A 57,671-nucleotide genomic window follows, 5' to 3' on the forward strand; every position below is an offset into this window, starting at 1 on the left:
CCCGGTTCAGCGCGACCAGGTCAAGAGCCCGGCCGACGCCGTCGCCTTCCTGATGGCGCGCATGGGCCTGCTCGACCAGGAGGAGCTCTGGACGATGTGCCTCAGCACCAAGAACCACGTCCTGAAGGTCCACCGGGTCTACCAGGGCAGCCTGAACTCATCGATGGTGCGCATCGGCGAGGTCTTCCGCGAGGCGATCAAGCTCAACGCGGCGGCCATCATCGTCTGCCACAACCACCCCAGCGGCGCGGTCGACGCATCCCCGGAGGATGTCCTTGTGACACGCCAGATCGTGGAGGCAGGCAAGCTCCTTGACACGGACGTGCTTGACCATATCATCCTGGGGAAGGGCAAATGGCTTTCGATGCGAGAAAGGGGATTAGTTGCGACGTGGTAAGTGGCTTGGACGATTGCTCCACACAAGGAGGTGGACGGAGCCTGGTGTTCCATCACCAGTACCCTACGCGGTAGTGCGGAAGCATGAGCAACCGTGCGAAGCCCGCGAACAACGTATCCCGCGGTCATTCGACCGGCATCAAAACCGTGAGGAGATGATGCTTCTGCCAGCGTCAGGCGGATAGGGGCTAGGGTCGGATGGTACGGTCAGCAGATGCGAACGCTCGATAAACGTCGTGACTCTCGACAAGCCAAAGACGCTGACTGGCTTGGGCCAAAATGGCACCGTGGTGCGGTACAGGGGTATCTAAGTCTCCCCTGTCATGGACAATAGCCACCACCGGCGAACAGAGCGGACCTAACCCATCCACGTTGTCCAAGATCAAACACGGTAAGCCCGTAGTCCTCCCCTCGGGGTAGGCCGCCGTAAGGCGAACCGATGGGGCTGCGGGTAAAGGAGTGCGGAGCAAGCGAACGCCGGGCTGTAATCGCTCGGATAGGGGTTGCGCCAGCAGGCAACATCACCCCACGCGAAAGCGGGCAGACTTCCGCATGGTCTCTCATCACGAGAAAGCTTGACTAACCGACCAAGGAGGCAAAGCAGATGACAGCAGCTTCCCCTGCTGGTGCAGCTTCCCACCGCGACGTGAACTGGCACCAGATCAACTGGGAGCACGTTCACGCCAATGTGCGTCGGCTCCAGGCGCGTATCGTGAAGGCTACTCAGGAGGGGCGGTGGGGCAAGGTCAAAGCTTTGCAACGCCTCCTCACCCGCTCGTTTAGCGGCAAAGCCCTTGCCGTGCGACGAGTGACCGAAAACCGGGGCAAATGCACCGCCGGGGTGGATGGGGAGACCTGGTCTACCCCGGAGCAGAAGGCAACGGCCATCGGTGCGCTGCGGCAGCACGGGTACCGCCCGCGGCCGCTCAGGCGCATCTACATCCCGAAAAGTAACGGCAAGAAACGACCCCTCGGCATCCCGACGATGCGGGACCGGGCGATGCAGGCCCTCTACCTGCTCGCCCTCGACCCCATCGCCGAGACCACGGCGGACCCAAATTCCTACGGGTTTCGCACGAGTCGCTCGACTGCGGACGCCATCGAGCAGTGCTTCACCGCACTTGCGCGAAAGGACCGCGCGCAGTGGGTGCTGGAAGGGGACATCAAGTCGTGCTTTGACCGGATCAGTCACGACTGGCTGCTAGCGCATATCCCCACGGAGCGCGCCATGCTTCAGAAATGGCTGAAGGCCGGGTTCATGGAGCGCCGCGCGTTCTACCCGACCGAGGAGGGCACACCGCAAGGCGGGATCATCTCGCCCGTGCTCGCTAACCTGACCCTGGACGGCCTAGAGCGTCTGCTCCTGGCGAACTACCCGCGCAAGAACGCGCGGAGTGGACAGGCAAAGGTCAATCTCGTGCGGTACGCAGACGACTTCATCGTAACTGGACGCTCGCGAGAGCTTCTGGAAACCGAGGTCAAGCCGCTCATTGAGCGGTTTCTGCGGGAGCGGGGGCTGGAACTCTCGCCAGAGAAGACCAGCATCACGCATATCGAACGCGGGTTCGACTTTCTGGGCCAGACGGTACGCAAGTATCAGGGCAAGCTCTTTATCTCGCCCTCCAAGAAGAATATCAAGAGCTTCTTGGCGAAGGTCCGAAAGCTGGTGAAGACCCACCCGCAACTGCCGGCCGGAAATCTGGTGTTGCTACTCAACCCGCTGCTGCGAGGGTGGGCGAACTACCACCGGCATGTAGTGAGCAAGAAAGTCTTCAGCTACGTGGACAGTGCCCTGTTCTACACGCTCTGGCGTTGGGCGAAACGGAGACATCCCAATCGAAGTCGCTGGTGGATCGCGGACAAGTACTTCCGCACTGTCGGCAACTACCGCTGGGTCTTTCACGGCGAGGTCAACGGCAAGGACTACACGCTCCGGAAAATCGGGCGTATACCAATCCAGCGACACACCAAGGTGAAAGCGGAGGCGAACCCCTATGACCCGAAGTGGGAACCCTACTTCGAGCGGCGTCTGGCGGTCAAAGTCGAGGCCACGCTGCGCGGTCGGCGGCAGATCCTCCGGCTCTGGAAGGAGCAAGACGGGCTCTGCCCGGTGTGTAAGCAACTCATCACCGAACTCACGGGGTGGCACAACCACCACATCGTGTGGAAGGTGAAGGGCGGCTTAGACCGGGACGAGAACCGCGTGCTGCTGCATCCCAACTGCCATCATCAGGTGCATAGCCAGGGGTTGTACGTTGAGAAGTCGCGTCCCACACGGGGCGAGCGAGAGGCTTGAGCCGTGTGAGGGGAAACTCTCACGCACGGTTCTGAGGGGGCGGGGTGGCGGTAACGCCACCCTGCTACCCGGCGCTTCTAAACGCCGAATCTCCACATTCGCAAGTTACGTGAGACGAACGTCACCACCTGATCAACATAAAAACGCCGCGGCAGCTCTCAGGCTGCCGCGGCGTTTTTATGTTGATCGGGGAAAACTATACCACCAGAGAGCCCGATGTTACAATGGCGTGAGTTTGAGGCAAGTCGGCTACCTGAGAACGATAATGAATGCACAGCTTTCCTTCGATGACTCGCTGGCTGATCTGCGTAGAAGAGTCCAGGAGCGTAGTATCCTGCCGCTGGACCTTAGTCGGGAACTACAGCAGGTTGCCGATCGGCACATGCCGATAACTTGCTTTAGTGACTACCATAGTGGCGGATCAGAGTGGAAGATTGCGCATGACCGTTACAATCAAGTCGCTCATCTGCTCTTTCAGGCTCGCGAACCACATCTTGCCCACCTCATACTACAGAACTGGTGGATGGCACTCGGCATAGAACAGCAGCGAACAAAGCACCGCTACCCTCTCGCAGCCCCCACGTTCTGGCTTGCACAGATATTTGCCTGGGTAGGCGACCCGGGGCTTGCATTTCGCTGGGCACTCCTCACAGCAATTCATGATATCCAAAGTGGGATGAGCGACTCGCCTGCGCTACAGATGGCGCAAGCAACATTTGGCTTTGGCGCACCGGCTGCTCGCAAGCTAGGATTCTTGGCTCATGAGTGCGCACAATCGATCGGCGAGGACTGGTCACAACCATGTGGGTTTCCCGAAGAGGTCGTGCAACGGCTGATGCGAGCGTCTGAAGGACGCGACGCATATACCGAGCAAGTTGCGCTCCATGCGACCCGACACGAATTCCCCATATCACCGGGTTATCTACGTGCCTTGATGGCACGTCTGTCCGAGGCTCAAGCCCAAGGTGCACAGATTACTCCAAAGGAAAAGGGCGATCGGTTGGAAGCCATCGCTCAACACCTCACTTCGTTGCTGCCTGGCTGTGTACCTCGGGCGAATCTTCTTAGCGCTGACAAGGCATTCGAGAGCGATATTGTTGTTGCGAACGTCTACACGCAACCGACGATCATCTCCGACCTTTTCGGCCGCTATATTCTCGTCGAGTGCAAGAATTACGCTCAACCTGTTGACGTGGCGCGCGTTGGCTACTTCTTGCACCGAATGCGAATGGTCCATGCCCCGTTCGGGATCATCTTTGCTTCCCGCAGTGTAACCGGAAGTAAGCTGACGGAGGATGAACAGGCAGCGCGATCACTCATTCGCCGTGCCTTTCACGAGGATGGTAGTATCTGTGTGGTCATTGACCAAGATGACCTGGAGCACCTTGCAGAAGGGCAGATCTCCTTCTACTGGCTACTACATAGCCGGTATGAGGAATTTCGATTTGGAACCGCGCGCGATACTTTGCCTTGAGACTGAAGCTTTTCTTTCTGAACGTCACTCCCGCCCCGGCAACAGCCGTTGGTCGCCTGACCACGCCGGTCGCTCAGGCGCGAGAATATGCTCGCCTCGGCGCCAAGTCTATCGGCCAGGAACTCCGCGGCACGCCGCATATGCTGCCGGGCAGGTGGAGAAAGGTCGCGCATGACCACCAGGCTGGATCTCACCCGTTCGCAGATCCTCGCATTCCGATGCCGTGTTGCGGCCCTCGATGAGCGGCTGCCACGCGGCCAGGACGCGTTGCGGCGTGCCGCATGGGCGGGCTTACAGGACAGCATGCCACGCGCCGCGCTGCTCTCGATCCATGCACGCATGGCCGGTGCCGAGCCCGCCAGTTGGGAGGATCCGTCGCTGGTCCAGGTCTGGGGACCCCGCTTCAGCGCCTATGTCGCCGCCCAACGCGACCTTGCGGTCTTTACGCTCGGCAGGTTGCCGGATGAAGCCGGGCCGCTCAAGCGTGCGCAGGACATCGCCGCCCGATTGGGTGCGGTGCTGGCCGGCGCACGGATGCCATTCAGTGAGGCGGCGCGCGCCATGGGTGAGAAGGACGCGAACCGGCTGCGGTACGCCGCGCCGACGGGCACGGTCGTGATGCGCTGGGATGGCGCACGCCAGCCCGAGATCTGGAATGTGCCGGCGCCGGACATGGAACCACACGAGGCGCGCCTCGAGTTAGCCCGGCGGTATCTGCACGTGTTCGGCCCCGCCACGCCTGAAGCGTTCGCGACCTGGGCTGGCATAAGGCCGGTGGGCGGCATTGCGGCCTTTGCGGCGCTCGATAGGTCGTTGACGCCCGTGCGCACGCCGCTCGGCGAGGCGTGGATCCTGAGCGAGGATGAGCCGCTGTTCAGCGCGGCGGCCCGCCCACCTGCCCCGGCCCGGCTCCTGCCGAGCGGCGATACCTGGTTCTTACTGCAAGGCGCTGACCGCGAACTCCTGGTTCCCGAGGAGCGCCAACGCCGGGCGCTGTGGACGTCGCGGGTCTGGCCTGGCGCCCTGCTCGTCGACGGTGCGATCGTTGGCACCTGGCGGCGCGCCGAGCATGTGCTCACCATCCAACTCTGGCGGCGCCTTTCAAACCCACAGCGCACTGCGGTCGAGGCGGAGGCGGGTGTATTACCGCTCCCAGGAATCAACCGACCCATGGAGATTCGCTGGGATGATGGCTATCTTGAGGGGAAGCATGATGGGCAGTGAGGCCAGATACTTCACGTTAAGCCTGAGGCATCCAGAGCGATATTGCGCACAATGTAAAGGCTCGGCGCTGGTCGTCGCCATACCTTGATTTGATTGGCGGAGGAGATTTCTATGGCTGCACGGAGCAACGCCCTTGGCGAACTCACCCGCTTCTGGCTCCAGGCGCGCCACGGCTGCCTGATCGACGAGTCCGTCGCTGTGCGGGTACCTTACGGCAACTCCGATATTGACCTTGTTGCGATGCGGCCTGATGGAATGCCCTGGCAGCTTCCTGACGGCACCCCAATCACACGGGCGATCATCGAGACGAAGGACGAACACGACTTTGACTCTGGCGGCAGGGATTTCGCGAAGCGCCTACGCGCCGATGTGGCCGCCCTCGGCGATGGGAGCTGGATCCCGAAAGCGCAAAAAGCCCACTTCTCGATGCTCCGCCAGGAGCATTTCGACAAGGCCGTGCAGATCTTCGGAAGCGACGATTTCGATCGGCTGTTCGTCGTTCACGCGCTTGAGCAAACCACCCGGAGCGAGCTTGGCCCACTCCTCGCGACGCGGCGGATCCAATGGCTCACCGTCCACGAGCTGGTCGATGATCTGCTCTCCTGGTACGGCCCCGGCAAGGGCCAGGCCGCCTTGCGGCACACCCTGGTTGGTGACCTGTGGCATCTGCTGGTCGGCTACTGCGGGATGCGACGATCTGGGGGCGCTGGCTGAGCGACACAGGCTGCCGAGGGCACGCCTGGTCCACAGAGCAGGGTGGTCAGCAGAACGCTGGATCGCCGCGTGATCGCTGGCCTACACCCCAAACGGGTCATCTCCCGCCTCAGCGTCGCCATACCAGCTGTACGCCAGCCGCCGAGCTGGGTCGCTGAAGCGCACGGCGGCCGGGTCGAAGCGGGCCGGGTTATAGCCTTTGGGCAGCCACGCGCGGAGATCCTTATCAAGGGTTTTGGTCGCCAGGCCGGCAACAATCTCGCCAAAGCTGTGGATCCCGCCGCAGTCCTCTGGTGGGCAGGCCCGTTCCCCGCCAACGCAGCGTGGGTAGGTGAGCTTGAAGTCGCGGCGCACGGCATCAACCAGCCGCACGGTATGGCGCCAGTCGTCGCCGAAATCATACTCGTAGAGCGCCGTGTCGTTGCGGAAGGTAAACATCGAAGCGACCTGGTGCGCCCAGCCCGGCGGGTCGTCACAATCCTGGCTCAGATTGTGAATACCGAAGACCCGCTCCTGCTTCGTGCGCGGGTGGGGCATCGTGAAGCGATGCAGGTGGTAGTCGAGCCAGCCCATCGCATCCTGGATGGCGACGTGGAGATCCCAGAAGGTGTAGTCGCCGGGCACCTCAATCTCGCGCCAGATCAGCGGGTCGCTCTCCTGGAGCTCGATCCGGAAGCGCAGCATGAGCGCCTGGGTCGGCATCACCATCTCGCGCCCGCTTCGGCGCAGCTGCGAGCGGCCATCGGTGGTTGTCATCGGTCTCCCATCTCTCTCTTGGTTGAGCAGCGTATTCCAGCAGGCGTTCTGTTACGTCACGTGTGCTTCTACGCCTCTGCGGGAACGCGTCACGCGAGCTGTTCGGCGAGCCCGATGAGCAGCCCTTCAGGCCCGCGGATGTAGCAGAGCCGGTACGAGTCCTCATACTGCACCACGTCGCCAACGAGCTGCGCGCCCCGCGTGCGGAGCCTGGCGAGCACCTCGTCGAGGTTGTCCACGGCGAACATGACTCGGAGGTAGCCGAGCGCGTTCACCGGGGCGTTCCGGTGATCAGCGACGACCGGTGGGGTGAGAAAGCGCGAGAGCTCGAGCCGGCTGTGGCCATCGGGCGTGACCATCATCGCGATCTCAACCTGCTGGTGGCCCAGCCCGGTGACGCGCCCGGCCCATTCACCTTCGATCGTGGCGCGCCCTTCGAGCGTCATGCCAAGCTCGGTGAAAAAAGCGATGGCGGTATCAAGGGATTCGACCACTATGCCGACGTTGTCCATGCGCCGAAGCGCCATAGCATTTCCTCCCGTTGAACGACACGTGGCTGTACTCTCAGCCAACGTGGTACATTACTCCCACCCTGGCAGTCGCAGCTGGTCGTCTGGCCGCGCCGGTCGCTCAGGCGCGAGGATATGCTCGACCTCAGCGCCAAAGCGCTCGGCCAGGAACGCCGCGGCGACGCTGCGGTGACAACGCTGCGGGTCGGCGCAGCCGCAGAGCAGCGCGATCGGGCCGCGCTCCAGTAGCGTAGCGATCGGCTGGAGCGCACGCTCCGGGTCGTTCAGCGCGACCGGGCCGCCCGTGAAAGCGTTGCGGTTGCCCAGGGCCGGCAGGTGGCGGTACGCCGCGCCTATCAGCACGGCCAGCGCATCCTTGCGCCACTGCGGCGACTTCGAGGTCGGCGCGATGCGCACATCGACCAGGGTGGCGCCCAGCGCCAGCACATGATCGCGCAGCGCGGCCGGCGCCCAGCCGGCGTAGCCAATGGTGTAGATGCGCGGCGTCATCCCAGCCCATCCTCCTCGGACGGTTCCGTCGCAGCGCGCCGTTTGCTCGGGGGCGTCAGCTCCTTGATCGTCCGCCCGGCAGCTGAGTCCGCGATCAAAGCCAACAGGCGCCGCTGGCGTGTCTCCACCTGCTTGGCGCTCATCACCCAGCGGATCGCCGCTTGGCGATACGAGGGCGGACGGGCGCTGAAAAAGGCCCAGGCTTCCTCGTTGGCCCGGACTTGTGCTTCAGACGCCGCATCAAACGTCGCTTCGTGGCGCTGCTCATAGGAGTAGACGGCCGTGCGCTCATCGCGCCGGCGCTCAAACGCCGCCAGCCCAGCGGGGCGCATCCGGCCCTCGGCTGTGAGCACCGCGACCCGCGCGACGTTGACCGCGCTCCAGTTACTGCCAGGCTTGCGCGGCGTGAAGCGGATGCGGTAGCGGTGCGCGTCGATCGTCTTCCGCAGCCCATCAATCCAGCCAAAGCAGAGCGCTTCATCGACTGACTCGGGCCAGGTGATGCTGGGCTGGCCAGAATCCTTCTTATAGTAGCCGACCCACAGCTCCCTGTCCGAGGCGTGGTGTTCCTCCAGCCAGGCCTCGAATGCTGCCGGCGTTGCGAAAAAGATCACCGCTTCGGCCTGATCATGATCTCGCATAACGTACCTGTCTACATCTGCAGCTTCACCCGCTCGTTCGCGATCTTCGCCCGCTCGACGTAGCGGCGCGGCATGGCCAGCGAGGCCCAGCCGCCGGCCTCCTGAAGCGCGAGCAGGTCGGTGCCGCCGGCGATCGCCGCCGAGGCCCACCAGTGGCGCAGGTCGTGTGGGGAGAGCTGCTTGAGCCCGATGCTCACGCCGAGCAGCTGCACGCGGGCCTGGATGGAGCGGACGCCAAGCGTGCCGTGCAGCTCCCCACCCCTGCGGCTACCGAGCAGGAGCGCCTCTTCTGCAGCAGCGCCTGCGCGGTCATGCTGGAGGTAGGCCAGGGCGGCGCGCAGCGTGGCGGCCGAGAGCAGGTGGGTCTGGGTCAGGTCAACCTTCTCGCGGTAGAAGGTCAGCGTGCCAGCGGCGAGATCCACCGACCCGACGGTGAGTGCGGCTAGCTCGCCGACGCGCAGACCGTGATCGAGGAGCAGGCAGATCAGCAGCGCGTCGCGCCGGCCCTGCGGCGTATCGCCGGGCTGCTCCTTGATCGCGCGCGCGTGGGCGAGCGAGAGCCTGACGGCCTGGGGCTTCTTCGCGCTGCGCCGGGTGGTGGCCCGATCCGCATCGAGGTTGCGTCCCTGCTTGCGCCCGTAGCCCTTCACTGCGGCGATCAGCGCCGCCTGCTCAGCGGAGAGCGCGCCGGCCTGCGCCGCGAGCCGCGTGTAGGACTTGATTGTCGCCAGGGTCCGGTTGAGTGTCGCCAGGGCGTAGCCCTCGCGCAACATCCAACGCTTGAAGCCCTCGACGAGGCCCCAGGTGAACCCGGCCCAGGCCGCCGGCTCGGCCGCCAGTGCGCCGACGGCGACACCCACATCGGCCAGATAGAGCGCGCAGCGGGCGAGGTCCTGGTCGTGCGCGCTGCGCGTGCGGGCGGCAAGCTGCCGGCGGTACTCGGCGAAGAGCGCCGACGACGCGGCGCGGTCGGCCGCTGCGGCGGCCTGGCTGAGCGCAGCCGGCATCCCCTGGCTGGGGACGAGCGCAGTCTGCGCCCCATCATCGGCGGTCGGCAGTCCCCCGAGCGCTGGCAACCCATCCATACCTGCCCTCCACGCCGTCAATACCAGAACATGTGTTGCCAGTATACACGACGGTGGGCGGGTTGAATAGACTCGTATAAGGGAAATTTATATGAGTCTATTACTACAATATCTACTCAGGCTGAGCGCGGACCCAACAGAAAGATCTGGTGCGAGGAGCCATTTCTCGACACGAGTCTCACCAACAGGATGTAAACCGGTTATTGGGTGATCACAACTCAGAAAACCGTGCTGTACTACAGAGCCTCTCGACACCTTCTACCAACCAGGGAGAGTTGTACAAGCACGGCTCTCTACGACCAGTATCCATTTACTTCTCTCCCGATCTGATTTTTCACCTGACAGTCATCTCTTGGTAGTGCTCAAGGTGTATACTTGGTGCAAGTAGCTTCGCACTGACATACGAACGCTTGTTCTCACTAAACTCTGGGTCTAGTAATCTCAAAGCTACAGTCAATCGTAACATCAATGTCACTTGCTCGCTGGATACAACGCATCTGGACTGCACTAGAAATTCGCAGTCTTGACAATCTGCCCTCACCTTGGTTTCTCTTGCCAGGTGAAGGGCAGCAAGAATTAACGGAAGATGAAGCATCCGAACTGCTAGTCGCACTTAGGAGGCGTCTATTTGATCATCCAATGCACCCAACTGTCGTGGGGATCAAGCATAATCTGGACAACTTGTCAGATGAAGAACGAATAGTACTTCTTTATGTAATGCGATATATTGCTTTAAAAGGTGCTGGACAAAATAGATATTGGCCAGTTTTTCACGAGGTGCTTCTCGATAAGAAGGTGCCGTTACAACGTTTGCAGGTTGAACTGGCTCCAATATTGACAGAACAGTGGCTTCGGATTTATGGATGCACCAAAGGTAAACTTTTCCGACCTCGCCAAGGCAAGCGCAACATCAAGTGGCCACTCTCACATGCTGGCCTGTTGATGAATCACAAACATCTTCTGCTGCAATTTCGCAAGGACATGGCAGAAAGATACAACCAGGAAGAGTTTGAATTACTCCTGGACGGCAATTATTTGGACAACTTCCTCTTCGAACTTGAGTCTTGGCTCGACTATTCTGAGCATAAATCCGAAACATTTACAGAAATACTGCTTGATGGGGAACGCGGTGCAATTACAGGAGAGTTAGCACAACAGTTTCTCGCAGGGCAGCCTATTGAGGATTTTCAAGCCATTGCAAGAAGTGACAGGGGCGAGTTTAATCGATTTACCTTGCTCTTCAACGCTTCGGAGAATCAACTAGAATTCCATTTAACTGTTCAATTGGCATTATCTTGTCGCACCCTTATTGTTCGCTGGGATAACAGCGATTTCTTAGGGCAGCCTGATGCTACAGGATCACGTCACACCTTTGTGCTTCCCATTCGAAAAAAACAGATACCCGAAAGTGGACAGCTTATCGGCTTACATGAAGTTCAACTGATAAGAGTTCCTCGCCTGACCAATGAGCCTCTTGTATTTGACGGCAACAATGGACGACGAATTCAACAATGGCAACCGGGAAATAGTTACTATATTATATTCCCACCTAAATATACAACTGAGGCGGCTCGTAAAAAGTGTGACATCTTGTTTGAATACCAGCAGTCTTGCGGCATGCTCAAAGGCGAGTGGACTAGCTACGAAGTAGTGCTAGCTCAAATCGCAAACCTATCGCCTGCACAAGGACGTTCTGTAGAAGCATTAAATAATGCGGCGGAAACACTTGATTTACCGGGCTTTGAGTTGCAATGGCAACCTCAGATATCCCTCGTTGGCGGTTACATATTTCAAATGAGTAACGCGCCGCGATATGACGCGGTTGACCCACCACTAATTCAGGTTCAAGGTGTATGGGATGATTCGCTAACAATAATTTATGAGCGATGGGAAGAGAACAGCAAGAGTTTTCGTGTGCTTGAGACCACAACGCTTCCTAGACAACAAGAGCCAAAACACTACATCTTACACCCACCCTTGCCTTCAGAAGCATTGAGGCAACGTCACCGTGTTCGCGTAGGAGATAACACTCTCGCACAATGGTACACAGAAGTAGGGATGTCAGTTGTCCATCCGCTACGACTTCAAGGTATGCTGAATGTGACTTTTGAAGGCGAGGAAATTAAGGAACCGACGTATCGACACCTCATAGAGGGTAATCTGAATATACAGGCCTGGCCATTCGCCGATTTGACCCTTTTTGGCACAAATGGGAGTCAGCAGAAGCAGCAACTCATTCACTTAGGCGACACAGGAAACGTCTCACTACCTTGGCGCGAAACAGTACTGTCCTCCCTGAGCAGTGGCAATATATCTATTAGCTTGTTATGGAATAATTTGCCCGTGAGTCCTGTGGTTAAGTGTCTTGCAGATGAGCGCATTATTCTGCCAGATGCCATTGAAGCTGCGTTCCGCCCAAACGATCCTGATATTTTGGATGTAATAGTCGAGGTGCGGCGTAAATCCCCAGTTCGACTTTTGGCTCTTGTTCTTGGCCCTCAACCATGGAATCACCAGGTTTGGTCTCAGAACATGGTGATAGGCAATGATGGAATTGCGACTGCCTCCATAACCACCAGGCAGAAGGAAGCTTGTTGGATAATAATTTGTGCTCAACGTAATGGGCAAAAGCCCGAGGCTTTAGTTGCTAAGCGTATCGCTGAGGTCAGCGTTTGCTCGACTCCATTCCTTGCTCGACCAATAGGCCCGTCATTACGACAGTGGCAGGACATTGTCAAATTCATATCGATAATTCCTTTACCGATTGACCTCTATCACCTCGTTCAAAGACAGCAATTGTATCAACTACTTGGGCGTAAGGAGTTTGAACAACTTGCCATTGCCACTTGGGAAGACATTTCAACGACAGCCAAAGTGGAAAGATTACAAAATTGGCAGCAAATGGGAGTTGATGTCCCTTTCGCCCTTTGCGAATGGGTTCCAGCAGATAGTTCACGCAATCCTTATGCAAATGTTCTTATCCCGGACGATCTGTCGTGCTTCAAGCATATGATTAATCATGCTTGTTTAACAACTGACGTTCGCGAGATCAAAGAAGGAGGACGTCATTATGCTTGGCCAGATGGAAAACTCTATATTGTTGATGATGAAGGAGAAGTAATTCTTCGTTTGCGCTCGCGGGATTTTCTGGGCGTATGTATTCAATGCCGTGTTGTGCTCCCGGGACACAGTTTCTCTTCACATCAGCACTTGTGTAAAGTCGGGGTCTTGTGCTTAAATAGCAGGGGAATACCTGACCGACGGGACATGCGAGTCTACCTTGCTGCACGGTTTGATGGTTGCGACCTGCTAGGCGCCGTCGCACGTCACCTCAAAGCGATTGTGGCAGAGAGCGCTGATGATTTACCGGATAAGATTACTTCTCTACTAGAAGACAAACTTTACAATTACTTTGAGCAGTCGGGCTTCGCGGATGAACGCACTTGGCTCTTGGGCTTGTCTCAAGCGATTGATACTCTTACATACTGTCTTTCTTCAGTGCATAACAGTAAATTGACCAATCAAGAGATTAAGAAGGTGATACTTTACCAGGACGCGCTATTATCTATCGTACATTGGATCCAGGAGGCCTAGACAGTGTCAATTGCAAGCCAGAATGAAACGACAGCGATTCAGCACAAAGCTTGGAGACTGTTTCCCAGACAACTTCTGCAAATTATCGCTGCACATCCAGGAAGTCGAGAACATCAACTCCTAACCTGGATGCATAACTGGCTGCCTCTTTCCCCAGATATTGACAAAGTCAGATCATGGGTTAATGTATCACTTGATTGGTTCTTGAGCCAGGGCCACATTCAGCGTGAACCAGGTGGCCGAATTAATTGTGTGCCTGCATACGCTTTTGGTAGTACTGGAAATCAGGAAGTACTTGTGCGTCTCTATGGTCACCCATCCACAGAGTTAGTTTGTCGACAGTATAATATTGATGTTTTGCATACATTAGTGCAACCATCGAAATTCGATCCTGCCTCAGGAGTAGAGCGCACCTTGCGTATAACACTCAGCCAACGTGACTTGCTGAGTAAGGCTGGGTTGCGCTTTATTGGCGCCCAGGAGCTAGAGGAATTACTGCCCCATATCAACACTTTGTACGAACCCGATCTACCGCAAAACCAGCCGACGCTTTCTTATGGAATGTTTCACATATATGACCCTAGTGCCAAAAATGGCAATAACTGGCGACCGTGGAACATTGGAAATGCCACAGCATCGCCGCTGGTCAGATGGACTTCTGATGGTGCCCAACAGCAAAACAGGAATGAGCGATATCTGTATTGCCTCTACAACACGCAGTTCGTACCATTAACCTATCAAGAAGCCTTGCTCTGGCGGTTTAGGCTCGATGCAGACTACCAGTCACGAGTTATATACTGGCAAGCTCAAGAAGGCTATATCTGGCTTCCATTGGGCTTGCCTTCTATATTTTGGCAATGGCTCAAGCTCATTGCACCTACTCCTCCTGAAAAAATCCACAACAGAATGCGACTGCAAGTAGAGCACGCCATGACACCTACAATACGTCGTGTGCTTACAGATCGACTCGGGCTTCAGTGGGCCGAAGGGTTGCCGGTTACCAGCTAAATCACTAGGAGGCGATGATGATACATAGTCCATTCTTCGTGGAGTCCGAGCTCCGTGAAGCACTCTGCAGTTATCTGGAAACTGCCTATCGAATAGCGAACCCAGCGATCATCCAAGAGCGAGCCGCTCTCTTGCGTGCCCCTAGTGTAATAAGCCAACAGCCCTTCATTGAAACCACGCCGCGATTCGTTGAGGGGGTGCTAATAAATGCTCTCCGGCATCCTTCAATACCTTCTGAATTGGCTGAACTTGCCAACCGAGGGTTGTTAAATCCAAAATACCCGCTATATAAGCACCAACAGGATGCTCTTGAGCTAGCCTGGGATGAAAATGGCAATCCTCAACATCTAATTGTTGCCACTGGTACTGGTTCGGGAAAGACTGAAACCTTTTATCTGCCAATTTTCGCTGACATCCTCCGCGAGGCATTGAGAACTCCTTGGCCACATACGCAAGGTAATGCAAAGCGTGGTATATGGGTCAAGAGTGGCAGTTCGGGCGAGTGGCAGCACAGCCGACAACACGAACGCCGGACAGCAGCCATGCGGTCACTGATTCTATATCCTATGAATGCGCTCGTTAATGATCAGCTTAGCCGACTTCGCAAAGCATTAACTGGAGAGGCAGCGCAAGACTGGCAGTTGAAAAACCTGAATGGCAATCTAATCACCTTTGGCCGATACACTAGCCAGACGCCTATTCCAGGTAGCCCAGAGCACGGTAAAAGACGCGCCAATTGGGAAAAAGATTACGACCTTATTGAGCAGAACTGGCAAGCTATTGGTCCTAAGCTCCGACCGACGGGAGGATGGCCACGACCTGACAGCGCGGAAATGCTATGCCGGTGGGATATGCAGCAGGCTCCCCCTGACATTGTTGTTACCAACTATTCGATGCTTGAATACATGCTTGTCCGTCCAATAGAAGCCGAGATATTTTCGCGAACTAGAGATTGGCTTGCAGCTGATCGCACAAATCATCGCTTTACACTTGTGCTAGATGAGGCTCACACATATAGCGGGGCAAGAGGGGCTGAAGTAGCATATCTCATTCGTCGTCTTTTCGAGCGGCTAGAGCTTACACCAGACCAAGTACGTTGCATTGCTACTAGCGCTAGTTTGGGCAACACCCCAGAAGAATTGGCAAAGGTTCGGCAATTCGCCTCTAACCTATTTGGTCAGCCGATGGAGCGCTTTCACGTCGTGACGGCAACGACGGAGCAAGTCTCCACAGATTTGCCTTCGCCAACTAGCAATGAACTAACGTCGTTTATGACCTTTCAATCTTCTATCGAAAAGAACGACATAACGGAAGAGGCGAATCTTGCATCATCTGTCGCATCATTACTCCAGGATTTGCGTATTCCAGTAAAAAAACTCGATCCAACAGAGCAACTTTATCACGCACTGCTAAAGCATCCGAGACTACTAGATGCTCGTCGACTAACTGCTCGAAAAGCCGTTGCCCTTGATATATTGGCGCAACAACTTTGGGGGAATGTCAGTTCTTCTCTAGATGCCGAAGCAGCTACATCTGGGCTACTTGTTGCTGGAGTTCTCGCTAAACCGGATACAACGGATGATGCTCAACCACTCCTTCCGAGTCGTGTTCATTTGATGTACCGTGGATTGCCGGGCATTTGGGCCTGCTTAAACCCAGAATGTGATCAGGTAGATGCACAATTTCGTCACTCAAATAGACCCTGCGGCAAACTATACTCAGAACCTGCAATTTGGTGCAAGTGTGGAGCTCGTGTTCTCGAGCTACTATCCTGCAGAATTTGCGGCTTACTTTTCCTTGGGGGATTACCAGAAGAACAGGCACAGCAGCAACTCTGGCCTTATCCGGGTGATGATCTAGAGTTCCCTTTTCGCAACTATGAAGCATATCAGGTAATCGCACTAGAAAAGCCAAACCCGGATAGTGAAAGCGAGGAAGCTTGGATTGCTGGTCACAGGTCAATCTATACAAGTGGTATCTGTTCTGCGACAGATATCGGTGCACGAGTCGTGTGGGAACAGCCACCACAGCCGCAGCAGTCACAAAAATTACAATCAACTAAGTCTACAGAGATAAAACGAGCTCCCCATAGCTGCCCAAGGTGTAATGCATCTGCTGGCGGGGGGCGTAATCCAGTTGAGCCTTTCCACACAGCAACCCCTCCTTCTTTTGCCGTATTAATGGAGCAAGCATTCCGCACACAACCACCAAGGGAAAAGAAAGCTATATCAGCGATAGCCGTTGAGCAGCCCCAAAAAGAGTCTCGATTTAAGTTACTTGGTGCAAAGAAGACGACCCAGAAAGAGATCGGCAATCCAAGCCGTGGGCGAAAAGCCTTGGCATTTTCTGATGGACGACAAGAAGCGGCACGCCTTGTTGGCCATCTAAATTTCCAGCGCACCCGCGACTTGTTTAGGCAGATACTGATGCTGTTACTTGATGATCAGCAACAGCAAAGCCTAAATGTGCCGTATCCAGCCTCCGATATTATCAACCGGATGATTGACTACTGTGCACAACGCGGCATTGACCCTACCTTAGAAGAAGAAGAAGGTTTCTGGAATAACTACTCCGAGAATAAGCAGGAAGGATATCGGATCGCTCATCCGATTCTACAAGACTACCTTCGGAGGGAAGTAACAGATCGCCGTATTAGTGTCGAGGCACTAGGCTTAGCACGCTGGCTCCCAGTAGACGCTGATGGAAGGAATTTACTTGCTCATTTTGAAGAACATGGAGTTTCACTAACGGGATTCACGATTACAGAAACTATCGCATTAACTGCTTCAGTAATGCGAATTCTGCTTGGGGAAAATATCGTGTTACCCATAGGTGGAGATCCTCGTGACTGGCATCCCGATCTTGTAGAAGATTGGCAAAAACGGACTGTCGTCAATAGCAAGGCATTAAAGAGCGATACGGCACTTTTTTGGAATGCCGATCTAAAAAGAGGTAATCGGCTAACTCGTTATCTTGGAGCAGTTGTCAACCGACCATCACCGCGAGGAACAGTAGTGTTGGCGAGACTCATGGATGAATTATGGGAAGCATTGACGGAGCTTGAAATCCTAGTAACGCCTCAAGGTGTTGCTCAGCCAGGTCGCGCTATATCTCTGGGAAGGTTAGGACTGCTCCCTTTACAGAATGAAGTCGCAGTTTGTCAGTCCTGCGGTTATATTAGTGCCGAAAGCGTACGAGGAGTCTGTCTGCGTTGCCAAAATCAAACAAGGCAACAGAACCTAGACCTACTTTTTGAGCAGCAGAGTAACTACTATCGTAAGCTCGTAAGTTATGCTCGCGATAAAAAGAACGATTTTGGCGACCCATTTCCTCTGCGGGTGCTAGAACACACAGCACAAATTAGCCGCGAGAACGCCGCTACTCGCGAGCGTCACTTTAAGGATCAGTTTATCCCACTTCGCGACGAAAAGGGAAACCTAAACGACAAGGGAGAACGCCCACAGGCTCACCGTGTTGATATGCTCAGTGTTACAACTACAATGGAAATGGGAATAGACATCGGCGACTTAACAGTCGTGGGCTTGCACAATATGCCCCCTACTGTTGCAAATTATCAACAGCGCGCAGGGCGAGCAGGTCGGCGCAGTGATGGTGTCGCACTAGTAATGACCTACGCACAGGAAAGAAGCCATGATCAGTACTATTTTGGGAATGTAGCACAAATTGTCAGTGGACCAGTACGCCTACCTATCATTCCTCTTGACAATAAGGTTATCGCGCGCCGCCACATTCAAGCACTTACACTACAACGATTCTTCCATCAGTTTGGGCAAGATTTACAATCAAACAATCTTCTGGGAGCATTTGGTACAGTCGGAGATGCAAAAGCAGTACCCGATGGAGCCCTTGCTCGTCTCCGTTCTGTGTTGACCGACTCGACTTTCGTTGAGCCAATCATCGAGGTTGCTTACAAGATCCTCGATCATAACGCGTCAACAGAAGAAATTCGTACCTGGCTAGCAGAACTGCCAGACCACATGGAAGAGGACATTTCAGACAAGCGAGACGATGAAGAGTTGCTAGAGATCATGATCAACTCGGGCCTGTTGCCACGCTATGCTTTTCCTGTTGATGTTGTAACACTTCATCGTAGTAAACCAGCGAAGTACCAAATTGAAGATGAGGTAAGCCGGGATCTCCAGATTGCATTGTCAGAATTTGCACCCGGTGCAGAACTTGTAGTGGATGGAAAAGAATATCAAGTCGTTGGGATCTATGATAGGTTTAAGGGTGGACCATATGAACCTACTGGTCAGTTTTATGCCTGTCCAGAATGTCGTGCAGTTGAATATAAGCCGTTAAACTCTCAGGGACAGTCTGCTCAACCTTGGTCTCCGCGATGCTTGTCCTGTGGAGCCCCTCACGACGCCCGACGTGTTGCGTATGCTATACGACCTCCCGGTTTTCGTACCAACTGGCGAGCGCAGGAGAAAAAGTATCGTGGTGGAAAGCAAGAGCGAGCAGGATATGCTTCGATTGCTCAGCTCGAAATCGGGGAAAGCGTCGACACTGGCGATCTTGGATTCCATGATCGCCTATGGGTTGCTGTACATGAGTCCAGCAATCTGTACAGTATTAATCGCGGCCCAGACAAGCAGGAAATAGGTTTTTGGATCTGCCCAACATGTGGTCGAGGGCTCCAAGCACAACGTGAGAGACACAACTCGCCAGAAGGTTCTTTCTGCCGTGGTGAACCTAAGCAGCGAGCTGTACTCCTACACAGTATTCGTACCGATGTTGCCCTGCTCGGTCTAAACTTGCCAACTGGTTACGCAGGCGATCCTCGAACTAGTGCTGGGCGGGCAGTCTGGCTGTCATTGGGTGCAGCTCTGCTGCGTGCGGCCGCAGCAGAGCTGCAAATCGATCCTTCTGAGCTAGCTATGGGTATGCGACCTTGGCAACTATCAACGGGCGCGGGGTTGACCGGAGAAGTCTATCTATATGACACTTTACCTAATGGTGCAGGATACGCACGGGCTATTGCGGATGAGCCAACACTCCGAGCAGTTCTTATTAGAGCACTAGAAATATGCACAAGTTGCACTTGTAGTGGGGCATGTTATAGTTGCCTCCTCGACTACACAAATCAGAGAATTCATCCACTTCTAGATCGTCGTTTGGCTGCCGATGCTCTGCGATTTATTCTAAATGGCGAACTGCCAGCTCTGTCCACGGAGGATATGGAGCAAGCGCTAAAACGGCTGGAGAGTTTCGCTATTCCTGGTTCAAGTTTTCAGCTAGTAGCGCCAGGTAAAGCTCAAGTTGCATTATACGGAAGGAGTATAACTGTCGAGCCACGGCACCCCCTCAGCCAACAAGTAAGTGTGAGTGGAATGGCCTTCCCTTCCATTTTCGATCTAGAGCGCCGCCCATTTTGGGTGTGGACCAAGCTCTTACAAAACAGCCTTGATGAACTATAGCCACTTGCTCGACTAGCCTAGGCTCTGTACGCCAACCTGTTTTTGACAGGTAGTGTCGATATTACAAATAGCATAAACAGGCTAAGTGTTGCCGCTACACCTCGGGCTGTAAGGGGTTGGCGTACAGAGCCTAGCCTTCAAAGGCTTTTCGCACACCGCGGGGCGTGTTCTGAGGCAACAGTATAATTAGGTGGCTAACTGCTCTTGATGTACCAACATAGAGTATTGTCTCCAAATCTTCTGCACCTTCGATCTCGTCATCGATATTCTCTAGCTTGCCGAGGCCTGCAAGGATAACGACCGGGCTCTCCAAACCCTTAAAGCTGTGTATCGTACAGCAAAGTATCTGTTTATTGCCCCGAGGCGTCTCTCTTAAGACAGCCCCACCAATCGTCTTGTTAAGCCAATTTAGACGTTGAGGCTTATACCTTGTCAATACAACAATTTGGCGTGGTTGCACCTTTCCTTCTTGTATCAGTTGCTCAATAGCATTAGATAGCAGTTGTTCCTCCGCCTCCGGCGACTTATAGGTGTAAACTTCAACCTTCTCACCAGCAGGGCCTTGAGCAGAAATGAACCGGGCATCAGGATTTATGTAGAAATTTTTGACGACGTTGTGGATGGTTTGAGTGTTCCGGCAATTTATATCTAGACAATCAGTTTCTACCTGTAGTGGAAGTTTTTCCAGGCTAGTGAAGAGTCGCTGATTGTCATCATAGAAAATATAAAATATGGGATTATCAACAAGAAGCGCCTCTAGTGGAACCCACCAATTCGGCAGAAAGTCCTGGCCTTCATCAACTATCAGGGCATCGTATCGTCTTGTGGGGAGTTTATCAAGTGCGGTGAATAGTTGATCCGGGAGAAAGTCATCAAAATACTCCCCATCTGTCATGCTTTGCGGTCTCTCTGTGGAGATACCAGCCTCTTTAGCAAGCATACTGCAGAGAGTGTGGAAATTTGCCACTGTAACATTAGGCGATTGTGCAAATTCCACACGGAGCGAATCAGCTAAGCGTGAGTTATAGCATGTAAGTAACACTCGCATTCCTTCGCCGTGAGCAAGACGTTTTGCCTTCTCGACAGCAAGTGCAGTCTTACCACTCCCAGCACAACCTGTAATTAGAGCCTTTCGTCTACGACGCAACTGGTTAAGGACATTGTATTGCTGTTTTGTAAGTGTTAGGATTTGCGCTTGGTCATTCCCTATTCTCGAGGCAAGCAACGACTTCATTTCTAAGGAGGGGGCGATTAGAGAAACAAGGAGGGCTACTCCATCATCACCAAGCGGACTTAAAGTGTGATCTCCACGCCAGCTGCGGAATACGCCATTGATACGTTCAGCCAAACCTCCCATATCCCGCCCATCAAGCAACATATCTTTATCTATTTTCGCGGGCAAGGGGGAAATGTCAACCAAGACATCTGGAAATAGAACGGCATGTCCGAAAGCAAATCTCCTGTGCTCCCAACCAGGAATTTCTGCTATCTTTTTTACTAGTGCAAACTTACTGCGCTTTGCTTGCTCAAAAGGATCGCGCTTTAATAAGTGTTCTGAGCCATAGAAATCTTTAGAGAACCAGACCCCTTGCCCAGATCTCCCGATTTGCTTGGAGTCATAACGAATGGTTCCGCCTTTTACTTCTAACACCAGGACGCCTAATTTAGAGTGCGCGATTACAAAATCAGCCTCGCCATCGCTCAACTCATTACGATCCCCCTTGCCAAGCCAAGCAGCACTGTGAAAGACTGAGAAGCTGTCATCTAGCTGATCGCGGAGAGCACCGAATACACGGTGTTCCGACAGTGGAATATCTTTGTTATCTATCTCAAGCCTAGAGGGGTACATTCTTGCCATATATGCTCTCCGCTGTATCTTGAAATGACGGTGCCGAGCAGTGCCGCAGTACTACACTGCTGTCTTCGTCCCTCCGCCATGCTGCGTCACTCGGGGACGGAATCGTATCTTGACCGCTCGGGTGGTATATACCGCATCGGTCGCCTTCGTCGCCCAAATAAAGGCTTCTCCCGGTCGCAACCCGGCAAGCTGGGCTGATGTCAGATCGGCCAATGCCGCGACCGACTGCTGGATATGCTTGAGCCACTTGGGTGAGTTGAAGCGATGCAGGATAACGACCGACGACAGCTCGATGATGGCATTGGCCAGGGACGGCGGGTCCTGCGAGGCAATCAGCACGGACACACCTTGGTGGCGCATCTGGCGGATGACATCGACAATGTGGCTGGTGAGGTCGTCGTTGTTCATGTACTTGTGGGCCTCATCGAAGACCACCAGCTTGTTGAAGCCCTCGTCCCTTCCCGCGTTTGCGAAGATATCGAGGAGAACGACGAACAGGCCCAGAGCCTCGTCCTTGTCGATAAACTCGTCACGCAGGTCTACAATCACGAGCCGGCCGGGCTGCAACACCTGACCTAGAGTCCGGCTATCATCGATAAACTGTGCGGCGAAATTGAGTCGGGTGTTGGCGATGTTCTTCTGGCTGTCGGTTAGGTCTGAGGCGCCAATTTCCTCCCGCAGCGTCTCGAGCGTTATCTGATCGCGCAGTTGGCGCATAATCAGATTCATCTGCTTCATGTACATCTGGTTTCCGACTGCCCCCATCAGGAACCGCCAATCCTTCAGGGATAGCTCGCCGGAACCAAAAAGGATGGGCTCCACCCGCACCGAGGGGAACTCCGTCTGTCGCTTGGCGACCTTATCGGCCGAAGTCAGGATGACCACATCCTCCAGCCGGTCCGGTCGGGCACCATATTCCTGGGCCAGTATCCGTAGTTCGTCTTCTTTGCTGTTGGCCGCAATCATCGAGACGAACTCGGGGGGATAGTCTTGGCTCTCGTGATAGTGAAAAATGACCGAAGCGAGAGCCGAGGGCAACAGGTTGATACCTGGAAACGCCTTCGTCGCCATCTCGACGATGCTTCCGAGCGTATACGACTTCCCACCGCCCTGTACCCCGAAAAGGCTAATCGTGTTCGTGCCATTAAGGTCCAGGGCTACCGTCTTATTGCCGACCCGGCCGAAGAGCCCGTACTGTCGGGACTTTCCCGTGTCGCCAAGAAGTACATCGTAGTGCGGGCCTACCGGTGCGGCAGGAGTGGGTAGCTGCGGTCCAGTCGCCATCGGCTCAGGAACAGGGGGAGCTTCCCCGCGCGGCTCTGCGGGAAGATGAGGTGTCACATTCATCTCGCGGGCCATCGGGCTTTCGTGTACGGGTTCTGATGGCTGCTGAGTTTCCCTGACCGGTTCTGACGTTGAGGTGTCACCAGCAGCACCACCAGTACTCGCTTCTGCCCCACCAGGAGGACTGCACGGAGGTGGTGCCGCTCCTGGCGCCGGCCCCCCGCTGTTTGGCGCCGGAGAGGGTGTAGGCGGCGGCACAGGAGTAGTGCTACCTGGCACTTCCAGGCCCACAAGCCGCTGTATCGCCTCGTCACGCAGCCGCACGAGGGTTACGGGAGCTACGCTATCGGCAACGAGGTCGGTATCTCCGTGGTCCTCGAAGTGCGCATGAATGACGATACCGCGGCAGGACACCTCGACTTGGGTACCTTGCCCCTCAACCCCAAACGCCCGATTCAGGAGCGTATACCAGCGGTACTGGTCAGCGTTGTTGTGCAGCTCCCGGAAGCACTCGCGGTACAGCTGATACTTCAAGGCTTCGCGCCGCGCTTGCGTAAACAACCCATGCTCGTTCTCGCCTAGGGTAAAGATGGGCTCGATCGCGGCAAGCGTAGCGCGGAGTTGGTCAATTGCGGGTCCGCTGAGGATGGTCTGGCGTGTGTGAGGATTGGTCGTAACTTGCACCTCTTTGCTCGCCTGCTCGACCGCTTTTACCTCGATCACATCGATGACGAGGTTCCCTTGCCCATCCTCACGCAACCCGATCAGGTCGGCTCGCTCGCGGGACGGTGCTTGCAGGGATAGCCACTGCCGAGCGAGGCCGCTATCGAGCGAGGCGATAAGGGCACCGGGGTAGCGTTGCGTGTACCAGTGCGCGGCGACGACGGTGCCGATAAGACCTTTGCGCTGCTTACTGCGCTGCGAGGTCGAGAGGTTGTTTGCCCGAACCGCACTAAAGAGTCCGCCGGCTGCAATATGACCGTACTTCTGCATCAGGCGCGCGATGTGGGCTTCGTCGGGTAGCAGGTTGAAGTCGCGTAGGATGTCGATGAACTGCCGCACAGATCGGGAAGTTGCATACGCCCAGACAGCGACTTCCCGACGCCCCTGGAGTTGTTCGACGAGAGGTACCGCGTCTCGGGGAGCATACCCCAGCATCGTCCGGTCGGCCACCGCGAGCCAGCGAGCGCTTTGCGACGACAGCAGTGAGTTGAGGGCATCGACATCGTTCCCGCGGCCGATTTGAACCTGGAACGACTGGTCTTCCCGGAGGTCGATGGCCTGGTTGACCAAGTGGTGATAGTCGGCAAAGATGCCGCTGTCGGCGTCAGACGATGGCGAAATCTCGCCCTTCTTCATTCCTTCGTCGTAGCCGTACTTGTACGTGACTACGAGGGGGCTGACGATATGGTGCCCCGTCCGGGCTGCTTTCGTCAGGTCATACGAGGACTGGTCGAAACTATAGACAATATGAACGGGTCGCTGCTCAAGTGCCTCCACCACTTCCCGGAGCGGTTTGGGGTCGTGGAGATTGAGGCTGAGGGAACCGGCGACGAGGAGGTCGGCGATATCGCTGTCCTGCGCCTCAAACTCCATCTCGGACAAGTGCTCAAGGACGCTTTGGGGCCGCGTTCGATAGACATCGATAACAACTTGCGTATGGTTTCGCCCCCGCATGAAGCGCCATACTTCCCGCAGGGCATCTGGAAGGTAGGGGACATCGATAAACGCAACCCGAATCTGGGGTTGGCTATAGGGCGCGAACGCAAGCCAGCTCTTGAGCAGGTCGCTCAGGAACTCGACGCCATCACTGCCCAGATAACGGTTCGTCCGGTTCTCATAGATAGGCAGTGTCTCAAGGCTTCCCGCCTGGGGGAGTGTGATCTTGTTCCCACGCTCGTCAACGGCGGCTACAAAGTGCAGAAGATGAGGCAACTTCGGCAACGCCTGCATGAGTTGCTCTTGTTCGACCTCGCTCAAAGTCGTCCCAGCGCGCTCCAGGATTGTGCGAAACCGCCACAAATGCAGCGGGTGGAGCGGGGTGAGAGTCGCCTTCCACTGGCGGTAGTCTTCATCCGCAGGCGAGTCGTTCGCTGTGAGTACGAAGATAACGTCAAGCCGAAGCAGGCCCTGAAGAACGTTGCGGTAGGTCTTGGCATAGCGCTGGCTGAGCGTCTGCACCTGGCTATGCAGCTGCCGCAACAGGGCGGCGTACTGGTCAAGGTACCGATCGACGGCAGCACGGACGGGACTGTTGGAGTACAAAAGCGCAATCGGCTCAGCAATCAAGAGATCGAGATGCTCGATAAGCTCGGAGCGGGCCGCCTCCATCTGCTCCCACACGGCGACGAGCGTGGTGGCTCCCCCCATGCCCTGGTCAATAATCGTGAGCAGTTCGACCAAGCTCTGCTCGTCCCGTACCGGCACGCGGGGGTTCACGGGCTCGACGGTCGTTATAGTCGTGAAACGGTGGATAATGTCACGCATATTGTATTGGTCGGCTTGCGTGACACCGCCCCAGTACTCGTCCGTACAGAATGCCTTGATGAAGTCACGGAGCGATACTGTGTACTTGGTAACGTTCGTTTGGATTGACCGACCGCCGCTTATCGGGGTCAGGGCATCATCGTCGATCGGGTCATCTTGTTCGCTCTGCTCGTCCTCCATGCGACGCCTGACGATTTCAAGGTATCCCTCGATAGCCTCCGGACTGCCCCCGCGAACAATCTGACCAGCAACAGCCTGGGTCAACTCCTGACCGCGTAGTACCGTTTCCCGTCGGGTGCGCGGCTCGTGCTCCGGTTGGTCGTCACCGTCGCCGGAGTCTACGGGTGGGGCGGGTGCAGGCTCGATTTTTCCTGCCTGGATAAGCTTCTCGACATCATCGAAGCGCAGTCCGTCGAGCGAGAGGTTGTCGCCTTGCTCGAAGAACTGACGCAACTGCCGAGCAGCCTCCCGCAGTTGCTGCTGTTCCTGTCCCTGCGCCCGCCGGAGCACCTGGTTCATCCGCTTCCGGCTCTTGTCCGAAAGCTGCCCTATAGCCGTAATTAACTCGCGGTTTCGATCGAGACGTTCCTCGACGTTGACCGATATGTTGAGCACCATGCCGTCTTCGAGTAAGCCGAGGCGCCACAATTCTCGGGGGATGGCGCTGATGGCCTGACGGCTCGCTGCGATAGCGGTCGTAAACTCAAGCAGCATCCGGAACGGCAAGGTTGCGGCCTGACTGCGCAGTGCTGCCCAGAACCGCTGCTGCGGCGGCGTGTATCCCAGTGCTTGCTCGGCCCACTGGATAAGGTGAAGAGCGACATCGCGAGTCGTCAACGGGTCAAGACTTGCGAGCGACCCGAGTTTATCCACTTCACCCGGTACGAACACGAGGATTCGGCCCGCGTAGTGGGAAGCCTGGTTGCGCCATCCCACGGCAGCCTCGATGGTGGTGGCAACTTCCAAGTCCGGTGCATCATCAATAGGATAGCCAACAATAGGATAGCCAACCGCTGCAACAGCTAGTGGCACCTGTGTGGCTTCTGCGAGGGCAGCCGCTATCTGGACGGGGGAGATATCCTGAAGTCCGCGCACGACGATACCCAGCTTCGTCGTGGGCAGGCGTGACTTCAGTAAGTCTGTCAGAACGCCGGTGAGGGTCAGTTCCATGCTGTGCCTACCTGTACTTCGAGAACGCCGTCAGCAAGGAGCCGTGCGAAACTCAAATCCCGCAGGTGCCTCACAAACGCTGCCTGGTTCTGTTCGAGAGCTTGGCTATCGGCCTGATAGATGCCTGCATTGATGAGCAGATCCAGGTCATTCGACCGCCCCCCGATAACGATACCGAACGCCTCCCACAGACGGTTCTGAAGGTCATTTAGGGTCAGCATATCACCCTGACCGGCGACGCTACGGATAAGGACTTCCAGCAGATCCTGCCGCACCGCCATTTGCTTGGTCGGTTGCAGATTGTAGGGGGGCCAGAAGAGGCCGCAACGGATGCCAATCCACCGCATATACTGCACTGGCGTCGCTTCGGCAAGAAGTGCCAGGATATCGTACACCGCCTGTCCGTAAACATGGTACGGGTTCGGCGCGTCGCGGTGGTCCTCGATGGCTGCCTGCCAGATGTCCTCGATAACCTGGAGATCTGCCGTCTTTTTCTTACCCGAATAAGAGGGCATCCCAGCAAGAGCGTCTATGGGGAATTCCCGTTCCAGGTACTGGGCAAACATCCAGGTGTAAAATCGGGTAACTGCCTGACAAACGAAAACATACGACCGTTGCGACGCGGCGCGAATGGGGTCATCGTTCCGGGTCGAGAAATCCAGAAGGAAGATAGGGCGCCCGCGGGTTGTCCTCGGCTGGTAGAGGTGCTCCAGGTCGGCGAGGTAGCGAACGAGAAGGAACGAGCCGAGCAGCATTCCCATCCGCAGGCGAGCCAGTTTGTTCGGGTGGGCATTAAGATGGCCCGCCAAGCGTTCAGCAGCGGCTCCAAGACTGGCCATTCCCCGGTGCAGCTCGGGAGGGCAGGTATCGGCAAGCCCGATCGTAGACGAAAAGTCCGGCGTGTGTTGCGTCGTCTTCTCGGCGTCAAGGAGTGGAGCCGCGAGGATTGTTATTGGGTCATCTCCCTGATTGAGTGCATCGCGGAATACTGCGGTAAAATCCGGCGCATCACGCTGAAGCCAGGCGGCGAGAAACTCACCGCCATCCTGTCCGATACGGTCGCTGGACACAAATGGCGCTGTGCCGGCAGAATACGAGTCCATGCGGTCCAGGGCCTGAGTCGCGGTACGCGGGGCTTTGCCCACATACACTGCTTTATCGGCAGAGACGATTTTGCGCAGCGCGGTACGTAGCGCCCCGAGTTGCTGCACAGACACCTCGTTGGCATCGATGTGGTTCGCTGCCACAAGTTGGTCGTAAATCGTTTGAGGCTCACTCCCGAGGAGCGGGCTGCCGTCTTTCAAGGTCATGTAGACAAAGCGGAACAGACGATTGGTGTCGTAGCGCGCTTGCAACAGAACGCGGAACATTCCGTTGGCAAGATGGGCCGGTTTTACGTTGGTCGTATTGGGACTAAACCCGATATATTGTTTCTCAATAGCGTCACGGGTAGTCTTAATATCAAACACGGCGGCCCTCCCTATCCGTAATGGTGATGTAGGTTCTGGTTTGAGGGTCTACCGTCACCTCAAGGTGCTCGCCGGTCATCGGATCGAGAATCTGAGCCGTGACCTCGTCGTCAACCGGCACCGTTCCGTCCGTGAGTTGCTCCAGGAACTGCCAGATGCGCCGGGTCGCCTCGGGCTGAAGGAGAAGCGCCGGCAAACCCCGTTCGGCTTGGTGCAGCAGTCGGAAGAGTCCGTAGTCGATGCGCAGGCTCGCTTGGGCATTGCGGATGAGGCGGAGCACCCGATGATCATCCGCCATTCGGAACGCGTCTGCCATATGCCCGGTCAGGACGGGACTTAGTAACTCGAACTCTCGCCGCTCACGGTGCTGGACGGCGTACAGAATACGCTGGGCACTCTGGTCGTACCGGTGGCTTTGCCAGACCGGGAGCCGCTCACTATCCGTGTGGCGCCCGAAGAATGCGGTGAGTTTTCGGATTACCTCGCGCAGAGCCCTGCGTGATTCGGTCTGGGTTAAAAAGGCGTTGAACGCCTGCTCGTCGTCGCCGACCAGCGAAAGCAGCGTATCGCCGCTCTCGTGGAAGAAGTAGAACGCACGCTTGCGCCGCTCAAAACGCTTGATGGCAATCGAATCGAGCGACCCAGCATTCGCATTGTCGGTAGTCAGCCACCCGTCGGCTCGCACCGTATTGTTGATGAGCTGGTCGTCGTAGACAGGATGGCAGACCTTTGCCGGGTCAAATGCCTCGCGTACCGCATCAAAAAGCGGCCCTTGCCCCTTATAGGGAAGCTGCGGTAGTGCGTACTCTTCCTCATCGCTCCCTTGCAGCAGCTGCGTGCAATCGCGGTCCCCAAACACTAGATATGCGATGAACGCCTGAAGATCACGCATCGTGACGTGAACACCGCGCCGGGTGATGCTCTCGAAGATTGCCTGGAGGCGTCCCCGCACGCGAAGCTCCCGGAGCAGGGCCTGGTTTCGTACCATGTCGCAGCCTGCAACCGGGCACTGCGCGCACCGCGGGAGCATAGTGGCATCGGTAAGCTTGTCGATAACCGCGTGGACAAGCTTTTCGTCGAGCGTGTTCCGGTGGCTCAAATCGAGAACCACGACATCGCCGAGAGGAAGCGTTGGCGTCGATCCATAGGAAATGGCACCGGTGACTTGGCGGCGTGCCTCCTGAAGCAACTCGAACTCCGGGTACGACGCAGCGAGCTTGAATAATACAGATTCGTTAATCGCAATGAAATAGGGCTTGCCGGCGGCGAGGGCAGCACGCCAGTTTGCAACGATTTCCTCGTTCAGCACGGCGCTCGCGTCGCTCTCGACCACTGCCCCGAGCCCGGCAATATCCTCTTCCAGAATTCGCAGCAGATGAGTTTTCCCATCGCCCGGGTTCCCCGTGAGGACAACGCTACGCTTCGCGGCGATATGCTGACGAATAGCCTTGTCAAGGCCGGTCGCGGCGTGGAGGCGCCGGAGGTCCTCGATCGGAACATCATCAGCAAAGCCGGTGGCACCGCGATAGAGGTCGCGTACCAGCTGCCGCTGCTGCTCGTCAGGAGAGAGGTGGCGGGTATCCATGAGAGGCGATACGACTTCCATCGTAGCAGTCTCCGGCTTTTGCTTGATTAATGTGTAGGCCCAATCGTGGTCGGCCTTGTCTGCCAGTTCCCGCGATAGGAGCAACTCCTCCGGATGAAATGCTGCAAGGCGCTCCAAAGCCGGTTCGAATTGAAGCCGGGTATCGAGCCAGCGCGCTCGCCAGAACTCGGCAATGCGCTCGGTACCCTCTTTCGGGGGGAGAGCCTCGTCCCATATGTGACGAAGTTGCGTTGCCTTCCCCTGCAAGTACTCTTTCCCGTTCTCGGCAAGTAAGACACCGTAGACTAGTCGGCGCATCTGATGCTGGGCAACCCGGTCGGACAGCGCGCGCTGTCCCTCCCGAAAGATGGCGTCCAGCCCCCAGCGAATGATGCGCATCTTCGGGCTGACGCCTTCTCCCAATACATGGTTTACCTGAAGAAAGTCGTCACTCGCGGCAGCCTCAAGAGCAGCTGTGGTCGCATCACTAATGTGGGACGTTCCGTATCCAAGCGTAACGCCGATGCGCTCGATAGGTGTCTCGGGTGCATCGGCACGAAGAAGACCGGCAGGCAGGCGCAGACGGTTGTACTGACTGGAGCCAGCCGTATAGAGGGCAGTCGTTCCAATGTACACAAGCTCTGCAGGCCTGATGACATCGGCACCTTTCAACTGCGACGCGATTTCGCTACGTGCGGTACCGTAGCGCCGCTTGTAGTCGGTCGCTACCTGGGGAGAGCATATCAAGAGTGCGGTGAGCTTACCGGCTAGTATGTGGTTATAGGGCGGAATTGCACCGCAGATGTTCAGTTCGAGAATACTCGTACCTACATGATGGTTCTTGATGGCGACCAGGCCATTACGAATGGCAGTCTTCCCCCGCTCGCTCGTCGCCCAGGTCTGCCAAACCTGCTCGAAGTCGGCTCGCTCGAGTAGTTGCTGGATGGCAAGCTGCGCCCCAAGAAGACGAGACAGTTCAGCTGCTCGCTTCTTCAGGAACAAGAGGTCGTACGCCTCTTCGCTGACATTCCCGTACTCGCTTCGTTGTAGCTCTGCTTCACCAGTGCGGTCGGTCTGGGCACTGAACTGTTTCCACTGGCGCAGGGCTTCCTGTCGTTCGCGTGCAAATTGCACCGACAGGGCACTCAGCCGCTGCACTTGTTCCGGAGTCGGGTGAGCCAGTTCTTCGGGGGTACAGAGGTCTGTCGCGTTCACATCGCCGATCGCGCGACTGATATTTCTGAGCAGATGGGTGAACGCTTCGCGGACGGCCGTGATGTCGGGCGGCGCAGGCGTCTCGCCAGGTTGCTGGGGCAGCAACGAGCGAATGAACGCGTCGGGCGTCCAGCCGAGAAAGTCGTCGCGGTCGCCGATAAAGATGGGCGCATTCTCCAGGGAGGCAATACCCATCACCGGATGGTTCGGTCGTGCTCCATCGCGGACGAGATAAAACAGGCTGCGGCCAGGTGTGTTATAGACCGGCGAGGCCCAAGTAAGGCGGAAATAGCGCCAGATGTCCCCGAGGAGGAAACCGGTGTGCTGGCAGCGAACACCTTCCTCAACAAGCTGAAGGTAGGGCTGCACGTACTGACGAAGCGCTGCGGCTCGCTCCTCCCCGTTCCTAAGCCGCGCCACCGCCCGCAAGTCGGTCGCCAACTGCGCGCCGTCAGCAATAAGCGCCGTGATCGGTACCCCGCGTGCCGGCGCTTCCATACGGCGAATAAAGTCAACGGCTTGTATCAGACGTGTGTGTCGTTCAGGCGCCATAATCTCACGCCGAGTTTGCTTGTGAGCATGAATATCGGCCTGGCTGCGGGGCCTGTCGTGAGGTTGCGGCGGGGCAAGCTCAAGGGTAGCGGTATCTTCGTTCCAGCGCGGTATCCAGCGAACACGCAATAGGTCGCGCAGAAGTAACCACGTCGCCTGGTAAATTGCCTGTTGACGGGGATTCCCGTGGCTGTTTAGTGCCCATTCGACCTCGGATCGAATTATTTCTTCCCGATCACCCTCCGAGGCGAGTGCCATTTTGCGAGAAGCCTGATAGAATCGAGCTAGAAAACGCTCTTGGAGCGCTGGACGAAAAGGCTCGTACTCAAAAGCTGCAGGTCTGGTGGCAGGACTTATAGCCAGCATATAGGTCTAATTAACTTTCATTTTACATGGACGAAAAGTCCAGCTTGCTCCAGGATTATAGCACGAGGGAGAGACAGGTACGGTCACACCGCTAGCCCCAAGCGGGCTACACAGGTCTCGAGCAGTCTCTCTTGCACAATCATCTTGCCAAAGCTCTTGACACGTGTCGTACAATCGTTCTACACGGAACCGGTAGCGAGGCCGGCTTCACCCTGACCGAGCCTCACAGCCGCTCAGCTCTGCATCTGAGAGAGGTGCGCCATGTCCAGCCAGCCTGTCTGCCCCTGCTGCCGCTCGCCCCAGGCCACCCAGCGCGTTGCTGCGATCGTCGCCGGCGGCACGCAGCAGGTGCGCGTGCTCACTGCCGACCTGATGCCAGCTGCCGGGGTTGCCCGCACCAACCTGGCGCAGCTGCTGGCGCCGCCGCGCCAGCCTGGCGGTGGCTGGCTGATCATCGTGCTGCTCCTCGGCCTGCTCCTGCTCAGCCTGCCGGCGAGCTGCATGGTCACCGCGGTCATCGTCGGGCTGCAGGGCCAGACCTTCGAGGCGGCGTTCACCAGCGGCGCGGCTGAGCGTCTCTTCGCTGGCGTCGCCGGCGTCGGCGCGCTGATCGCCATCGCGATCACGGTCGGCATCGTGCAGCTGGGCGAGCGCCGGCGACGCGAGGCCGGCGAGCAATGGAACCGCCAGATCGCGCGCTGGCAGCAGTCCTGGTACTGCCACCGCTGCCACGTAGCCTTTGTCGCTGGGTCGGCACAGGCCGTGGCGCCCGAGCAGTTTGGACGGCTGCTCACCGTATAGCGGTCACTGCGCATGACGCACCAGTAGCCACTCCTCGACCTCGGCGCCACGCCCCTCGGCGAAGCCACGATCTTCGCCGTAGACGGTGAAGCCGTTGCGCTCCAGCACCCGCTGGGAGGCGACGTTATCCTTGACGATGCGGGCGTGGATTGGCCGGGTCGGCACCTCGGCGAGGAAGAGCGCCAGCGCCCGCGTCGCGATACCGCGGCCCCAGAACTCCTGCCCCAGCCCGTAGCTGACCTCCGGCTCGCCGAACCAGGCGTGGCAGGCGATCGAGCCGGCAACCTGGCCGTCCACCAGGATGATGCGGTTGGTCACGTTCGGGTCGGCCAGCACCTTTGCCCAGTGGGCGCTGAAGGCCTCCCAGTCGGATGGGTCTTTGGCGGTGAAGGCGGCCATCCAGACCGCCGCCGGCGCGCGCTGCTGCTCGAACAGGATCGGCAGGTCACCATCGGCGATGGGCCGCAGTGTGACGTGGTCGGTCATCCGTCTCCTCCCTCTGCGCCGACGACGCCCTCGTTCGGCTCGAAGATCAGGATCGTGCCCAACACACGGTAGCCCAGCCCTGCGTAGAGCCGCTCGCCCATGCGCGATGCGGTGAGCACGCTCCAGCGCGCGCCCCTGGCGATGTCATCGGCCAGCAGGCGCGCCATCAGCGCCCGCGCCAGCCCCTGGCCGCGCCACGCCTCGGCGACGTAGACCCGGCTGACGTAGCTCTGCCGGGCGTTCAGCCAGAGGTTGCGGCCGCGCGCCACAAGCTGCTCGTCGCGCACGATCGTGTAGTGGGCCATGCGCGGGTCGGCCAGGTTTTCGGGCAGCGCCCACCGTGTGCCCTGGGGATCGTTGCAGTTGTGCCAGTCCGCCTCCTCCTCACAGAGCAGGGTTACTCCTGGTGAGGGCGTCAACGGCGCGAGCACCGCCAGATCGCAGACCATCAGCGTCTCGGTATCGTCGAGGCGGTAGCCGCCACACTCATAGGTCTCGCGCAGGCCGGGCTGGTCCTCCAGCACCGTCAGGTAGTGACGGGGCAGCGGCTGGTGTGCGGCAACGGCAGCGAGGGCTGCGCCCGGGTCGCAGTCCCGCACGAATAACTCTTCAAAGGGCTTGCCGCTCAGCTCGCCCGCGGCAAAGCGGACGGCCTCCAGCGGCCCGGCCCGAAAGCGGGTCGCGTAACGCCGCGCGTGGCCCGAGTCGGTGAAGCCGGCGATGAACAGATCCCAGGCGGTCGTTACGTCCATCGCCGGCTCACAAATACTCGGCCAGGATGACGCCGATGTCGAAGGGCGTCACCGTGCCGTCAGGCGCAAAGACCATCTTCGCCGCCCCACGTGGGGCCGGCGTGCCGCGCGCCGCCGCGTGGAGCGTGAAGAGCTCGTACAGGTCGGGCTTGACCAGGGTTGTCAGCGCCTGGCCCATCAGCAGCATGCCCTTATGGTTGCCCTCGACGTTGTTGAACCAGCGCGGGTTGCGGCGCAGGGCCAGGTCGGCCCAGATCACCTGGCGCGCCACCAGGTCGAGGATCACCGGGATGCAGATGCGCGTGTTGGCCGCGACGTCGATCTTCTGCTGCACCGTCTGCGGCTCAAACACCTCGCCCGACTGCGGAGCGCGGCGCAGCATCCAGCCCGCGTAGCACTCCGGCAGGTCGCAGTAGGGCTGGCCCGAGTATGAGTTGAGCGCAGTCACCACATAGCGCCCGTCGAAGCGCACCACCGACTCAATGTCCAGGTCGATGAACTCGCAGGCCCCGTTCGGCGCGGTGACGATGTCGCCGCTGTGGGCGGCCCGGTACTTCTCCGACTTCAAGTTGGTGTAGGAGATATGCTCGACGTAGCGCCAGTCGGCGTTGTAGAGCACCGCCGAGAGGTCGATGTCCACCCGCCCGGTCGGCTTGCCGTTGACCTCGCCCTCCTTCCACCACAGAAAGAAGCGCACCGTGCCGCCCGCGTCCAGCGGCAGCCGCGAGCCGCGCGGGATCGTCCGCAGCGCCTTGCTGGCCGAGCGCTGGGTCAGCGGCACCGGGTAGTCGCGCAGCCGCTCGTCGACAAAGACCTTGCCCAGCGGCTGCCGCTCGCGGAAGCGGTTGATCAGGGTCTCGCGGCAGATCGCCACCATCCCATCACACAGCCCGGCGTCGAGCGGCGGCAGCGTGTTGGCGATCACCTGGGCCTTGGCGACCTCGCCCTTGGGGAAGAAGCTGCGCAGCGGGTGACCCAGCGGCCGCTGGGCGAAGTGGGCCAGGCTCTGGAGCAGCACCGGGGTCGAGACCTGCGCGGCAACGTCGCCGAAAGCTTGCACAACCGCATCGGGCTGCTCGGCCCGGCGCAGCAGGTGGTCGAGCCGGCGGGCCAGCTCGCCCGGTCGCCCGCGCAGCAGAGTCAGCGCCTCGTCGAGCCGGCCGGCGCCGATTGCCCCCTCCACCTTCGAGCGGAAGGTCGCGAAGGGTCGGTCGTTACGGATGATGTCGAAGGCCGCCACGCTGCGCGGGAAGCGCGCCGCGTACTCGCCGGGGTGCAGCCGCTCACCCAACCGCTTCCAGGGCTCCACATAGCGCAGCATGTCCTCGGTGATGCTCCCGCTCTCCTCCAGCAGCTCCAGGAGCAGCCGGCGCTCGGGGCGGCTGAAGCGGCGGAACTTCGTCGCGGCTGCCAGGCTCACATCGCCGTCGGAGAGCGCGACCGCCAGTCGCAGCACGTCGGTGGCGGTCTTGACGTAGCGGCGCAGCACCTCGACGCCGCGGCTGGTATGGCGCAGCAGCAGGGTCGCCAGTAGCGCGACATTCTCGCGCAGCGGCACCTCGCGCGGGATGAGCGCGATCGCCTGGTCGCCGTAGGTCTGGAAGAACCAGGCCAGGTCGGCGCGGTCGGTAGGGGAGAGGGCGCTCTTCGCCGCCAGCAGCGTCGTGCAGATCGCCCGGAAGTCGGCGTCGTCGCCCAGGTCGATCACCCGCAGGTCGGCCCGCTCGAGCAGCGGCGTGCGCCGCTGCTTCTCGGAGCGCGGGCGGCCGTGGGTCAGGTAGTGCAGGATGGCGTTGAGGTACAGCTCGGCGCGCGAGGCCTGCATCACCTGGGCCGGGAAGTTGGGGTACATCGGCGCGTAGGCGACGTGGGCGCCGACCAGCTGGCGCAGGGCGGGGACAAGCTGGGCGCTCAGCCGCTCCAGCTGCGCGACCGAGCAGGTGCGCAGGTGCGCGATCAGCGCGGCGCTGGCGGTGAAGCCAAGGCGCTCCAGATTCTTAAGCAGGCTCGCCAGGTACTGCGAGGGCGCGCCGCCATCGCCGGGCGGCACGAGCACCCGGCTGCGGTGGCGGATGTAGATGGCCTGCTGCATCGCCCAGCCTCCCACAAAGAGCAGCGCCCCTGCCGGCGTAGGAGCGCACGATGGGCAGCGGAGAGCCGGTACGCTAAGTTCCAGAAAGGGAGAAGGAAGCCTACCGATAGCCGCTGCGCCCTCGATTGTAGCACCGCGCATGGCCGCCTGTAAACCATCGCGCGCCCGATCCGTCACCGCTGCTGATGCGGGCCGAAGCCACTGATGCTAGGGTGACTCCACCGAGCGACGCCTCCAGCAGCCCCACAATCCGCTGACTGGCAGGCCCTTCGCCTGCGCGCTGGCACATGGTGCCGGCCCCTCATGCGCCTCTGGCGCCCACCACCTGCTCGTGGCGGCCAACCGCCTCGTTGTCTGCGATTATCCAGCCGCGTTGCGCCCGTCGCCCTCTCTATCGTCGCCCGGTCCAGCAGCCCGACGCTCCCCGCGCCGGGCTGCGCGTTTTTGTGCAGCTTGAGGAGGCTTGACTATGCCGCCGACGTTCTACTTCGCCCTCGGTGCTCGAGCACGGCCACATGATCTGGCGATCGCGATGCTTGTCGGGCAGCGCCACTACCTGGCGCCGGCCGGCTCGTCAACGGCGCGGCTGCTGGCCCGGACACCGGGAGTGCATGTCGTGCTGGACTCCTGGGCCTTCCCGCCTGGCAACACCGATCGCCCGTCGCTCCCGCGCTATGCCCACATGGTGGCTGGCTGGTACGCCCGCAACCTCGCCGGCGCCGCCCAGCCTGAGTCGCCCTGGCTCGACTGGGCGCTCAGCTACGACACGATCGGCGATGCGCTCGCCAGCGAGCGTGATGACGCGCGACTGCGAGCATTGCTCCAGGCGATCTGCCTCTGTCCCGATCCGCCGCTGGTGCCCGTTACGCACTACCCCGGCCCCGGCGCCGCCGCGATCATCGGCGACCTGCTGCGCGACCGCGAGGAGTGCTTCGACGATGAGGAGATCGCACTGGTGCGACAGCGCACGGCGTGGGGTTTCCACGACGAGCCCGATGGGCCAGTTGACCACCCGGCCTGCGCGATTGGCGGCCTCGTGCCGGCCCGCTATGCCCGTGCGGCAGCCGCCTGGTACGAGCAGCTGATCAGCGATCTTGAGGCCGCCGCTGAGCTTGACCCGTTCCAGCGCCGCATCCACCTGCTGGGAATCGGCAAGCCCTCCTGGGTCTGCTGCTCGCCGCTGGTCATGAGCTTCGACAGCTCTGGCCCGGCCAGGATGGCCCTGATTGGCTTTGAGCGCGGCATCGGCGCTGCCTACACGGCGGATTATGGCATCTCGATCGCCGCCCTCAGGCGATCCAGATCGGCCCGCCTTGCCTACCACCTCATCCGCTACCGCGCCCAGGTCGGCCTGCCCTGGCAGCCCGTCGACGAGGCCCTGCTGCACGAAGACCGCGAGGTCGCCGCGCTGCCGGAGCTCGCCGATGAACGCTGGGAGCAGCCCGAGCTGCCGGCGGCGGCGCTCTATGCAAGCCATATGTGAAAGGAGGCCACCGATACACAACCGCGTTGAACTGACTTGATGGTATGCGCCGCCGTGGCGCGAGGCCGTGTGCTGAAGCAACGCACACGGTCTTTTTGTTGCCTGAAACCACGAGGAGACACCCCATGAGCACGAGACAGACCAGGCCCACGCCCGAGCCGATCGACCACGACCTGCAGGCCCTCGCCGCCGAGATCGCCGCCACGACCGGCGCCTCAACCAAGACGGCGCTCCAGCTGGTCATCGCCCAGCGCCCCGCCCTCCGCCAGTATGCCCGCCAGTGGGACGCGGCGGCGCGGCGCGCCCGCGCTGCCATTCAGGCCCCGCCGGCCGCGTCTGACACCGCTGAGCCTCCGCACTCCTGAGCTCTCCTGGCCCGGAAACAAAGGGAAGTCAGAACCGGCGCATGGATTCTGGCTTCCCTTTGTTTCCCGATCTCCCAACGAAAGGCACCTCATATGACCGTCTGCTCCGAGCAGCGCCGGCTGCTGATCATCGCCTGCACGTCGACAAAGAGCCCCGATGTGCGGCTGCTTCCGGCGATCGACCGTTACCGTGGGCCATCGTTCCGCGTCCTGCGGCGCTGGCTCAGCGACCACCCGGCGGCTGCGGCACGCCTCGACGTGTACATCCTCTCGGCTGAGTTCGGCCTCATCCCAGCAATCCAGCCGATCCCCGACTACGACCGGCGCATGACCGCCGCGCGGGCCTGCGAGCTCTGTGACCAGGTTCGCGCGACGCTCGGGGAGCTGCTCTCGCTGCGCTCGTACGCCGGCGTCTACTTCAGCGCCGGCAAGGTCTACCGCCAGGCCCTCGGCGATCTTAACACGGTCGCAGGGCTCCATAGTCTCACCACCGCGCCAGATGGGGCCGGCATTGGCGCCCAGCTTGGCGCGCTCAAGCGCTGGCTCACCGCCGAAGCCTGCTGACGCACAGCCGCTGGGGAGCCCCTGTCCCCGGCGGGCAGTTGGTGCGCCCCGGCCTACTGGAGATGCACCAATGTCTGCTTGCTCTCTACCGGCTCCCCCGCTCCGCGAGCTGCCGCCGCACCCGAGCCTCGGCTCTGCGCCGCTGCCCGCCCGGCCCAGCGTGATCATCGGCAGCAGCAGCGGCGGCAACGACAGTCACGCCGCGGTGCTCTGGGCACGCTGGCGTTGGCCCGAAACACCGATCATTATCTGGCACGCCCTGCTCGACGAGATGGACTGGGAGCAGACGCCGGCGGCGCTCGACGCCCTGGCCAATCGCGTCGGCGGCCTGCGGGTGACGGTGCAGGCCGTCTACCGGCGCACCGGCAACCTGACCCCGACCGGGAACCACGGTGTCACGCTCGCCGCGATCCACGACGTGGACGCTCTCGGTCCGGCCACCGCTGCACAATATCCCGACGGCATCCGCACCCTGCTCGACTTCGCAATGGCGGCGCGGAACGGCCAGCCGCCAACTGCACGCATCCGCTGGTGTACCCACTATTTCAAGATCGCGCTCTTCGACGCCTGGGCGCGGCGGAATCGCACGCTGCTTGGCGAATGGCCACTCCTGATCACCGGCGAGCGTTGGCGGGAGTCGCTTGGCCGCGAGCGCCGGCTGACCACCTGGGAGTGGCGCGACGCGCTCTCGCTCCAGCCGGGCCACGCCGAGCATCCCGCTGGCTGGCGGCTGCTCTGGCTGCGCCCGGTGATCGACTGGGCCTGGCACCAGATCAACGCCTACGTCCACGCCTGCGGTCTGCCCTTTCACCCTGGCTACGCCGCCCAAGGCGAGACCCAGGAGACCATGCTCGACCCGCACCGCGATGAGCGGCAGGGCCGGGCGCGCCTCTCGTGTCGCTGCTGCATCTTCACCCACCCGCGCCACCTGGCCGCCGCGCTCCAGGAAGACCCGGCCGCCATGGCGCCGGCGATCGCGCGGGTGCGCGCCTACGAGCAGGCCAGCGGCTTCAGCTGGCAGCAGCGCGGCCCGATCGACGAACTGATGGCGGCCGAGCCTGCACCACGTTACCGGCAGCAGCTGTTGCTGCCGGCGGAGTGATCGCCAAGCACAAGGAACAACGATGAGCACAATCCCACCGCCAACCCCCGAAGAGATCCACGCCTGGGGCTGGGAGATGGGCGTCGAAGCCGGGCGGCGCCTGGCCGATGAGAGCGACGCCTTCATCGGCGTCACTACCTCCAGCCTGGACACACCTGCCGCGCTGGAGATCTACAGCCGCGCCTACCTCCGCGCCCTGATCCAGGGCTATCGCACCGCGCTGCGGCGGTATCTGCGCGACCGCGCAGACATTGCTGCCGACCAGCGCCGCCGACCTGTCTCTACCACACCCAGGCTCAATCAGAAAGGGGAAGACCGATGACCACGCCAACGACCATGTTTGACGGCCTGCTCGACGACGATGCGCCCACAACCTTGACTGCCCGCGAGCAGGCGGACGCTCAGCAGGAGCGCGACGATGCGCCGTCAGCGCCGTTAGCGGAGCTGGCACGAAGCGCTATCGCTCCTGCTGACCCGGATGATGGCGATATCCCGACCGATGAACCGGCTCACGCGCCGGCTCTGGACAACACTGCCGGGGCCACCGAGAAGCTGGTGATCGTCGAGGGGCAGACCTTTGTCGTCGATGCCACGATCGACAACGAGACCATCCGCGAGCACCTCATCCGCCAGGGCTTCGCGAACCTCGCCGGGGCCGAGATTCGCACCGGCGCCCGCCAGCACCAGGGGCAGACCGTGCCAACCGTCGATTTCATCAAGCGCGCCGGCACCAAGGGCTAGCTGAGCGCTACACCACAACGCATGCGTACTGAAGGGCCGGGGATAGCACCCCGGTCCTTCGTCTTGGAGGAACCAGACCGATGACAACCCCAAACCAGGATTGCCAGTATCACGCGCTGATTGCGCTGCTCAGCACACTGCCGCCCCAGCCGATCGCGACGCACAACCCACTGGCGCTGCTCCGGCCGCTCTTCGACGGCTCGATGACGATCGAGGTGGCGCTGTCGCCGGCGATCCAGGAAGCAATCGCCGCCTGCGAGCAACTTGCCTATCAGCGTGACGGAAAGGGAAGAAGCTTATGCTACCGCCTCAACGATCTGCCGCCCATCCCGGCCATCCACGCCATCGACGGCTGGTGATGGTCCGTCGCTCGCGTGACGAGCAGACGCGGGCCGCTGTCCGCAGCGAGCAGTGGGAGGCGACCATGATCGGCCTTCGTGCCGCCGATATCCTACGGCAGCGCTTCGCCGACTTCTACGCAGCCCATGTCGCCGGCCTCAAAAGCCACCCCTCCCACTTCGTCGGCATCACCCAGGCGCTCTTCTCGCTGGTCGAAGCCTGCGGCGTCGAGCTCCCGGACTTCCTCGACATCCGCACCGAGCCGCACAATCCTGCAGCGGCGCTCATTGCGCTTCCTACCCATCTCAAGCGGGATGAAGACGCCCTGGCGGCGCTCGACGAGTGCCGCTGGGCGCTTGAGGCGTTCCACCCGATCGTCTACGGCCTGACCCACGAGATCGAGCCACTCTTCGATGGCGGCCGGCAGAACCTGTTGCTGCTCCTGCTCTGGGTGCTCGCCGACCAGACCACCTGGTCGCCAGGGGCCGCCGATATCCAGGATGTCATCGACTATGCCCTCAGCGAGCTGAGCGCGGAGCGCCAGGCTTTTGCCGAGCGCATCGTGCGCCTGCGCGACCAGCGCTGGCCGGGTGACCTGCCGATGGACGAGCTCGCCCGGCAGCTTGACCAGGTGATCTATCGCGAGCTGAACCTGGGCAAAGCCCTCCGCTATGCCTTCGCGGCTACCGGCCTGCAGTTCGCCGATCTCAGCCTGGAAGAGCTCGACGAGATGGGCTGGACCGGGATGGACTGGTACAGCGTTGACTTCGCGACCATTGCCGCTGAGCAGACCGAGGCCCGCGACTTCCTCCAGCACTACTACGACCTCGACAACCTGGTATCCGCTCAGCCTGAGGTCTTCGATGAGGTGCTCGCGCTGCTGACCGAGGTGGTCGCCCGCCTTGGAGCGGAGCCTCCGGCGAGTGCCTGACGGCGTTCACGGCGCTCAGTCTGGGCCATTCGAGCCCTCCCGATCACCTTGCATTGCTGCAAGGTGGCCTTTGTTGCTGCATTCCGCGCTCTGATGCCCGAAACAGCGCTATTCCTGCCCGCAAGAAAGCCGACCGAATCGAAGCGCCATGCCGGGTGCTGTCAAGGCAAGGTCGCCTTCGGTTCATAGATGGAGAACGATGGATGAATACCCATGAAGAAGAGCTGCCAGCACTACGCCGGCGGCCCTGGCTCCGCCGGAAACCCCGCCCGATCCGCCAGACCATGGTCATCGACCGGTCGCCAGAAGTTCAGATCGGCATCTTTGAGGATGCGATCTACCTGACGCGCCGGCAGGGCCGCGGTTGGGTCACCTACCCGATCAGCCCCGAGGATCTGGCGGCTGCGCTGAGTAAGCTCCCAACCAGCTCGGGACTGCTGCCGCCCAATACGCTGGGCACCGGGACAGTGAACGGTCAGCGCTTTTACGTGCTCTACGTCCTGCCGCGCCCTGCCGCGCTCCGCATCGTGAGCCGAAAGCAGCCACACACGATCCAGACCCCACCGCTCATCTGGGCCGGCTGCGGCCAGGACTATCGCATCTTCGCCTTGAACAGCCTGGAGCCGCCTCAGGCCCACAGTGCGCTCTACCACGCCCCCTTCCCCAACACCTATGAGCCGGGCTCGATCTGCTGGGGGACGGCGGATCGGCGGGGCGACGCTGCGCCGGAGACGATGCTGGCCGCGCTGACGCTCTACCTGGAGGGCTCGTACTTCAACAGCCATATCGCGCAGAACCGTAGCCGCAGCAAACCGCGTAGCGTCATGGCGCTCTACCGCCGACTCAGCGCCGAGACGCCCTACCCGCTGGACGATCTCGTCCCCGCCGGGCATGACCTGGGCTGGCTGCTCTCTGGGCAGGCCTGGCGCGAGCGAGGACTGCGATGAGCGGAGGAAGCCCGATGCAGACCCTGACTGTCGAACACCCGGTGCCCTTCGTCCTGCCGCCAGGCCAGCCAATCCAAGTCGGTCTGGTCGGATGTGGCGGCAATGGCTCGCATATCGCCCTTTCCCTTGCCCGCCTCGCCTACCAGGTGCGCGAGCAGAGCGGCCCGCCGCTGGCGCTGACCTTCATCGACGGCGACCTGGTCGAGCGCCGCAACATCGGACGGCAGCTCTTCACCGCCCGCGAGATCGGCAAGCCGAAAGCGCAGGTGCTGGCCGATCGCCTGAACGCCGCTCTCGGCCTCCACATCGCCGCCGTGCCGGCGATGGCAACCGCCGGCCTCCTTGCCGAGCTCCAGCCAGGCTACCAGACCATCGGCATCCTGGTCGGCGCAGTCGATACCGCGAGCGGGCGGCGCGCGATACACGAGGCCCTTGGCCGCTCCACGTGGCGCCTCTGGCTCGATGTCGGCAACGAGCGCGACTGGGGCAAGGTGCTGCTCGGCACCACAGCTGAACCCCGCGCGCTGCGCGGCGCGCTGGCCCTCGGCGGGATCTGCACCGCCCTGCCCGCGCCAACCCTGCGCTACCCGCACCTGCTCGACGACGCGCCGCTGCAGCCGCGGGCTGATTGTGCCCACGCCGCCACAGACGGCGCCCAGAGCCTGATGGTCAACCAGGCGATGGCGGCCGTCGCCGGCCAATACCTGCACCAGCTGGTCATCGCCCGGCAGATCACCACCTGCGAAACCGCGCTCGACCTGGTGACGCTGACGATGCGCTCGACCCCGATCACCGCAGAGAGCATCGCCGCAGCCGGCGATCTTACGGTCGCTGACGTGACCACCCTGCCCGAGACAACGACGAAACGTAAAGGAGGACACCCATGACCCAGCCATCACACGACGAGACCACTGACCAGCAGCTCGTGCTCTTCGATCTGGGTAGCCAGGAGCCGATCAACATGACCAGCCCGGCCTTCCTGCCCCAGCTGCCCACTCCACCACCGGCCCGTGGGAAGGGCAAGAAGGCCAGCGCGCCAGCCAGGACCTCCCAGCAGACCAACGGCCACTCGCCGGCTACCCTCGCCACGCCCACCCGGCTGGAGATCAGCCTTCGGCCGCCGCTGCCGGAGATCCCGCCGCTGTTGCTCGCCGGGGTACGCGCGGCCCTCTTCCAGACCCTGGCCCAGGAGGCCCACGCCATCTACCAGGCCCTGCTCACCCAGCAACCGGCCGATCAGCACGGCCAGGTGGTGCTCGCCGTCGAGCCAGCGCGTCTCGGCGCCTCCGCCCAGCTGCTCCTCGACTCGCCGTCGCTCAACGCCGCCGTGAGCCTGCTGGCGCTGGGCGCCACGCTCACACAGCGCACATAGCTTCGCAGTACGTCGTAGCGCATAGCAGAGGGCCAGCGCCGGAAGGTGCTGGCCCTTTTTCTTTGCAACGCCAGCACAGAGAGCGCTGCTTCTCCTACCGACTAATGACTGAACTCTTGCAGATTTTTGGTCAAACTCACGCGAGGGCAAGCTGATGCTGTATTTCGGGCAGACTCATGCCGCGTTGGGCATGCTCAACCGCCCAGGCAAGAGTATTGCTGAGGGTTTCGCGTGCGATGCTCAGACAGGACTCGCCGATGGTCATCAGCTGTTGGAAACCACACCTGACCGCATCCGGGTTCCGCCCACGCTGCCAGGACCAACAGGGCAAGGCTTGGTGAGCTTGTTTACCCGTGGGCTGAGCGCGGCACGCCGGCCACTTGGACACGGACGTATTTGGCGCCGGCTCTGGCTGCGCCCGAGCGATCTGCCTGGCCCTATCCTGGCGTCAAAATAGTGTTCTATCGTAATCCGAAGCCGGATATCCTACCCGGCCATTACATACCCCAGTAAGGGTGGGATCACCCGCAGATGGAGTGATTCCTTAGCGTACCACCCTATCAGTCCAAAAAGGAGGTAAGAGGCGCAGTTCTGTTATTTCCTCTGCGACGCCCATATCCATCATTTTTGAGCATCCACAAACTGTGTAATTGGCCCCGCACTTGGTGCATCGAGAAGCGATCTTCACAAAAGCCATTGCGGGAAGAATAACTTCTCTCTCAAGAGCCTCTATCAGCGCAGGGTCATCAGTGGGTGGAATGAAAGCGATCCCAACCCCTCGTTCAGCTTGCTCATACTTGGCTTCCAGTTTCTCTTCCAAGCGCTGTCGCTTCATTAAAAGTATGCCAGTACTCATAAGGGTTTCAAACAGAGGTGGGGTCTGTGTATTCTCACGGTAGGCTCTCTTTAGATAGTCTGCAACACTCTCGCCCCATTCTTCCAATGCCATTGCGTCTGTAGGAGGAACACATAGCGAGGTCGATAGCCAATCCACTAAGTCAGCTACATGTCCGAGTACAGAAATTCGGGCTTCCTTGTCTTGGATCGGAAACCCAATGCTATAACTCATAACTAGATCATGACCTCGATTGTGAAATGCTGTGGTCAACAGGCGAATGCCTTCAACTGTTGTTCGAAGATGAGCTTGAGTGTCTTCTTTTCCATGCATCACAAGAGAAAGATTGATGTACGAGTCCTTATAGCTAACTAAGAGGGCTTTTTTAGGCATCTCGATTGTGCCGCCAGCACGTGAAATGGCCTTGACTAACTCAACACACCAAGCTTCAACATAACTGTGTAGTTCCTCGCCATTGGATAAGACATCAAGCGGAACAAAGAACCGTTCTTCAGGGGATGGGTTGTCGTACGGATGGAAAGACAGAGCAATACGAAGGCCATCACCTTGCTGCATTGAGTGTGGCACGTATTTTTGGACAACATCACCTTCTTCTGGCTCCGGCTCAGGCAGTATTTCATTATCCTCAGGCTCCGCACCTAGATACTCTCCGACTAAACGATTGTCCCGAAAATAATCAGAAACCAAGCTCTTCCAGAGGTTAATGGGAATACTGCCATCAATTCTCCACAGCTTCAGATACTCCGTATGTCGGCCGGCACGCGCAATGTCGGTTTCTAATCGGGCTATCATTCCTTCTTCGGAATATCGACGCACCGCGCCATCAAGATGGAAAATACTACTTGTAGTCTCATCAACAATAGAGTGCACATAACGGCAGCCATATCTCGTTTCGCCGTTAATATGTACTGGTATATCTCGTAACTCCTCGGCCTCAAAGATGTGCTGATTGTCTCTTGACTGCCACCAAAATTGGGTGCCCGATATACCGTGAAATATTCGCTCATGTTCATGTGCCTCGTGATGGGTCACACCACGCTGTATATCTGTGAGGGCATCACTGAATTTTGGCCCCCACCAATATGCGTGTTCCTGATATTCTCGATACGTCTCTGCAAGGCCCACAGCATCTCTGTCAAGTGCTATTTTAGCAGTCGAACCATCCAACTTGGCATTCTGTAGTAGTCTCAGGAATGGGCTATTGAGAGTGTTGGTTCTTGCCAACGAGCGGCGAAAGAAGTAGTGGGCAAATATTGCCAGTTCACCAATAACATACACGCCTGGGCCGATAGGAGTGAGTTGGTTCAAGGGCACAAGGCCATCTTTATCAGCAGTTTCAAAGAGGCGTGGAAAAGCTCTTTCGCATAGCCCATCCTCCACCAATGCCAAACACTCTTTGCCGGGTAAAATCTTTTCATTCCCCAACACATATGGTGCAAGCAACTGCTTCAATCGTTCTATCTCTTTTTCGTAAGGGGCTGCCATTTGCACGGTGTGTGAGTTGATGGCTTTGCTGAGCTGGTCTGATTCCTCTTGTGTCTCAACCAAAACACCAACACCAGTAAGGCGCGACAAGCCAGGTGCAAAATGAACCGTACGCGGATAGCTCCAGCCGATAGCGCGGAGCATGTCATGTGCCATAAGCATCGGCACGCCGATATCATGCTCTTGCCAAAGCGTTGAAACAAGAGATGTGACACTGAACCTTGTACCATAGAGATTCGGGCTATCTGTTGTAAACACGCTTAGCAACTGTTGCATCAGCATTCTCTTATGGAAGTATGAAATCTTGAAACATAACTCCGGAAGCGCCTATACATTATACTGAGGGCTGCGACCCGTGTCGAGGTCAACCTCAACACAACTCGGATTTTCGTGTGCTACCGGTGACGGGGCAGATGAGCTTGGGATGGTGCGACTTCTTTGACGCTCGCTGTGTAACAGCGTACTATACGGTAGACATGTACAGTCTCAACTATCAGGAGGCCCGCTCTGACCAAACAACTCTTCATTACCCAAGTCTCGTGCCTGCTTGACCGAGGAAGTGGGAGCGCCGAGGATGCGGCCTACTTCACGGATAAGCGCCATGACGTTCTGGTGGCCGAGTTCCAGGCATACCTAGAGATGCATGTCGGACTGCTCGGGCAACTCCACATTGAGCGTACTCAGGCGCTCAATGACCATGGCACCGATCTCCTAGTGAGACAGGGCGAGTATAGCATCGGGTTTCAGATAAAAAGCCATTTCGACGTTTCTGAGGACGATTTCGCCACAAAGGTCAAAAGGCAGATGAGCGAGTCCTTTGCTCACGGACTGGACAAGTGGTATGTCCTCATATGTTCTCCGCTCCGTGTTGCTAGAAACGACTTCTCGCAGAGAATAAGTCACCTTGTCAACGAGATAAGTTTCTACAGGACACACTACCCTGCCATCTACGGGCCACTGAATACCATCAAGTATTTCAACCAGCCTACACCGGTATCGCAGGAAGACTTTGCGCTCGAACTACAGCGCCGGATGTTTCAGCAAACGACATTGGATGAATTGCTGGCTGTGCTACGAAACCCACCCGCAGCTGCTGCACCAGCGCCGCTCACGGATGACTATGATGCTCTACAGCCGACGTATCCACGCACGTTGGAAAAGTTTATGCCGAATGAGCAAATGGATCTCACCAACGAGCAACGTCAGTCAACAGTAGACATGATACCACCTGTAGTAGATCGCCTTCGCAGTCTTCCTGTGCCTTCGCGCGAATTCTTCTCCATCATCGTTCAACGCGCCAGACCGCGTCATGAACGCGATTCTGGATTGAGCATATTGGCTGGGGAAGTTATGCGCTCTACCCGCATTGACCGTGATACCCTGGATGAAGAACTAGCTATTCTTGAGGGCCACAAGTTCGTCCGGCTTGAAGAGGAGCGCGGTCAGATACGTATCGACGTCGAGGGAATAAATCGTGACTGGGTATTCTGGCCCGAACTCAAGGAATTCTGCCAGCAGCAGGGTATCCAACTAAGGGAGTTCGTAGTCAACCTCAATTTCCAGTTACTTGACTAATACTGGCACCCCTGCACGAGTCGCGCCTCTAAACTCGCTGTTCGCTAGTGTTAGTTGTCAAGCGACGCGTTTTTCTTTCACCCGCATGGCGTCACGAAAGATCGGCCGAAACTCGTGGAAGAGCCATTTACGTCCGATACTTGACACCGGCCATTACATACCCCAGTAAGTCCCCCCTCCCCTGCCTCGAATTGCCCCAAATTTGACTCATTTTCCCCAATTGACACATGTGTGCGACAAAGGTAGCATGGCGGTATCCTTTCGGCAAGGAGGTGATGCTCCTCATCATGGATAGCGCCGGGTGTACCAGGATGCCGTGATCGGGTACACTCGTGTGACCACCATCGGCGCTTGGAGTCTGTCCAGGCGTCTTGACACTGCTGAAGTATCAGCGTAGCATGGTGGCACTGTATACACGGAGGAGCTATGGCCGGGAAAGACCGGGCCGATGAGGGACGCCAGGCGGGGGTGCCCGCCCGGATCTCCGAGACAACCCACCGCGAGCTGCGCTATGTTGCCGCGGTCTGGTCGCTTGGCGCGAAGGACGGCGCGCCGACGACCATTCGGAGCCTGATCGACCTGGCCTGGGAGTCGCTCAAGCAGCAGCGGCCCGATGTCGTTGAGCTGCTGAGACGCGCCGAGCCGGCCGACAACGAGTAGCTACAACACAATCGATTCTGACGCCTCCCGGCGGTGAGCGGTCGCCACTCCTTCCACCACCGGCAGGCCTGACCAGGAGACAATCTATGGGCTCGCTGACCGATCGCGGTCGGCAGGGTCTGAACACCTGCACCCTGCAACCGTCCCGCTTCCCAGGGTGGAAGCGCCTGAGCTGTACGTTACCAATCGAGGTTGCCGTTCGATCTTCCGGCCGGCGCGCTGCGCGGCGGCTTCCCAGCAGTGCCGGGGGTGCGCGATGAGGCCGGAGAATCTGCCGCGCATCGCCGCGCGCGTCACGCACGTCCCAGGTGATCTGGGGCCGGGCCTGGCCGCGCTCGCCGACGCGTTACTGCGTACCACCGCCGATCCGGCGCTTGACGATGCCTTCCGTATCGCACATAATTTCAACATCGTCGACGCCCAGATCCAGACCCGTCGCCGCGCCCTTGAGCAGGCCGCCGGCACGTTGCGTGAGCAGCTCGCCTCGATCATGGCGCAGCTGGGAGAGGCCGCCTGATGGCCAAGCGCACAGCACTCTACATTCGCTGCTCCAGCCTTGATCAGGTCAAGCGCGGCTTCAGCATCCCAGATCAGCTGGCTCGTCTGCGGGCCGAGGCGAAAAACTCTGGCGAGCTAGTGGTGGCAGAGTTCATCGACCAGGCCCGCTCGGGCGCCAGCGCTGCCAAACGCGAGGAGTTTCAAAAGCTTCTCGCCGCCGCGCGCCGGCACGAGTTCGACCGCGTGCGGGTCGAGTCGGTCGACCGCGGCCACCGCAACGACATGGAGCGCCGCCAGTTCGAGGCGGACATGACCATCCTCGAGATCGAGGTGGTCTACAGCGGTGAGCCGGAGAAGCAGGCCCCGCAGTACCGCAAGCTCCAGCGCGGTATCAAGGGCGTGCTGGCCGAGTGGGAGAGCGACGAGACAAGCCAGCGCACCTACAAGCGCCACCGCTACCGTGCTCAGCAGGGCAAGTGGCGCGGCGGGAACATTCCGTATGGTGTGCAGCCTGACGGCCAGGGCTGGTTCGAGCCTGACCCGGAGAGCTACGCGGTGCTGCTCTGGATCCTGGGCAAGCGCGGCGAGGGGATGAGCTACCATACCATCGCCCGCATGCTAAACCAGGGTATCGTGCTTGAGGAGGGCAATGAGCCGCAGGTGCCACCAACGCCAGGGCTGCTGATCTACCAGCGCCGGCCCTACCTGGAGCGCCAGGATCCCGAAACGGGCGAGGTGATCCACGAGCCGCGGCGCGTGCCGGCGGGCACCTGGATCGCCTTCACGGTCAATGAGATCTGCCAGAAAGCGGTCGATGGCGTCTACGCCGGAGTGCTGCGCTGGGGCGAAAACGCAAACCGGTTCCGCGAGGATGCGGACGGCAACCTCAAACGGCCGGTGCGCGTCGAGACCGGCAAGCCGCTGGTGCCGGAGTCATTGCTACGGCGCGTCCAAGGGGTGGAGCTGGCGGTGAAGGATGGCGAGGCCGACACGGTCTCACCCTTCAACTCCTACCTGCTCGCGTCGCTCCGCTGCGGTCTGTGCGGTGAGGCCGTTCACGGCTACACCAGCACCAAGTACAAGGGGGAGAAGAAGTACCGCTACCGCAAGTACCGCTGCGCCGGCCGGGTGAACAAGCCCGGCTCCTGCCAGCTGCCGATGTTGAGCGCCGAGGTGCTGGAGCAGGCGGTGCTGGAGGTGGTGCTGACCGATCTCCAGGATCGCAGCCAGGAGGCGCTGCTCGCGGAGATCAACGCGGCAGTTGAGCGGCGCCGGGCGGAGCTGGAGAAGGCTATTGAGCTGGCCGAGGAGCGGCTGGCCGAGCTGGAGCGACGGCGAGGCGCGGCGCTCGACGCGCTCACCTTTCAACTCAAGAACGCTTCCGAGCGGGTGCGCGCCGCGCTGGCCGAGCAGGCCGACGATGCGCTCGCCGCTTGCGACGAGGCCGAGGAGCAGATCCGCAAGCTCCAGCTGGGGATCGAGGTGCTGGATGAAAAGGCCCGGGCGATTGAGCTGACGCTGACCGACCCGTTTCTGGACCCCGCGCGCTGGAACGAACCTGAGGCCCACTTCGCGCTCAAGCGCGCCCTCAACCTGCTGGTCCACGGGATGACCGTGCGGCAGGAGGGGCCGGGCGCCTACTACGTCGAGGTTGAGGTTTATGAAATTCGTGAAAGTGGCTCGTTCGAGAGCGCGTGGGAGTCGAACCCACCGGCGAAGCTCGTCACCCCGCCCATTCGTTTTGAAGACGAAGGCAACCACCGGGCCACATCCGCTCTCGCGCGGCATTCTACCCTTCGGCAGCTGCTCTGTCAAAAAGCCCGGCGCCGGGCGGCTAACCGCCAGGCGCCGGGCGCGCGGCCGCGCGTGCGGCAAGATCAGGTGCGGAAGAAGTCGATCACCGAGCCGCGCTCTTCCTCGCTGACCATGATCTCGAGGAAGGTGATGCGGTGCCAGGGGTAGATCACGCTCTGCACGCCGGCGGTGAGATAGGCCACATCCTTGCCGTCGCGCTTGCGCAGGTTCGACACTTTGACATAATTATCGCCTGGCTGCGGCTCCTGGTCAAGGTCGGCGACGATCGGGTCTTCGCCCATGATGTGCAGCACAACCGTTTTGGCCATAGCGGTGTTCCTTTCGTATTCGCGGGTGCTTCAGCGAAACTCGACCCGAATCAGCAGTGTGCCGCATTTGAGCTCGTCGCCGCTGCGCAGCGGAGTTGCCTGCCCATGCCCCAGCCGCTGGCCGTTAAGAAATGTGCCATTCGAGCTGCCCAGGTCCTCGACGGTGTAGGCGCCCTGGCTCCAGGCTAGGATCGCGTGCCGCCGCGAGACACCGGCGTCGTACCCGCCGTCGAGGCCGAGGTCGACGTCGGGGAAGATGCCGTGGGCGTTGTCTTTGCGCCCGATCAGCAGATCTTCGCTGACGTCCAGGCTCATGCGCCGGCCGCTGTTGACGATCACGAGTGTGACGCGCGGCGCGCTGGCTGGCGCGGCCGGCGGCTCGCGCAGCTTGGGCAGGTCGTCGGTGGGGCCGCGCTGCCCGAGCGACAGCGTCGTCTCGCGGCGGTTGGCGGCCACCAGGCTGGCGCCGCAGTCGGCGCAGAAGATCGTGCCGTCGAATTGTTTCGATTTGCAGTTTGGGCAGAGTTGCATACGCTCAGCAGTACGCTACTTTCCGGTCTCGCGCTCGTCGACCGAGCCACGGCCCATTAGGCCGCGCGTGCCAAATTTAATGCGCTTGCGGCCTTCTTCGCTGGTGTTGCCGCTGCGCAGCAGGCGCGTGGCCTCTTCCTGCACCGTCTGCGCCAGCGCTACCTCGCCGGCCTCGAACAGGCGCGTGCCGGCCATCTGCAGCCGGCGCGTGGCCTCGTCGATCCGCCCGGCCTCGACGTCCTGCCACGCGCTCGACTGTAGCCGGTAGGCCACCAGCCGCTCGAGCCAGTATTTTACGGTCGAATCCACCTGGTAGGTCACCTGGTCGGCCGGGCGCACGCCCACCCTCACCACGTCTTCCACCGCCTGGTCGCGCAAGTTGGCGCCAGGCATGTCGTAGCGCAGGGCGATCTTCAGCAGCGGGTGGTCGCCTGCGCCAAGCGGCGGTACGACGACCTCGACAAGAAATGCCTGCACGTCGCTGCCGGGCCAGTCGCCCAGGCTGCCGGCCCAGTGCAGATCGCTTTCTTCGCTGATCGCGACTGGCGCAATAAACGGGCGCACGCGGTCGACCGAGCGCACCAAGGCGCCGGGCCGGGTGGCGATCTGCAGCCGCACCTGCTGCGCGAAGATCGAGTGCAGGCGCTTCAGCTCGTCGGCGAACACCGTGGTGATATCTTGAGCCGTGGCAATATAGTGCGCGCGGCTGTTCTCGCGCGCGGTCATGGTTTCGAGCAGATCTTCGTTCCACTCATTCCCCACGCCCAGCGCTGTCAGGCCGATATTGCGGCTCTGCGCCCGCCGCGCAATATCGACGCAGCGGCTTTCGTCGCCATAGGTTCGCCCGTCGGTCAGCAGCAGGATGCGGTTGATGCCGCGCGCGAGCATGGGGCGCTGGGTTTCTTGCAGCGCCAGCGCCATGCCGTGGGCCATCTCGGTGCCGCCGGCCGCCTCGACGCGCACCACCGCCTGCTTTAGCTCGGCGCGGTTGGTGACGCGCTGGGCTGGCACGACGACGTCGGCGCGGTCGTTGAAGACCACCAGCGAAAAGAAGTCGTCCTGGCTGAGCTGGTCGATGATCCGCCCGGCCGCATCCTTGACCTGGTTCAGCCGGTCGCCGCGCATCGACGAGCTGCGGTCGATCACCAGGCACAGGTTGAGCGGCAGCTTCGGCAGCTGGCTGGCTAGGCCCTCAGGCGCGGCTTCGAGCAGCACGTACAGCAGCTGCTGCTCGCCGCTGTCGCCGATCACCGGGCGGCTGAGGGTACGTTGAAGACGAATGCCGGGTGCCATAGGCCAGGGTTCCCCTCGATGTCAGGATGAAGTACAAGATCGCGTCGCCGCGTTTGGGTTCGCGCAGTATCTACAGTTCGGCCAGGGTGCGCGCGCAGGCACGCCAGAGCATGCCCGCCGGCCTTGCACTACGCCGGTAGCGATACCACAATCGCCGAGATATTGTCGTCGCCGCCGGCCTGGTTTGCGCGCGCGATCAGCTCGGCGCAGGCGGCGTGCGGCCAGGCGTGTCGCCGCACCACCTCAAGCAAGATCTCATCGTCGAGCAGCCCCCACAGTCCGTCGCTCGCCAGCAGCAGGTGCGTGGCGTCGCCAACCTGCTCGTAGCTGAAGTCTACCGCGATCTCGGGCTGCTGGCCGACGGTGCGATACAGCTGCGACCGCAGCGGGTGCTCGCGCGCTTCGGACGGCGCGAGCTGGCCGACCTGAATCAGCCGCCCGACCGTCGAGTGATCGCTGGTGAGCAGCCGTATGCCGCCGGGCGTCGCCAGGTACGCGCGCGAGTCGCCGACGTGCGCGAGGTAGAGCGCGTGGCCGAGCAGCAGCGCGACCGTACAGGTGGTGCCCATGTCGGTGCCGAGCGCCTGGGCCTGATCCCAGATCAGGCGGTTGGCCTCGTGCACCGCCGCGATCAGCAGCGGCTGAAGCGCCTCGGTGGCGCTGTCGGCTAGTGCCGGCGCGATCAGCTCGGCCAGCACGTGGCGCGCCACAGCGCCGATCGCCAGGCGGCTGGCGACCTCGCCGCCCTGGTGGCCGCCCATGCCGTCGGCGACGATAAACAGCCCCAAGCTGATGTCCTGGCTCTCGCGCGGCAGGGTTGTGACCATTGCGAAGATGCTGTCCTGGTTGACCGCTCGCACCCGCCCGATGTCGCGCAGCGCGGCGAAGGCCAGCCCGTGCTCGGGGCGCTGTGGCGCTGCGCCGGGGTTGCTGGGCTCAGGCTCGGCCAGACGCTCGGGATCGAGCGGGCGCGTGCCGCGATCGCTGGCCGGCTCTGCGGTGCTCGGCGCTGCGGTGGCTGGTGCCTGCCACCACGGCGGCTCGGCCGGCGGGCTCGCCTCGGGCGCGGGCATCGCGGGCTCCGGCTCGGGCGCGGGCATCGCGGGCGCCGCTTCGGCCGACGCCGCGAGATCTGACGTGTCGCCTTCGGCGCTATCGGCCTGTTCAGGCTTGCGAAATAGCCGGCTCATCAATGACATCAGGGGCTCCGAACTTATATGCGCAGCGCATAGAGCTGGTGATCCATCGAGCCAATATACGCGACGCCCTCGACCAGCGCCGCCGACGATACCACCGGGCCGTTGGTTTGGAACTTCCAGAGCAGCGCGCCGGTGCCGGCGTCGAGGCAGTATACACAGCCATCGACCGCGCCAAAGCAGATTTTGCCGCCGTCCGAGCGCGGCGACGAGGTGATCTGGCTGCCGGTGTCGAACTTCCACGACAGCCGGCCGGTTTTGGTCTCGAGCGCATACATCGTGCCGTCGACCCCGCCAATGCACACGCGCGTGCCGACAATGCACGGCGAAGAGTTTACATAATGAGTGGTGCGATAGCGCCAGGCCGGCCAGCCGCCCTCGCTGTCGAGCGCGTAGATATTGCCATCCATCGAGCCGACGATCACCAGGCCCTCGCCGAACGCCGGAGAGGAGATCACCGGCTGCTGGGTTTTCTGCTTCCAGCGCAGGCCGCCGTTGCGGATGTCGAAGCTATAGACGTGGCCATCGCTGCCGCCGATAAATACCCCGCCGTTGGCGACGCACGCCGACGAGCGGATAGGCATCCAGCTGCGGTGCTTCCAGATCATGGTGCCGCGCAGGCCATCGAGCGCATAGAAGTGCTGGTCGTCGGAGCCGACGAAGACCATGCGATCCTCGACGCGCGGCGACGAGCGCACAGCCTTGGCGGTGCGAAACGTCCAGCGCAGCGCGCCGCGGCGGGCGTCGAGCGCGTAGACTGCGCCGTCTTCCGAGCCAATGATCACCAGATCCTGCCACACCGTTGGCGACGACGAGATGCCGCCTTCGGTCGGGTACTTCCAGCGGAACTCGCCGCGCGCGCTGTCGATTGCGTACAGGTTGGTGTCGTAGCAGCCAACGAAGATCATGCCGTTGGCGGCGCACGGCGACGAGCGCACCTCGTCTTCGCACTTGAAGCTCCACAGCAGCTCGGTGCTGGCGGGGCGGCCGCGCGCCGGGGCGGTGGGGCCTGGGCGCGGCAGCGCGCCGGCGGCAGGCGCGCCGAGCGACGGGAGCTGCAGCAGCGCGGCCTTCATCTCTTCGGCCGAGCCCCAGCGTGCCGAGGCATCGTACTCGAGCGCGCGCGCGACGACCGCGTCGATCTCGGGCGACACGCTGGGGTTGAGCTGGCGCAGCGGGCGCTCGTGGAATGTGAACGGCGTCTCGAGGCGCGGGTCGCTGCCGCTCAGCAGCTGGTGCATCGTCGCTCCGAGGGCGTACAGGTCGCCGCGCGGCTCGGCCAGCCCACGGTACTGCTCGGGCGGCGAGTAGCCCTCGGTGCCGATCATGGTGCCCTTGCGGTCGGCGCGGTTGAGGTTGCGCGCGATGCCGAAGTCGATCAGCACGATCCGCTCTTCGGGGGTGACCATGACATTCGAGGGCTTCATATCGCGGAACACGACCGGCTCGGGGGTGCGGTTGTGCAAGTAGGCCAGCACGTCGCAGATCTGCACGGCCCAGCGCGCCACGCGCTCTTCGGGCAGCGGGCCGCCGGCCTCGTCGAGCACGGTTTCGAGATCCTGGCCGGGGATGAGCTCGAGGATCAGGTAGAAGCGGCCGTGCTCTTCGAAGAAATCGTAGACTTTGGGGATGGCGGGGTGGTGCAGCGTGGCCAGCAGGCCAGATTCGCGCTCGAAGTTCTTGAGGTTCAACAGGCGCGTGTTCGAGTCGGGCGCGCTCTGGAACATCTCTTTGATCGCGCAGGGGCGCACCACGTCTTTGAAGCGCAAGTCGCGGCCGCGGTACACCACGCTCATACCGCCGACGCCCAGCGTGCCCTCGATCGCGTAGCGGCCCTGCAACACCACGCCCGGCTGCATAGTCGGCGCGGCTGGCGCGGCCGGAGCCTCGCCCAGCAAATTGGTATCGCCTTCGTCGTATGGCGCTGCGGCCGGCCCAATGCCTTTGGTCGTCCCGGCTTTCTTGATCAGCGGCATGTGTTCCTCCGACGAGCACAAAGCAGGTGATGGTAGGGTCTTTGGAAACATCACCATTGCTTATTATAGAATGTTCAACCCCGCGAGGCAACTGTTTATTGCGCCGGATCAGCGGCAATCCGGCCATGCTCGGCTGCGCGGGCGCGTGTCGCGGCGAATGCTGCCTACTACAATGGCACGTACAAATAGGCGCGTAGTGTTCGGAGCATGCGCCGGCAGGGAAAAGAACGGCGGGACAGCGAGGGCAAAGAGCGCCGGACTTTGACAGCAGCCTAGCGGCGCCGGCCGCGCCGTTGAAACATCACGCCAGGCGCGGTACAATCGGCGCGCCGGCCCGGCGCGTGTCGCGGGCCCGACTAGCGAAAGAGGAACGATGTGACCACGCGCGTGCTTATTACCGGCGTCACCGGCCCGGTCGGCAGCTTTCTGGCCGACTACCTGCTGACGCTGCCGGATGTCGAGGTGCATGCTTTCAAGCGCTGGCGCAGCGACACGCGGCCGATCGCGCAGCTGTTTGGCCGCGTGGCGTTTCACGAGGGCGATATCGAAGACCCCTACGCGGTGGCGGCTGCAGTGCGCGCCGCCGCGCCCGACCGGATCTACCACCTGGCGGCCCAGAGCTACCCTTCGGCCTCGTGGGACGCGCCGATTACCACGCTGCGCACCAATGTCGAGGGCACCGTCAACCTGCTCGAGGCGGTGAGGGCGCACGCCCCAGCCGCGCGCGTGCATATTGCCGGCTCGAGCGCCGAGTACGGCTGGGTGACGCCCGACGAAGTGCCGATCGGCGAGGCGCGCGGGCTGCGCCCTGCCTCGCCCTATGGCGTCAGCAAGGTGACGCAGGAGCTGCTGGGGCTGCAGTACCACGACAGCTACGGGCTGCACGTGATCGTCACGCGCTCGTTCAACCATGTCGGCCCGCGCCAGGGCGATCGCTGCTCGATCCAGACGTTCTGCCAGCAGATGGCGCTGATCGAGGCCGGCCGCCAACCGCCGGTCCTGAGCGTCGGCAACCTCGAGCCGCGCCGCGACTTCACGCACGTGGCCGACGTCGCGCGCGCGCTCTGGCTGCTGCTGAGCCATGGCGCGCCCGGCACGGCCTACAACCTGTGCTCGGGCACAGCCACGCGCATCGGAGATATCGTGGAGCTGGTGCGCGCGCGCGGGCGCGTGCCGGTGGAGCTGCGTGTCGACCCGGCGCGGCTGCGGCCATCGGACGAGCCGATTCTGCGCGGCGACAACACTCGGCTGCGCGCCGCCACCGGCTGGGCGCCGCAGATCGGCATGGAGCAGATCGTCGACGAGCTGCTGGCGTACTGGCGCGCGGCGATCGGCGGGCAGTAGGGCGCTCAATGGCGTGTTGATGCGCTCGCTCGAATGTGCTATCATGCGCGCTGGCGCAGCGAACACACTGGAAAGGAGCGGCCCATGGCGCGGGAGGAACGCGACCCCTACGACACCCGGGCGACGCGGTCGGCGCGCCGCAGCGATACCGAGCCTACTGATAGGCTTGGCGGCGGCGGGCGCCCGCCGGCCGACCCGGTGAACCCCGACTGGCGTGGCTCGCGCGTCACGCGGCGCAACACACGCGCGCAGGGGCTGCCGTCGTCGCGCCAGGAGTTCGTGGTGTGGCTGCAGTATGGCGGCTGGCGCGTGGTGGCGGTGGCGGCCGGGCTGGTGCTGCTGCTGGTGCTGATGATCTATGTCTCGCGCATGCCGCGCCAGGCCCTGCCAACCAGCCAGCCAACCGAGGTGGCTTCGGGCCAGGGCGCCGGCGTCGCGACGCTGCCGGTGCTGCCGTCGCCCACGGCGGGGCCGCTCAGCCCCACCGCAGCGCCCGCGCCGAACCCCGGCGGCGGCGCGCAGTTC

General features: G+C 60.4%; 43 protein-coding genes, 1 tRNA gene and 1 pseudogene (1 of these 45 running past the window's edge). 26 read left to right on the forward strand and 19 right to left on the reverse strand.

The features are described from left to right. The 5 genes from U0177_RS20660 to U0177_RS20680 all read left to right on the forward strand — a co-directional run. The coding region (locus U0177_RS20660; RefSeq protein ID WP_409572559.1) for a RadC family protein at nucleotides 1–397 on the forward strand (397 nt) is incomplete at its 5' end. A 603-nt stretch (nucleotides 398–1,000) separates the two neighbouring features. Beyond that, nucleotides 1,001–2,692: a group II intron reverse transcriptase/maturase gene (ltrA, locus tag U0177_RS20665; RefSeq protein ID WP_409572560.1), complete on the forward strand. Its 1,692-nt coding sequence runs from the start codon at nucleotides 1,001–1,003 to the stop codon at nucleotides 2,690–2,692. A 265-nt stretch (nucleotides 2,693–2,957) separates the two neighbouring features. Further along, nucleotides 2,958–4,166 carry a hypothetical protein gene (locus U0177_RS20670; protein ID WP_409572561.1) on the forward strand — a complete coding sequence of 403 codons (1,209 nt, stop codon included), beginning with the start codon at nucleotides 2,958–2,960 and terminating at the stop codon, nucleotides 4,164–4,166. 171 nt (nucleotides 4,167–4,337) lie between these two features. Beyond that, on the forward strand, nucleotides 4,338–5,390 hold the full coding sequence (locus U0177_RS20675; RefSeq protein WP_409572562.1) for a DNA glycosylase AlkZ-like family protein: 1,053 nt from the start codon (nucleotides 4,338–4,340) through the stop codon (nucleotides 5,388–5,390). 111 nt (nucleotides 5,391–5,501) lie between these two features. After that, the gene (locus tag U0177_RS20680) at nucleotides 5,502–6,104 is read left to right on the forward strand and encodes a hypothetical protein (RefSeq protein WP_409572563.1); all 603 of its coding nucleotides are present in this window, start codon (nucleotides 5,502–5,504) and stop codon (nucleotides 6,102–6,104) included. 81 nt (nucleotides 6,105–6,185) lie between these two features. Here the strand turns inward: U0177_RS20680 and U0177_RS20685 are convergent, their stop codons facing one another. The 5 genes from U0177_RS20685 to U0177_RS20705 form a co-directional block, all read right to left on the reverse strand. Then, complete coding sequence (locus tag U0177_RS20685; protein ID WP_409572564.1) at nucleotides 6,186–6,860, reverse strand: plasmid pRiA4b ORF-3 family protein; 675 nt, start codon at nucleotides 6,858–6,860, stop codon at nucleotides 6,186–6,188. Between the two features lie 89 nt (nucleotides 6,861–6,949). Beyond that, nucleotides 6,950–7,387 carry a VOC family protein gene (locus U0177_RS20690; protein ID WP_409572565.1) on the reverse strand — a complete coding sequence of 146 codons (438 nt, stop codon included), beginning with the start codon at nucleotides 7,385–7,387 and terminating at the stop codon, nucleotides 6,950–6,952. 54 nt (nucleotides 7,388–7,441) lie between these two features. Next, nucleotides 7,442–7,879, reverse strand: coding sequence for a DUF488 family protein (locus U0177_RS20695; protein WP_409572566.1), 438 nt, complete (start codon nucleotides 7,877–7,879; stop codon nucleotides 7,442–7,444). Beyond that, nucleotides 7,876–8,520, reverse strand: a complete 645-nt coding sequence (locus U0177_RS20700) for a YdeI/OmpD-associated family protein (protein ID WP_409572567.1) — start codon at nucleotides 8,518–8,520, stop codon at nucleotides 7,876–7,878. The genes U0177_RS20695 and U0177_RS20700 overlap by 4 nt, the downstream gene beginning before the upstream one ends. 11 nt (nucleotides 8,521–8,531) lie before the next feature. Then, on the reverse strand, nucleotides 8,532–9,605 hold the full coding sequence (locus U0177_RS20705) for a tyrosine-type recombinase/integrase (RefSeq protein WP_409572568.1): 1,074 nt from the start codon (nucleotides 9,603–9,605) through the stop codon (nucleotides 8,532–8,534). Nucleotides 9,606–10,073: 468 nt separating this feature from the next. Here U0177_RS20705 and U0177_RS20710 point away from each other — a divergent pair, with 468 nt between their 5' ends. The 3 genes from U0177_RS20710 to U0177_RS20720 are packed head-to-tail and all read left to right on the forward strand — an operon-like array spanning nucleotide 10,074 to nucleotide 19,648. Next, entirely contained in the window at nucleotides 10,074–13,199 is a 3,126-nt protein-coding gene (locus U0177_RS20710; protein WP_409572569.1) for a hypothetical protein, read from the forward strand. Nucleotides 13,200–13,202: 3 nt separating this feature from the next. Then, nucleotides 13,203–14,207, forward strand: a complete 1,005-nt coding sequence (locus tag U0177_RS20715; protein ID WP_409572570.1) for a hypothetical protein — start codon at nucleotides 13,203–13,205, stop codon at nucleotides 14,205–14,207. A gap of 14 nt (nucleotides 14,208–14,221) precedes the next feature. Continuing rightward, entirely contained in the window at nucleotides 14,222–19,648 is a 5,427-nt protein-coding gene (locus U0177_RS20720) for a DEAD/DEAH box helicase (RefSeq protein ID WP_409572571.1), read from the forward strand. A gap of 130 nt (nucleotides 19,649–19,778) precedes the next feature. Here the strand turns inward: U0177_RS20720 and U0177_RS20725 are convergent, their stop codons facing one another. Genes U0177_RS20725 through U0177_RS20740 form a run of 4 tightly spaced genes read right to left on the reverse strand, consistent with a single transcriptional unit; the run spans nucleotide 19,779 to nucleotide 31,268 of the window. Further along, entirely contained in the window at nucleotides 19,779–21,506 is a 1,728-nt protein-coding gene (locus U0177_RS20725; RefSeq protein ID WP_409572572.1) for an NERD domain-containing protein, read from the reverse strand. Nucleotides 21,507–21,557: 51 nt separating this feature from the next. Next, the gene (locus U0177_RS20730) at nucleotides 21,558–26,447 is read right to left on the reverse strand and encodes an ATP-binding protein (RefSeq protein WP_409572573.1); all 4,890 of its coding nucleotides are present in this window, start codon (nucleotides 26,445–26,447) and stop codon (nucleotides 21,558–21,560) included. Continuing rightward, nucleotides 26,438–27,916 carry a hypothetical protein gene (locus tag U0177_RS20735; RefSeq protein ID WP_409572574.1) on the reverse strand — a complete coding sequence of 493 codons (1,479 nt, stop codon included), beginning with the start codon at nucleotides 27,914–27,916 and terminating at the stop codon, nucleotides 26,438–26,440. Before U0177_RS20735 ends, U0177_RS20730 begins: the two co-directional genes overlap by 10 nt. Then, entirely contained in the window at nucleotides 27,909–31,268 is a 3,360-nt protein-coding gene (locus tag U0177_RS20740) for a Druantia anti-phage system protein DruA (protein WP_409572575.1), read from the reverse strand. Before U0177_RS20740 ends, U0177_RS20735 begins: the two co-directional genes overlap by 8 nt. Nucleotides 31,269–31,895: 627 nt before the next feature. On the opposite strand from U0177_RS20740, the gene U0177_RS20745 reads away from it, so the two are divergent. Then, on the forward strand, nucleotides 31,896–32,435 hold the full coding sequence (locus U0177_RS20745; RefSeq protein WP_409572576.1) for a hypothetical protein: 540 nt from the start codon (nucleotides 31,896–31,898) through the stop codon (nucleotides 32,433–32,435). Between the two features lie 3 nt (nucleotides 32,436–32,438). Here U0177_RS20745 and U0177_RS20750 read toward each other — a convergent pair whose 3' ends face one another. From U0177_RS20750 to U0177_RS20760, 3 genes are read right to left on the reverse strand one after another with little or no spacing between them, the layout of a single operon-like run. Then, nucleotides 32,439–32,921 (reverse strand): GNAT family N-acetyltransferase, encoded by a 483-nt coding sequence (locus tag U0177_RS20750; RefSeq protein WP_409572577.1) that lies wholly within the window; start codon nucleotides 32,919–32,921, stop codon nucleotides 32,439–32,441. Continuing rightward, nucleotides 32,918–33,673 (reverse strand): GNAT family N-acetyltransferase, encoded by a 756-nt coding sequence (locus tag U0177_RS20755; RefSeq protein WP_409572578.1) that lies wholly within the window; start codon nucleotides 33,671–33,673, stop codon nucleotides 32,918–32,920. Before U0177_RS20755 ends, U0177_RS20750 begins: the two co-directional genes overlap by 4 nt. A 7-nt stretch (nucleotides 33,674–33,680) precedes the next feature. Continuing rightward, nucleotides 33,681–35,765 (reverse strand): TerD family protein, encoded by a 2,085-nt coding sequence (locus U0177_RS20760; RefSeq protein ID WP_409572579.1) that lies wholly within the window; start codon nucleotides 35,763–35,765, stop codon nucleotides 33,681–33,683. Between the two features lie 469 nt (nucleotides 35,766–36,234). Between U0177_RS20760 and U0177_RS20765 the strand changes: the two genes are divergently transcribed. The 11 genes from U0177_RS20765 (at nucleotide 36,235) to U0177_RS20815 (ending at nucleotide 43,609) form a co-directional block, all read left to right on the forward strand. Further along, nucleotides 36,235–37,248: a hypothetical protein gene (locus U0177_RS20765; protein ID WP_409572580.1), complete on the forward strand. Its 1,014-nt coding sequence runs from the start codon at nucleotides 36,235–36,237 to the stop codon at nucleotides 37,246–37,248. A 125-nt stretch (nucleotides 37,249–37,373) separates the two neighbouring features. Then, nucleotides 37,374–37,613, forward strand: a complete 240-nt coding sequence (locus tag U0177_RS20770) for a hypothetical protein (protein WP_409572581.1) — start codon at nucleotides 37,374–37,376, stop codon at nucleotides 37,611–37,613. A 93-nt stretch (nucleotides 37,614–37,706) separates the two neighbouring features. Beyond that, the gene (locus U0177_RS20775; protein WP_409572582.1) at nucleotides 37,707–38,177 is read left to right on the forward strand and encodes a DUF6884 domain-containing protein; all 471 of its coding nucleotides are present in this window, start codon (nucleotides 37,707–37,709) and stop codon (nucleotides 38,175–38,177) included. 70 nt (nucleotides 38,178–38,247) lie between these two features. Then, on the forward strand, nucleotides 38,248–39,279 hold the full coding sequence (locus U0177_RS20780; RefSeq protein ID WP_409572583.1) for a hypothetical protein: 1,032 nt from the start codon (nucleotides 38,248–38,250) through the stop codon (nucleotides 39,277–39,279). A 22-nt stretch (nucleotides 39,280–39,301) separates the two neighbouring features. Beyond that, the gene (locus tag U0177_RS20785; RefSeq protein WP_409572584.1) at nucleotides 39,302–39,601 is read left to right on the forward strand and encodes a hypothetical protein; all 300 of its coding nucleotides are present in this window, start codon (nucleotides 39,302–39,304) and stop codon (nucleotides 39,599–39,601) included. Continuing rightward, a complete protein-coding gene (locus U0177_RS20790; RefSeq protein WP_409572585.1) occupies nucleotides 39,598–40,020 on the forward strand; it encodes a hypothetical protein in 423 nt (140 codons plus the stop codon). Before U0177_RS20785 ends, U0177_RS20790 begins: the two co-directional genes overlap by 4 nt. An 80-nt stretch (nucleotides 40,021–40,100) precedes the next feature. After that, a complete protein-coding gene (locus U0177_RS20795) occupies nucleotides 40,101–40,379 on the forward strand; it encodes a hypothetical protein (RefSeq protein ID WP_409572586.1) in 279 nt (92 codons plus the stop codon). 65 nt (nucleotides 40,380–40,444) lie between these two features. Continuing rightward, a complete protein-coding gene (locus U0177_RS20800; RefSeq protein ID WP_409572587.1) occupies nucleotides 40,445–41,290 on the forward strand; it encodes a hypothetical protein in 846 nt (281 codons plus the stop codon). Nucleotides 41,291–41,493: 203 nt separating this feature from the next. After that, complete coding sequence (locus U0177_RS20805) at nucleotides 41,494–42,237, forward strand: hypothetical protein (protein ID WP_409572588.1); 744 nt, start codon at nucleotides 41,494–41,496, stop codon at nucleotides 42,235–42,237. Nucleotides 42,238–42,251: 14 nt separating this feature from the next. Next, nucleotides 42,252–43,124, forward strand: coding sequence for a ThiF family adenylyltransferase (locus U0177_RS20810; RefSeq protein WP_409572589.1), 873 nt, complete (start codon nucleotides 42,252–42,254; stop codon nucleotides 43,122–43,124). Then, a complete protein-coding gene (locus U0177_RS20815; RefSeq protein WP_409572590.1) occupies nucleotides 43,121–43,609 on the forward strand; it encodes a hypothetical protein in 489 nt (162 codons plus the stop codon). The genes U0177_RS20810 and U0177_RS20815 overlap by 4 nt, the downstream gene beginning before the upstream one ends. 544 nt (nucleotides 43,610–44,153) lie before the next feature. Here U0177_RS20815 and U0177_RS20820 read toward each other — a convergent pair. After that, the gene (locus U0177_RS20820) at nucleotides 44,154–46,226 is read right to left on the reverse strand and encodes a hypothetical protein (RefSeq protein WP_409572591.1); all 2,073 of its coding nucleotides are present in this window, start codon (nucleotides 46,224–46,226) and stop codon (nucleotides 44,154–44,156) included. Nucleotides 46,227–46,562: 336 nt separating this feature from the next. Between U0177_RS20820 and U0177_RS20825 the strand changes: the two genes are divergently transcribed. From U0177_RS20825 to U0177_RS20840, 4 genes and pseudogenes are all read left to right on the forward strand, one after another. Beyond that, nucleotides 46,563–47,525: a hypothetical protein gene (locus U0177_RS20825; protein WP_409572592.1), complete on the forward strand. Its 963-nt coding sequence runs from the start codon at nucleotides 46,563–46,565 to the stop codon at nucleotides 47,523–47,525. A gap of 426 nt (nucleotides 47,526–47,951) precedes the next feature. Further along, nucleotides 47,952–48,185, forward strand: coding sequence for a hypothetical protein (locus tag U0177_RS20830; protein WP_409572593.1), 234 nt, complete (start codon nucleotides 47,952–47,954; stop codon nucleotides 48,183–48,185). A 256-nt stretch (nucleotides 48,186–48,441) separates the two neighbouring features. Next, on the forward strand, nucleotides 48,442–48,702 hold the full coding sequence (locus U0177_RS20835; protein ID WP_409572594.1) for a hypothetical protein: 261 nt from the start codon (nucleotides 48,442–48,444) through the stop codon (nucleotides 48,700–48,702). Beyond that, nucleotides 48,702–49,826 (forward strand): annotated as a pseudogene (locus U0177_RS20840) (recombinase family protein); the annotation flags it as partial. The gene U0177_RS20835 and the pseudogene U0177_RS20840, both read left to right, overlap by 1 nt. 541 nt (nucleotides 49,827–50,367) lie before the next feature. Here U0177_RS20840 and U0177_RS20845 read toward each other — a convergent pair. The 6 genes from U0177_RS20845 to U0177_RS20870 all read right to left on the reverse strand — a co-directional run bounded on the left by U0177_RS20845 (nucleotide 50,368) and on the right by U0177_RS20870 (nucleotide 55,802). Then, nucleotides 50,368–50,462, reverse strand: a tRNA-Sec gene (locus U0177_RS20845). 98 nt (nucleotides 50,463–50,560) lie between these two features. Next, nucleotides 50,561–50,806 carry a hypothetical protein gene (locus U0177_RS20850; RefSeq protein WP_409572595.1) on the reverse strand — a complete coding sequence of 82 codons (246 nt, stop codon included), beginning with the start codon at nucleotides 50,804–50,806 and terminating at the stop codon, nucleotides 50,561–50,563. Between the two features lie 30 nt (nucleotides 50,807–50,836). Beyond that, on the reverse strand, nucleotides 50,837–51,337 hold the full coding sequence (locus tag U0177_RS20855) for an FHA domain-containing protein (protein ID WP_409572596.1): 501 nt from the start codon (nucleotides 51,335–51,337) through the stop codon (nucleotides 50,837–50,839). 15 nt (nucleotides 51,338–51,352) lie between these two features. Further along, a complete protein-coding gene (locus U0177_RS20860; protein WP_409572597.1) occupies nucleotides 51,353–52,630 on the reverse strand; it encodes a VWA domain-containing protein in 1,278 nt (425 codons plus the stop codon). A gap of 128 nt (nucleotides 52,631–52,758) precedes the next feature. Beyond that, a complete protein-coding gene (locus tag U0177_RS20865; RefSeq protein ID WP_409572598.1) occupies nucleotides 52,759–53,829 on the reverse strand; it encodes a PP2C family protein-serine/threonine phosphatase in 1,071 nt (356 codons plus the stop codon). A 14-nt stretch (nucleotides 53,830–53,843) separates the two neighbouring features. Beyond that, nucleotides 53,844–55,802 carry a PQQ-binding-like beta-propeller repeat protein gene (locus tag U0177_RS20870; RefSeq protein WP_409572599.1) on the reverse strand — a complete coding sequence of 653 codons (1,959 nt, stop codon included), beginning with the start codon at nucleotides 55,800–55,802 and terminating at the stop codon, nucleotides 53,844–53,846. A gap of 375 nt (nucleotides 55,803–56,177) precedes the next feature. Here U0177_RS20870 and U0177_RS20875 point away from each other — a divergent pair, with 375 nt between their 5' ends. Both U0177_RS20875 and U0177_RS20880 read left to right on the forward strand, forming a co-directional pair. Continuing rightward, the gene (locus tag U0177_RS20875; RefSeq protein WP_409572600.1) at nucleotides 56,178–57,146 is read left to right on the forward strand and encodes a GDP-mannose 4,6-dehydratase; all 969 of its coding nucleotides are present in this window, start codon (nucleotides 56,178–56,180) and stop codon (nucleotides 57,144–57,146) included. An 84-nt stretch (nucleotides 57,147–57,230) separates the two neighbouring features. Continuing rightward, nucleotides 57,231–57,671: the 5' portion of an SH3 domain-containing protein gene (locus U0177_RS20880; RefSeq protein ID WP_409572601.1), read on the forward strand. 207 nt of this gene lie beyond the right edge of the window; the window shows 441 of its 648 coding nt (coding positions 1–441); its start codon is at nucleotides 57,231–57,233; its stop codon lies off the right edge, out of view.

Source organism: Kouleothrix sp. (assembly GCF_046328425.1).
Classification (GTDB): domain Bacteria; phylum Chloroflexota; class Chloroflexia; order Chloroflexales; family Roseiflexaceae; genus Kouleothrix.

What these genes read in the sequence shown, in the direction of transcription:
- U0177_RS20710 (WP_409572569.1), top strand. Translation starts at nt 10,074, where the DNA reads ATGTCACTTGCTCGCTGGATACAACGCATCTGGACTGCACTAGAAATT.
- U0177_RS20695 (WP_409572566.1), bottom strand. Translation starts at nt 7,879, where the DNA reads ATGACGCCGCGCATCTACACCATTGGCTACGCCGGCTGGGCGCCGGCC.
- U0177_RS20720 (WP_409572571.1), top strand. Translation starts at nt 14,222, where the DNA reads ATGATGATACATAGTCCATTCTTCGTGGAGTCCGAGCTCCGTGAAGCA.
- U0177_RS20775 (WP_409572582.1), top strand. Translation starts at nt 37,707, where the DNA reads ATGACCGTCTGCTCCGAGCAGCGCCGGCTGCTGATCATCGCCTGCACG.
- U0177_RS20685 (WP_409572564.1), bottom strand. Translation starts at nt 6,860, where the DNA reads ATGACAACCACCGATGGCCGCTCGCAGCTGCGCCGAAGCGGGCGCGAG.
- U0177_RS20870 (WP_409572599.1), bottom strand. Translation starts at nt 55,802, where the DNA reads ATGCCGCTGATCAAGAAAGCCGGGACGACCAAAGGCATTGGGCCGGCC.
- U0177_RS20815 (WP_409572590.1), top strand. Translation starts at nt 43,121, where the DNA reads ATGACCCAGCCATCACACGACGAGACCACTGACCAGCAGCTCGTGCTC.
- U0177_RS20760 (WP_409572579.1), bottom strand. Translation starts at nt 35,765, where the DNA reads ATGCAGCAGGCCATCTACATCCGCCACCGCAGCCGGGTGCTCGTGCCG.
- U0177_RS20675 (WP_409572562.1), top strand. Translation starts at nt 4,338, where the DNA reads ATGACCACCAGGCTGGATCTCACCCGTTCGCAGATCCTCGCATTCCGA.
- U0177_RS20755 (WP_409572578.1), bottom strand. Translation starts at nt 33,673, where the DNA reads ATGGACGTAACGACCGCCTGGGATCTGTTCATCGCCGGCTTCACCGAC.
- U0177_RS20725 (WP_409572572.1), bottom strand. Translation starts at nt 21,506, where the DNA reads ATGGCAAGAATGTACCCCTCTAGGCTTGAGATAGATAACAAAGATATT.
- U0177_RS20780 (WP_409572583.1), top strand. Translation starts at nt 38,248, where the DNA reads ATGTCTGCTTGCTCTCTACCGGCTCCCCCGCTCCGCGAGCTGCCGCCG.
- U0177_RS20805 (WP_409572588.1), top strand. Translation starts at nt 41,494, where the DNA reads ATGAATACCCATGAAGAAGAGCTGCCAGCACTACGCCGGCGGCCCTGG.
- U0177_RS20855 (WP_409572596.1), bottom strand. Translation starts at nt 51,337, where the DNA reads ATGCAACTCTGCCCAAACTGCAAATCGAAACAATTCGACGGCACGATC.
- U0177_RS20865 (WP_409572598.1), bottom strand. Translation starts at nt 53,829, where the DNA reads ATGTCATTGATGAGCCGGCTATTTCGCAAGCCTGAACAGGCCGATAGC.
- U0177_RS20795 (WP_409572586.1), top strand. Translation starts at nt 40,101, where the DNA reads ATGACAACCCCAAACCAGGATTGCCAGTATCACGCGCTGATTGCGCTG.
- U0177_RS20790 (WP_409572585.1), top strand. Translation starts at nt 39,598, where the DNA reads ATGACCACGCCAACGACCATGTTTGACGGCCTGCTCGACGACGATGCG.
- U0177_RS20800 (WP_409572587.1), top strand. Translation starts at nt 40,445, where the DNA reads ATGATCGGCCTTCGTGCCGCCGATATCCTACGGCAGCGCTTCGCCGAC.
- U0177_RS20670 (WP_409572561.1), top strand. Translation starts at nt 2,958, where the DNA reads ATGAATGCACAGCTTTCCTTCGATGACTCGCTGGCTGATCTGCGTAGA.
- U0177_RS20820 (WP_409572591.1), bottom strand. Translation starts at nt 46,226, where the DNA reads ATGCAACAGTTGCTAAGCGTGTTTACAACAGATAGCCCGAATCTCTAT.
- U0177_RS20850 (WP_409572595.1), bottom strand. Translation starts at nt 50,806, where the DNA reads ATGGCCAAAACGGTTGTGCTGCACATCATGGGCGAAGACCCGATCGTC.
- U0177_RS20835 (WP_409572594.1), top strand. Translation starts at nt 48,442, where the DNA reads ATGAGGCCGGAGAATCTGCCGCGCATCGCCGCGCGCGTCACGCACGTC.
- U0177_RS20770 (WP_409572581.1), top strand. Translation starts at nt 37,374, where the DNA reads ATGAGCACGAGACAGACCAGGCCCACGCCCGAGCCGATCGACCACGAC.
- U0177_RS20810 (WP_409572589.1), top strand. Translation starts at nt 42,252, where the DNA reads ATGCAGACCCTGACTGTCGAACACCCGGTGCCCTTCGTCCTGCCGCCA.
- U0177_RS20750 (WP_409572577.1), bottom strand. Translation starts at nt 32,921, where the DNA reads ATGACCGACCACGTCACACTGCGGCCCATCGCCGATGGTGACCTGCCG.
- U0177_RS20745 (WP_409572576.1), top strand. Translation starts at nt 31,896, where the DNA reads ATGTCCAGCCAGCCTGTCTGCCCCTGCTGCCGCTCGCCCCAGGCCACC.
- U0177_RS20705 (WP_409572568.1), bottom strand. Translation starts at nt 9,605, where the DNA reads ATGGATGGGTTGCCAGCGCTCGGGGGACTGCCGACCGCCGATGATGGG.
- U0177_RS20700 (WP_409572567.1), bottom strand. Translation starts at nt 8,520, where the DNA reads ATGCGAGATCATGATCAGGCCGAAGCGGTGATCTTTTTCGCAACGCCG.
- U0177_RS20830 (WP_409572593.1), top strand. Translation starts at nt 47,952, where the DNA reads ATGGCCGGGAAAGACCGGGCCGATGAGGGACGCCAGGCGGGGGTGCCC.
- U0177_RS20765 (WP_409572580.1), top strand. Translation starts at nt 36,235, where the DNA reads ATGCCGCCGACGTTCTACTTCGCCCTCGGTGCTCGAGCACGGCCACAT.
- ltrA (WP_409572560.1), top strand. Translation starts at nt 1,001, where the DNA reads ATGACAGCAGCTTCCCCTGCTGGTGCAGCTTCCCACCGCGACGTGAAC.
- U0177_RS20740 (WP_409572575.1), bottom strand. Translation starts at nt 31,268, where the DNA reads ATGGCGCCTGAACGACACACACGTCTGATACAAGCCGTTGACTTTATT.
- U0177_RS20690 (WP_409572565.1), bottom strand. Translation starts at nt 7,387, where the DNA reads ATGGCGCTTCGGCGCATGGACAACGTCGGCATAGTGGTCGAATCCCTT.
- U0177_RS20680 (WP_409572563.1), top strand. Translation starts at nt 5,502, where the DNA reads ATGGCTGCACGGAGCAACGCCCTTGGCGAACTCACCCGCTTCTGGCTC.
- U0177_RS20730 (WP_409572573.1), bottom strand. Translation starts at nt 26,447, where the DNA reads ATGGAACTGACCCTCACCGGCGTTCTGACAGACTTACTGAAGTCACGC.
- U0177_RS20785 (WP_409572584.1), top strand. Translation starts at nt 39,302, where the DNA reads ATGAGCACAATCCCACCGCCAACCCCCGAAGAGATCCACGCCTGGGGC.
- U0177_RS20860 (WP_409572597.1), bottom strand. Translation starts at nt 52,630, where the DNA reads ATGGCACCCGGCATTCGTCTTCAACGTACCCTCAGCCGCCCGGTGATC.